Raw genomic sequence first — 54102 nt, 5'->3', positions numbered from 1 at the left:
GAAGGTCGAGGTCCGGGCCACCGAACCCGGCATGTTGGTGACGCAGTAGTGAATCACCCCTTCCTCGACATAGGTGGGATTGGAATGCGTGGTCGGCCGCGAGGTTTCGCAACAGCCGCCCTGGTCGATGGCAATGTCGACGATCACACTGCCGTTCTTCATCGTCTTTACCATCTCGCGCGTCACGATCTTGGGCGCGGCGGCACCGGGCACGAGCACGGCGCCGACCAGCAGGTCGGCCCGGCGGACGATCTGCACCAGCGCATCGTGGGTCGAGAAGAGGGTGCGCGCGCCCGGCAACTGGACCGCGATACGGCGAAGGGCGTCGCCGGAGCGGTCGACGATGGTGACGGTCGCCCCCATGCCGAGGGCAATGGTGGCGGCATGGGTGCCGGAGACGCCGGCGCCCAGCACGACCACCTCGGCCGGCGGCACGCCCGGCACGCCGCCCAGCAGGACGCCGCGCCCGCCTTCCTCGCGTTCGAGATAGCGAGCGCCAACCTGCGGCGCGAGGCGGCCGGCGATTTCCGACATCGGTGTCAGCAGCGGCAGCGCACCCGATGGCGACGTCACGGTCTCGTAGGCGATGGCCGTGACGCCGCTCTGCAGCAGGGCCTTGGTCTGATCCGGATCGGGCGCGAGATGCAGGTAGGTGAACAGGACCTGGCCGCGGCGAAGCTTGCGCCGTTCGGCCTCCAGCGGCTCCTTCACCTTCACGATCATGTCGGCGGTGACAAAGATCTCGTCGGCCGTCGCAGCGAGCCGGGCACCGGCGGCGAGATAGAGTTCGTCCTCCAGTCCGGCGCCGACTCCCGCACCGCGCTCGACCGTGACGACGTGACCGTGCCGCACCAGCTCGGCGACCGATGAAGGCACGAGGCCGACGCGGTATTCGTGGTTCTTGATCTCCTTGGGAACGCCGACATGCATGGCTCGACCCTCCTTGAGCACGGCAAGTCTAGGCGCGATCGATCACCCTGGCCTGATCTGGATCAAGGAGCCGCTAGAGCAGATGTCCCGCGCGCAGTGCCTTGGTGCGAAGATAGTTCTCGTTGTGACCGTTGGCCGGGAAGGAGTGGGCGACCCGCTCCACGACCTCGATGCCGTAACGGGAGAGCTGGGCGATCTTCTCGGGATTGTTGGTCATCAACCGCACGCGCTTGATGCCCATGCGCGTCAGCATGGTGGCGGCCGGGGCGTAGACGCGCTCGTCGGCATCGAAACCGAGCTGCTCGTTGGCATCGATCGTGTCGAAGCCGTCGTCCTGCAGCTCATAGGCGCGCAGCTTGTTGACCAGGCCGATGCCGCGCCCTTCCTGGGCGAGATAGAGCAGGACGCCCGAGCCTTCCTTGGCGATCTGCGCGATGGCGCCGCGAAGCTGCACGCCGCAGTCGCAGCGCAGCGAGCCGAGCAGGTCGCCGGTGAAGCACTCGGAATGGAGGCGGATGAGGACGGGCTCGGTGGGATCGATCTCGCCCACGACGATGGCGAGATGTTCCTTGCCGCCGTCACTCGGGCGCCAGGCGAGGATGCGGGCGTTCTCGGCACCCTCGAGCGGCACGTTGGCCTGCGCCACTTGCTGCAGGTTGCGTGCGGCGGTGTCGTCGTAGGAGAGTACGTCGGCCGCGTCGACATAGACGAGATCCTGATCGCGAGCCCAGTCCCGGCGCTTGTTGCCGGGATCGCGTGTCAGCGGCCCCAGCACCACGGCGGGCAGCAGGCGGGCAAGCTTGGCCAGCTCAATGGCGGTTTCGGCTATGCGCGGCGCGTGGCTGGCGACCGGACGCGACAGGTGCCGCAAAGCGACATGGCGCGCCTGGTCGGTGCCCTGTTCATGGGGCCGCAGGATGATATCGACCGGCACGCCGGCCGGCAGGTCGAGCGTGATCGGCTTGTTGGTGTCGCCCATACCCCCGGCGATATGAGGGGGAATCTCCATGCCGATGGCCTCGGCCCGGCGGCGGGTCGTGACCAGGACGGGCGCGTTCTGGGCCAGGCCCTGCAGCCGCTGGAAAGCCACTGGACCGCAGCATTCGGCGGCCACCACCAGCCCAGCGGCGCCGTTTTCGTCACGCAGCACGACGATTCCGCCGCGGCGAAGCTCCGCCAGGGCGCGTTCGACGGCAGCGAGAGAGGCGGCGGTGCGGGATTGGATCTGGGCCGGGATCATGACGCTAATATAGGATGTACTATAGCGGTCTGGGCACCGGCAGCGCGGCCTTTTTGCCGAGGCCGGCCGCTTTTGCAGGGCGGGCGACCCAGATAGACTGCCGGCCATGGAAACAAGCAGCTCTCTTCCTCCGAACAGTCGCGGCAAGAAGATCTTGCTGGTCGATGACGATCAGGCGCTGCGCACGGTGCTGGCCGAGCAACTGGATCTCTATGACGGCTTCACCACGATCCAGGTGGGCACCGCGGCCGAAGGCCTGGAGAAGGCCAAGCTCGCCCATTACGACGCGGTGCTGCTCGATATCGGCTTGCCCGACATGGACGGGCGCGAGCTCTGCAAGCTGATGCGTCGGCAGGGCGTCAGGGCGCCGGTCATCATGCTCACGGCGGCCGACTCCGACGCCGATACCATCCTCGGTCTCGAATCCGGCGCGAACGACTATGTCACCAAGCCGTTCCGCATCAATGTGCTGCTCGCCCGGCTGCGCGCCCATCTGCGTCAGCACGAGCGTAGCGAGGACGCGGTCATGACGATCGGACCGTACGAGTTCCATCCGGCCGGCAAGCTGCTCATGGAAAAGGGCGGGAAGCGGAAGATCCGGCTGACCGACAAGGAAGCCTCGATCCTCAAGTTCCTGTTCCGGGCCGGCGATCGGCCGGTCGCGCGCGACGTGCTGCTGAACGAGGTGTGGGGGTACAACGCCGGCGTCACGACGCACACGCTCGAGACGCACATCTATCGACTGCGGCAGAAGATCGAGAAGGATCCGACCAGCGCCGCGATCCTGATCACGGATCGCGGCGGTTATCGTCTGCAGCCCTAGGCGTCAGCCGGCAGCCTCGGCCTGGTCCGGGGCGAGCGCGGGATAGTCCGTGTAGCCGACCGGTCCCGGCGAGTAGAACGTCTCCATGTTCCACTTGTTCAAGGGCGCATTGACCTTGAAGCGCTCGACCAGGTCCGGATTCGCGATGTAGTCCTTGCCGAACGCAACGGCGTCGGCACGGCCGGCATCGAGTGCCGCCTGAGCCGACTCCTTGGTGAATTTCTCGTTGGCGATCCAGGCGCCGCCAAAGGTTTTCCTGAGCGTCGGCCCGAGGCTGTCGGGACCTTCGTACTCGCGCGCGCAGATGAAGGCGATGCGACGCCGGCCAAGCTCGCTCGCGATATAGCCAAAGGTCTTGGCGGCATCGGAGTCGCCCATCGAATGGCTGTCGCCGCGCGGCGCCAGATGCATGCCGACCTTGGCGGCGCCCCAGACAGAGATCACCGCGTCGGTGACTTCAAGCATCAGCCGCGCGCGGTTCTCGATCGAGCCGCCATAGCGATCGGTGCGCTTGTTGGAACGGTCCTGCAGGAACTGGTCGAGCAGATAGCCGTTGGCGCCGTGGATCTCGACGCCGTCGAAACCGGCCGCCTTGGCGTTGGCCGCGCCCTGCCGATAGGCCTCGACGACGCCGGCGATTTCGTCGAGTTCCAGCGCGCGCGGCGTGACGAAGGCCTTCTTGGGTCGCACCAGGCTGACGAAGCCTTCGGGCGCGATCGCACTCGCGGAGACCGGCAAGGCACCGTCGAGAAACATGGGATCGGAAATGCGACCGACGTGCCAGAGCTGCAGCACGATACGACCGCCGCCGCGATGCACGGCATCGGTCGTCAGTTTCCATCCTTCAACTTGTGCGGCCGACCAGATGCCCGGCGTCGCGGCATAGCCGATGCCCATCGGTGTCACCGATGTCGCTTCGCTGATGATCAGTCCAGCCGATGCACGCTGAAGATAGTAGCGCGCCATCAGTTCGTTCGGGATTCGACTGTCGGTGGCGCGACTGCGAGTGAGTGGCGCCATGACGACACGGTTGGGAAGGCGAAAATCGCCCATCTGTATGGGATCAAGGAGTGTAAGCATGGCCTCGCTCTTGCCACATCGCGACGGGGGCGTCATCCTTTTGGCAAGATCAAATCGCCGGGAGGCGCGCCATGAGTTTCGACATGGGCAAACACAAAACGGAAAAAGGGACGCAGCGTCTCTACGCGCTGCCTGTCGACATCACGCAATGGCATTTCGATGGCGCCACCGAAGTGATGTTCAACTGGGAGTACGACGACGGCTCCCCGGCGCTGCTCGATCTCTACGACAAGGGCAAGAAGCAGCAATGGGATTCGAGCAAGCGGCTCGATTGGTCGCTCGAGCTCAATCCCGACAATCCGATGGAGCTCAAGGACGAAGCCATCTCCATCTACGGCACCGATCATTGGAACAAGATGACCGAGACGGAGAAGTCGTGGCTGCGTCGCCATCTCCAGGCCAATTCGATCAGCCAGTTCATGCATGGCGAGCAGGGTGCGCTGATCGCTACAGCCAAGATCGTCTCCACCGTTCCCGACATGAACGCGAAGTTCTATGCGGCGACGCAGGTGATGGACGAGGCGCGCCATGTCGAAGCCTACAAGCGCCTGCTGCATGACAAGTTCCAGCTCGCCTATCCGATCAACAAGGCGCTGAAGACGCTGCTCGAGCAGACATTGACGGACCGGCGCTGGGACATGACCTATCTCGGCATGCAGGTGCTGATCGAAGGGTTGGCACTGGCGGCGTTCCAGTCGATCCGCGACAAGGCCGGCAACACGCTGGCCGGTGCGGTGAACGCCTACGTGATGCAAGACGAGGCGCGCCATGTCTCGTTCGGACGGTTGGCGTTGCGCGACTACTATCCTCATCTGTCCGACGCCGAGCGTGACGAGCGCGAGGAGTTCGTCGTCGAGGCGCTGATCTTCATGCGCGACCGCTTCAATCAGTCGGAAGTGTGGGAGCGGCTCGGACTGCCCGCCAAGATGCTCGACGAGATCCACTACAATTCGAAGCAGATGAACTCGTTCCGCGGTCGGCTGTTCAGCCGCATCGTGCCGACCGTGAAGGATATCGGCCTGTGGGGGCCAAGGGTCCAGAAGGCCTTTGCCGAAATGGGCGTGATGGACTACGCCAAGGTGGATGTCGTCGAGCAGCTCGCCAATGACGGACGGGTTGCCGACGACTTCGACAAGAAGATGTTCGTCGATCGGGCGATCGCCGTCGGATGAGCGTGATGACGAATCTCGTGGGAGAGATGACGGTCCGGAAGAAGATGGTGATCGCCTATGCGGCGGCGATCGTGCTGTTTGTGGCGGCGGTACAGCTTATTTCGTTCGTAGGTGCCCATAAGGGCTTCGTGCTCGCCGCCGCGATTGCGGTGGGTATCGGCCTGTTCGTCTATGCGACTGGCCTCAAGTGCCCGCACTGCCATGCCCGTGCCTTCTCCCGGCGTTGGCTGGCGCTGTTCTACATTCCCAAGACCTGCGCCCACTGCGATCGCGAGTTCTACGACTGAGACTTGGGCTCGGTCGTATCGCCGGAACAGAAGACCAGCATCAGGAGCAGCAGGACCGCAGCCGCGAGCAGCGGCCATGGCAGGATCGCGATCATAAGCGTTCCGGCGAAAGCGCCCGCCAGGTAGCCGGCCCAGCTCAGCGGCAGGAGGTGCAGGTTGAGGGCCGCGCTTCGTTCTGATTTCGCGTCGACCGGCCGGAATCGGTCGAGCAGGGAGTCGGCGATCCGCGCCAGCGTGCTGGTGATCACCACGGTGCTGATCGAGACGCCGCCGAACTGGGTGATGGCGGATGCCTGCAGTCCCATCGCCGCTGCCACAATCATTGCCTGCAATTCCGGCTGGATCGGCAGGAAGCCGATGCCCGCGATCAGCACGGCTTCCGCCAGCAAGCCAGCGGTCGGCCTGGCCGTGAGTCGCAGCAGGAAATGGGACAGGACGGCGCCGACGACGAAGGCGGCCAAAGCGGCGAACTGATAAAGGGCGTGACCATAGTCGCCCTGGGCCAGCGCGATGCCGGCGAGGACGGTATTGCCGGTCATGTTGGCGGCGAAGATGCCGCCCATCGTGAGATAGCCTACGGCGTCGGCGATGCCGGCGACCAGAGTGAGGGTCGTTGCCTGGAGGGCTGGCCGCATCGGGGGTGCTTAGAGCCCGTACCGCTGGCCGGTCGTGAAGGACAGCAGGTGGCCGTTCTCGAATTCGATCAGCGTATGCGTGGAGAGCGGGCGGCCCGGCCCGCCCCACGCCATGGTGGCGAGGCCGCCCGATGCGACCGACGCCGGTGATACCTGGGAGCCTTCGCATCCCATGACCTGTGCCGTCTCGGCGTAGCTCATGCCGCGTCGCAAGGCGGAAAGCTTCTCGGGAGTCGCGGTGCAGGGCGAGACACAGCCCGCCGCCAATCCTCCAACGGTGCCGAGAACGGCGAGACGCAGGATCAGGGACAGGCTCATCTCGCCTCCTTCGCTCACACCACGTCGTAGGTGATCTCGACCTCGGGTCCGAAGCAATGGGCCTGGCAGGTCAGGATCCAGTTATTGGCGAGGTCATCCTCGGTGTAGATGTCGTTCTTGGCGAGAACGATCTTGCCCTTGACCCGCTTGGCGGCGCACGAGGCGCAGAACCCTTCCTCGCAGGAGGAGAGCGGGTTCAGACCGGCCGCCCGCGCCGCCTCGAGCACCGTCTGCCCCTTCTTGTAGGGAACCTTGTGCGTCTTGTTCTCGAAGTGGATCGTGATCTCGCTCGGGATCACGTCCCCTTCTTCCTGCTCGATCGGCACGGCGTCGTTGCCCGACGCCTCGAAGCGCTCGAGCCGCACGCGCTCGCGCGGCATGCCGGCATCCAGCAATGTGCGTTCGACCATGTCCATGAACGGACCCGGGCCGCAGAGATAGGCTTCCGCACCCTCGAAGCCCTTCAACGTCGCCACGACTTCCTCGGGTTTGGTCAGGCCCTGCTCGGCATCGAGATGATGGATCACCTCGAGCCTGCTCGGATGCTCGGCCATGAGCTGAAGGAGTTCGGCGTCGAAGATGATCGAGGGCTTGTCGCGGTTGGCGTAGAACAGCCGGATGCGGCGCGTGCCCGATTTCAGCGCGCTCTTGATCAGGGACATCATCGGCGTGATGCCGCTGCCGCCGCCGAACAGCAGCAGCGGATGCTCGCCCTCGTTCAGCACGAAGCGTCCGGCCGGCGGCATGACATCGAGCACGCCGCCTTCCGCGAGCGCATCGTTGAACCAGTTGGAGCCCTTGCCGCCCGTGACGCGCTTCACCGTCACCTTGAGGTGGCGGTCGCTCTCCGGTGCGCTCGACAGCGAATAGCAGCGATTGAAGGGTCCCTCTCCATGCGGCACGCGGAAGGTGAGGAACTGCCCGGCGCGATAGGTGAACTTGTCCGCCAGGTCGACCGGCACTTCGAGGACGAAGGAGCGCGCATCGGGCGTCTCCTGAACGATCTTGGCGATACGCAATTGATGATAAGCCATTGAAAATCCGTCGTTTGCCCCAACGTCTATTTCCGGACGACTCTCCTAGCAGAGTGTGCTAGCCTCGCCGAGAAAAATGAACGGAGTGTCACTTTCAGACACTCCTGGAACGGGATGGGACAAGGTTCAAGCTCAGGAGGCAAGAGCCCATGACGACGAAAAAACTCTATCAGCTCCCCGTCGACATCACGGAGTGGAAGTTCGACGGCGCCAGCGAGATCATGTTCAACTGGGAATATGATGACGGTTCGGCCGATCTCCTGAACCTGTACGAAAAGGGCAAGCAGCAGCAGTGGGATGCGAGCACGCGCATCGACTGGAGCCAGGAGCTGTTCGAGGACAACCCGATGGGCATGGCCGACGAGTCCATCCCCATCTTCGGGTCCCCGGTCTGGGAGAAGATGACCGAGAAGGAACGCAGCTGGCTGCGTTTCAACCTGCAATGCCATTCGATCTGCCAGTTCATGCACGGCGAGCAGGGCGCGCTCATCGCGACCTCCAAGATCGTGGCCACCGTGCCGGACATGAACGCCAAGTTCTATGCCGCGACCCAGGTGATGGACGAGGCCCGACATGTCGAGGCCTACAAGCGGCTGATCCACGAGAAGTTCAAGTCGGCCTATCCGATCACCAAGTCGCTGCAGACGCTGCTCGAGCAGACGCTGACCGATCGGCGCTGGGACATGACCTATCTCGGCATGCAGGTGATGATCGAGGGGTTGGCGCTCGCTGCCTTCCAGCGCATCCGCGACACCGCGAAGAACAATCTCGCCGCTTCGGTGAACGCCTATGTGATGCAGGACGAAGCGAGACACGTCACGTTCGGCCGTATGGCGCTGCGTGAATACTATCCGCAGCTGTCCGATCACGAGCGCGGCGAGCGCGAGGAGTTCACGGTCGAGGCGCTCTACTTCATGCGCGATCGCTTCAATCAGGCCGAGGTCTGGGAAAGGTCCGGCCTGCCGGTCGACGAACTGATGAAGTACGCCTACGAGTCGGGCGCCATGCAGGCTTTCCGGACCCGCCTGTTCACCCGCATCGTCCCGATCCTCAAGGAAATCGGCCTGTTCGGACCCAAGGTCCAGAAGGCGCTGGGCGACATGGGCGTGCTGGAATATGCCAAGATCGACGTCGAGAAGCTGATTGGCAACGACATGAAGGTCGCCGAGGATTTCGACGCCAAGAAGTTCGTCGAGAACGCCATCGCCGCCGAGTAGGTGCGATCGCATGAACGGAAGAAGGGGCGCCACGCGCCCCTTCTTTGTGTCCTCGATTTGTCGCCGCCCTTTGGCCATTCTGGCGCTCCATGGGCAACGAGCGGTGATTGGCAATGGATTTCACCTTCACCCCCGAGCAGGAAGAGCTGCGGCGCACGGTGCGCCGGTTTGCCGACAGCGAACTCGCGCCGCTGGTGCGCGAGGCGGAGGAAAGCGAGACCTTTCCGCGCCAGCTGTTCCGCCGCTTCGGTGAGCTCGGGCTGGTCGGCGTGCGCTATCCCGCGGCCGACGGCGGTTCGGGTTTCGACAAGGTGTCGGACTGCATCGTGCGCGAGGAGATGTCGCGCGTCTGCCAGTCCTTTTCTTCGTCGTGGTCGGCCCATAGTCATCTCGGCATCTGGCCGATCTGGCGCGCCGGCACCGACGCGCAGAAGGAGCGGTTTTTCCGTCCGGCGCTGGCAGGCGAGCGTATCGCCGGCTTCGCCTTGTCGGAGCCGGACGGCGGATCCGACATTCGGGCGCTGCGCACGAAGGCCGAGAAGGTCTCCGGCGGCTGGAAGCTCAATGGCTCGAAGCTCTATATCACCAACGCGCCGATCGCGGGCTTCCTCACCCTGGCCGCCCGCACCGATCCGCAACTCGCGCCTTCCTCCATCAGTCTGTTCCTCGTCGAGCTGCCCAATCCGGGCATTGTCGTCACGAGCCTGAAGAAGGAGGGCATCCGGGCGTCGGACACGGGCCTGGTGCACATCAGCGATGCCTTCGTCGCCGATGATTGCCTGCTGGGAGGTCGCACCGGAACCTATCCGATCATCCTCGACAGCCTGTCGGAAAATCGCGTCGGCGTCGCCGCCAACGCACTCGGCATGGCTCAGGCTGCACTCGAGGCGGCTCTCGAATATGCCAGGGTCCGCAAGGTGCGCGGCAAGACGATCGGCCAGTATCAGGCGATCGCCCACAAGCTGGCCGACATGGCGGCCGACATCGAAGCGGCCCGCTGGCTGGTCTATTACGGTGCCTGGCGCGTCGACCAGGGCACGCTCGATGCCGCGACCGCCGCCAAGGTCAAGCTGGTGGCCTCGGAATGCGCGGTGCGTGTCTCGGAAGCGGCGATCCGCATCCATGGCGGTGCCGGGATCATGCGCGACTATCCGGTCGGCCGGATCCATCGCGATGCGCTGGTCTACGTGATCGGGGAAGGGACGTCGGAAATTCAGCGCAATCTGATCGCCCGCAGCCTCGGCCTCTGAGCGGAGCGCTCAGCGGGGTTTATCGCCTCTGATCGTGACGCGATGGGCGTGCCGCACGTGCGGGTGATAGTCGAAGATGGCGCGGTGCAGCGCGCAGCGATTGTCCCAGAAGGCAACGGAATGGCGCTGCCAGCGGAAGCGGCACTGAAACTCCGGCGTCTCGGCGTGGCGCAGCAGCATCTCGAGCAGGGCATCGCTCTCGGCCTTGCGCAGTTCGACGATGCGCGTGGTGAAGCCGCGATTGACGAACAGGCTCTTGCGGCCCGTCTCCGGATGAGTGCGCACGACAGGATGCACTGCCTCTGGAAATTTCTTGTCGGCGCGCCCATAGGCATTGCGCGAATAGACATGGGCGCTGGTATGCAGTGCCGTCAGTCCCTCGCACAGCCGTTTGATCGGCTCCGACAGGGTCTCGTAGGCGAGATACATGTTGGCAAAGGCCGTGTCGCCGCCCGTCTCCGGCGTCTCGTGCATGTAGAGGATCGAACCCATCGGCGGCTCGGGCTCGCACGACATGTCGGAGTGCCAGACCTCGCCGGTTGCGGTTTCGGTCTTGTCGTCGGCATGGACGACGCGGATCTCGGGGTGGCCCTCCAGCTCGGCCTTGGCGGCGGGATGGACCAGCAACTCGCCGAACAGGCGGCCCAGCGCCTTATGCTGCTCGACCGTCATCTGCTGGTCGCGGAAGAACAGGGTCTGATGCGTCATCAAGGCGTCGTGCAGGTCGCTGACCTGGCGGTTGGACAGCGGACCGCCGAGATCGATGCCGGATACCTCCGCCCCGATCGCGGGCGTCAGCTTGCGGATCTGGATGGTTTCGTAGGCCATGGGCGGATGATCCGCCGGCCCGCCGTCATTTGCAATTCTCGACCTCGGGCGGCGCATCGATCGTCGTCGCGACGCGCGAGATATCGAGGCAGCGCGGACCAACCCAACCCGTGCCGTGAACGAAGAGGCCGAGACGGGTGAAGGTCTCCGCCTGTCCGGCGGCAGTCGCCCGGGCACGACCCAGGAGCCAGGCCAGACCGTACAGGTTCGACGTCGCGAAGTCGGCGGCGACCACATCGGGATCCTTGCTCCACAGCGCGGCATCCTTGGCCGCCGCCCCGGTCGGATCGGACAGCCGCGCCAGCCAGGCATGGGCATTGCCGACCAGCGCATAGGAATTGCCCTGCTCGGCACGCAGCGCCTTCACTTCGGCGGCCACGTCCCGATAGGGCTTGCCCTCGATGGTCTCCTCCTCGCAGCCCGCTTCACGGCAGAGCAGGGTGAAGGTCAGGTATTCCGCCAGGATGATCTCGATATTGCCGTTGTTGTGCTTGCGCCAGGCGCGCGCCAGCCGCCAGCCATCGTGCAATTCGCGGCCCCACGGCTTGTCGGCCTGCGGGGTGCCGCGTTCGAGATCGCCGATCACGGCGTGGGCCGCCGCCTGCCACTCCGGCGGAATCTGCGCCTGCGCGGCGGGAGAGATCAGGGTGATCAGCAGCGCGAGGACGAGGCAGACCATGGCCATCAATATTTCCGGGCTGTGACGCGATCGACGCTTTCGTACTGTACCAGATCGTTGGCGCGCAGTTCAGTTGCGTCCCGTGGCATCAAACGCCGCGCCTGCTTTGGGGTGATGAGGCGATAGTGACGCACGTCGTCGAGGGCCGCGCCGACATCCCAGCAGTGATCCTCATTGGTCACCCACAGGTCGGTCGAGAAGCGCCGCAGATCGAACGGCACCGAGTAGCCGCGTAGCGTCTTGCGGTCGCCATCGGAATATTCGTGCAGATACGAGATCGCCAGCTCGCGCAGGCTGCGATAGACGGGATCGCGCCAGCGCAGCCACACATGGTTGCTCTTGGAGATCGCGCCCCAGCAGCCGTCGCGCTTGAACAGGGCAACCACGTGATCGGAGTCGCCCTGCGCCGTCATGTCCATGAGCAGGGGACGCTCGCCCTGCAGCCACAGGGCGCAAGCGGCGATGAAGGCCGCCTCGATGCAGTGCGCCTTGCGATGGCGCAGCACGCCGCGCACCGACCGCAGGCTGTCGCCGTCCTCCTCGAAATTGGCGTGCAGATCGACCACGAACTGCTGGATGCGTTCGGGCGTGCGCAATGTGCGCAGAATACGCCCTTCTTCTGGCGTCAGGCCCAGTTGGGCCACTGTCGGCTTGGTCAGGCGCATCGTCGGCCAGTCTGCCGCGCAATCGAGTCCATTGCCATCTCGGGCGGCACGCCTGCCTGTATCGCGGAAGGCCCCACGGGGCCTCGGTCATGACCGGAGATTGGTGGAGCTGAGGGGGATCGAACCCCTGACCTCCTCATTGCGAACGAGGCGCTCTCCCAGCTGAGCTACAGCCCCCCACTCTCTCCGAAGACCGCGCGGATAATGCCTGCGAGCCCACCTGTCAAGCAAACGGCCCTATGGTAGCGTCCGCGGCCAATCCCCAACGGAGTATCAAGCTGTGGCAACCGACAAGAAAACCGTCCAGACCGATGCGGCGCCCAAGGCACTCGGCCCCTACGCCCAGGCCATCGTGGCCGGAGGCATGGTGTACTGTGCCGGCCAGATCCCTCTCGACCCGGCGACCGGCAACATCGTGTCCGGCGGCATCGCCGAGCAGACGCGCCAGGTGCTGGAGAATCTGCGCGCGGTGCTGAAGGCGGCCGGTTCGGACTTGACGCGGGCGGTCAAGACCACGGTCTTCATCAAGGACATGAACAATTTCACCGCCATGAACGAAGTCTACGGGCGGCCGGAATATTTTGGCCCCAATCCTCCGGCACGCTCGACGGTCGAAGTGGCGCGGTTGCCGCGCGACGTGATGGTCGAGATCGAAGTGGTGGCGCTTGCCTGATACTTTCTACTACCTGCTGTCCTGGTTCCTGGGGATCGGCTCCTTCGTGATGCTGATGGTGCTCATCGGGCATCTGCTGGTGTCACTGGTGCTGATCATCCCGACCTGGCGGATCTGCGAGCGCGCCGGATTCGCCGGCGCGTGGTCGCTTCTGCACCTGGTGCCGGTGATCGGCTCGTTCGTCGTCATGGCCATCCTCGCCTTCGGTGACTGGCCGAATGGCGAGGCAACGGCCGAGGCGCGCTGATCATGGGCACCGAAGTGGTGGCGCTCATGGGTCTCGCCGGCCTCAGCAGCGCCTTCGCGCTGGTCAGCCTCGTGCTGGCGGCCTGGATGGCGTGGCGCATCGTCGAGAAGGCCGGCCTGCCGGGCTGGACGGGAATGGGGGCGATCCTGCTGACCCTGACGGCGGTGGGCACCATCGTGCCGCTGGTCCTGCTCTGGGTGTTCGCCTTCATGCGCTGGCCGCGTGACACGGCCGTTCCTTTTGCCGCCTCGGCCGGTCCCGTTCCGACGGGTTCACCGCCGCCGCCGCCGGGAAACACGGCCACCGCACGACCGACGGCGCTGCCGCCGCCGCCCAAGGCGATCCCGGACGCCCGGCGCTGGCTACTGACCGGCAAGCTGCCGGACGGGCAGGCGGTCGCCCTTTCCGTCGATGCCTCGGCGCCGGCCTGGATCCTGACCGGCGCGCCGGCGGGCCAGCCGACCGAGCTTTCCGTTCCCGATCCCTCCGTCGGCCAGCCCCATGCCCGGCTGATGGTCGCGGGTGCCCGACTGGGCCTCGCCGATCTGGGCAGCCCCGGCGGTACCTATATCGACGGTGCGCGGCTGCTGCCCGAACACGGGCCGCGGGATATCACCAGTGTGCGCACCCTGCGTGTGGGAACCGTCGAGTTGACGCTGTCCCGGCCCTGAATTGGCCCGGAAATTGGCTTGGATCGGCAATCCCCGCCGAGTAGGGTGCGCCCCGCCGGCGGCGTGCCGGAAATAAAGGCGGGGAGCCGATGCTGTCGCTGGCGTTGCTGATCGACAAAATCATCGACATCTACACGTGGATCGTGATCGCGAGCGCGATCATGAGCTGGCTTGTGGCATTCGGTGTGGTCAATACCCGCAACCAGTTCATCAATTGGCTGGTCGAGTTCCTCTATCGCATCACCGAGCCCGTGCTGCGGCCGATCCGGCGTGTGCTGCCCAATCTCGGCGGCGTCGATATCTCGCCCGTGATCCTGCTGCTGGGCCTGTTCTTTATCCGCAGCCTGCTGTGGGAATACGTCTGGCCGGCCCTGGTCCGCTGAGCGATCCGTCGTTCCTGCGTCGTGGTCCCTCGGGTGTGACCGTGGAGTTGCGCGTGCAGCCGCGCGCCCGTCGCACCGCGCTCGAGCTGTCGGAGGCGGTGCTCAAGGCGGCGGTGACCACGCCGCCGGAAGACGGCAAGGCGAATGCCGCCGTGATCGCCCTGCTGGCGGAGGCGTGGCGGCTGCCGAAGTCGGCCTTCACGGTGATCAAGGGCGCGACGGGACGAAACAAGACCATCGGCGTGGCCGGGGATCCGGCCTCGCTGGCGGAGCGAATTGGAGTGTGGGTGAAGGGGCATGGCTGAAGCGAAGGTGATCGACGGCAAGGCATTCGCTGCCGGATTGCGGGAGCGCGTGGGCGAAGGGGTGGCCGCGCTCAAGAAGGAAAAGGGGCTGAAGCCAGGCCTGGCGACGGTCCTGGTGGGAGCCGATCCGGCGAGCCAGGTCTATGTCCGCAGCAAGGGCAAGACGGCAGCCGAGCTCGGCATGGCGAGCTTCGATCATCGCCTGCCGGCCGAGACCACCGAGCAGGAACTGCTGACGCTGATCGCCCAGCTCAACATCGATCCGGCCGTGAACGGCATCCTGGTCCAGCTGCCGCTGCCCAAGCATATCGACACGGCGCGCGTGCTGCTGGCGATCGATCCCGACAAGGATGTCGATGGCTTCCATCCCATCAATGTCGGCCGGCTGGGCTCCATCGCCTCCGGCGCGCCGCTCGATTTCCCGGTGCCGTGCACGCCGCTCGGCTGCTCGATGCTGCTGGCCGATGCGCTGGGCTCGCTCGCAGGCCTACATGCGGTCGTGGTCGGCCGCTCCAATCTGGTCGGTCGGCCGGTGGCGCAGTTGCTGCTGCGGGCCGATTGCACCGTCACCATCGCCCATTCGCGCACGCGCGACCTGCCGGCGCTGTGCCGTACCGCCGACATCGCCGTCGTGGCGATCGGCAAGCCCGAGTTCGTGCGCGGCGACTGGATCAAGCCGGGCGCGACGGTCATCGATGTCGGCATCAACCGGGTGCCGGCGGCCGACGGCAAGACCAGGCTGGTGGGCGATGTCGCCTTCGCCGAGGTTCTGCCCATCGCCGGCCGCATCACGCCGGTCCCCGGCGGCGTCGGCCCGATGACGGTGGCGTGCCTGATGTACAACACGCTGCAGGCGGCGCGGCGCAAGGCCGGCCTGCCGTTCGTGGCGGTGTGACGGTCAGTTCTTCATCATGCCCACCACGAGGGCGGTGACGTTGTAACGCATCATCGCCTCGTAGGTCGGCGCCGGGCCGTCGGGCCGGGAAAGCGCATCGCTGTAGAGCGCCGGCCCGACATGGACGCCGGCATCGTGCGCGACCTGGTCGATGAGGGCCGGATTGGTGAGGTTCTCGACGAACAGCGCCTTGATGTGCTGGGCCCGCACGTCGCGGATCAGGCCGGCGATGTCGCGCGCCGTCGGCTCGCTGTCGGTGTTGTAGCCGCGCGCTGCCTCGAACCGCACGCCATAGGCGCGGGCGAAATACTGGAAGGCGTTGTGGCCGGTGATGACCTTGCGGCGCTCTGGCGGCACCTTGGCGATCTCGCTGCGGATCCAGGTATCGAGCGCTGCCAGCCGCTGGTCGTAATCGGCGGCGTGGGCGCGATAGAAGGCGGCATTCGCCGGATCGGCCGCGGTCAGGCCCTCGGTGATGTTGGCGACGTAGCGACGGGCACAGCCGACATCCTGCCAGCAATGCGGGTCGAGCGTGGTCGTCGTACCCTGCGAGGCGATGATGCGCCGGCCCTTGAAGGACGCGGCCTCGGCCAGGCGATCGAGCCATCCCTCGAAGCCGAGGCCGTTGCTCACCAGCACCTGCGCCGCCGCCAGCCGGCGCGCATCGATCGGCGTCGGCTGGTAGGTGTGCACGTCGGTGTCCGGGCCGACGATCACGCCGTCCTCGACCCGATCGCCGCCGACCTGGGCCACGAAGTCGCCGAGGATGGAGAAGGTCGAGATCACCTTCAGCTTTGGCTGGGCCGAAGCGGGCAGGGCCGCGAGGACAAGCAGGACGAACAGGAACGCGCGCATTTTGTTACAACATAACATTTGCCGACGCCCTGTCACGCATCGACCGGCATGCCAGGGCGGCCAGGCGATTCAGAGCGGAAAGTCGAGCCAGCGCGGCGTGTGACCGGTTGCCTCGAAGAAGCGTTGCAGGTCGGCCACGGCGATGGCCGTGGTCATGGTGTTGGTGAGCGGATGGGCATTGATTGGACCGCGTTCCCTGAGGCCGCTGTCGAGCACCAGGGTGACGCGTCGGTCGGTGTCGTTTATCACGGCAAAAGGCGTCACCGAGCCCGGTTCGACCCCCAGCGTGCGGCGTAGGCGGTCGGGGCTGCCGAAGGACAGCCGGCCGGCGCCCAGCGCCTCGCCCAGCCGTTTCAGGTCGACGACGCGGTCCTCCAGCGCCACCACCAGCCACATCTCCTCCTTCTTGTTGCGCAGGAACAGGTTCTTGATGTGATGGCCGGGCAGGTCGCCGCGATGGGCCTTGGCCTCCTCGACCGTGAAGACCGGCGGGTGCTCGACCGTCCGGTGGCCGAGGCCCAGGGCGTCGAGGCGGGCGAATAGTTGTTGTGGGTTCAGCATCGGGACGGGCTACAGTGGCGGGATGAAAGGCATCGTTCTGTCCGGCGGCAGCGGCACGCGGCTTTACCCGATGACCCGGGCCGCCAACAAGCAGCTCCTGCCCGTCTACAACAAGCCGATGGTCTATTATCCGCTCACCACGCTGATGCTGGCGGGGTGCCGCGAGATCCTGCTGGTGGTCAATCCGCAGGACGAGCAGGCCTATCGCCGCCTGTTCGGCGATGGCAGCCAATGGGGCCTGCGCCTCGAATATGCGGTGCAGCCGACGGCGGGCGGCATCGCCGAGGCTTTCCTGGTCGGGCGCGACTTCATCGCCGGGGATCGCATAGGCCTGATCCTGGGCGACAACCTGTTCTATGGCGATTCGCTGCCGGCCATGGCCGAACGCGGCGCGCGCGGGACCGGCGCCGTGATCTATGCCTACTGGGTGAGCGATCCGTCGGCCTATGGCGTGATCGAGTTCGACGCCGCGGATCGGCCGGTCGCGATCGTGGAAAAGCCCAAGGCGCCGCGCTCGAACTGGGCCGTGACCGGCCTCTATTTCTACGATGCCGACGTGTGCGACGTCGCCGCCTCGATCCCGCGCTCGGCGCGCGGCGAGCTCGAGATCACCGACGTCAACATGCACTATCTGAAGCAGGGCCGGCTCACGGTCGAGAAGCTCGGCCGCGGCTATGCCTGGCTCGATACCGGCACGCCGTCGAGCCTGCTGCGGGCGGCGCAGTTCGTCGAGACCGTCGAGGATCGCCAGGGCCTGCAGATCGGCAGCCCCGAGGAAGTGGCCTGGCGCAAGGGCTATATCGACGATGCCGCCTTCGCCCGCCTGATCGAGCCGATCCGCGAAAGCGAGTACGGCAAATATCTGCAGCGGCTGGCGGCCCGGGGCTGATTCGCCGGACTTGCCAAGGCGAAGAAAAACCCCTATCAGGACCGCCTTCCGGCACCTACCCGGTCGGAACACGGAGCGCGGGCGTAGCTCAGGGGTAGAGCACGACCTTGCCAAGGTCGGGGTCGAGGGTTCGAATCCCTTCGCCCGCTCCAATTTTTCTACTGCGGAAGCCTATGTCTGCGAACCTCGAAGACATTGAAAAGGCTGTAGCCGAATTGCCCGTCGATCAGCTCGCACGCTTCCGAGTTTGGTTCGAAGAATTCGAGGCGACTCGCTTCGACCAGAAGATCGAACGGGATGCCGCCGCCGGTCGACTAGACCGTCTGGCCGACCAGGCACTTTCGGATTTCCGTGCCGGTCGCGCGCGAGATTTGTGAGACATCTCGCAAGCCCGGCATTCTGGCAGCTCTACGAAGGACTGCCTGAGAATATCCGAACCTTGGCCGACAAGAATTACGCGCTACTCAAAGAGAATCCGCGCCATCCATCCCTGCAATTGAAAAAGGTCGGCCGGTTCTGGTCGGTCCGCGTTGGGAGCCGATATCGGGCGCTGTCCGTTGAAGTCGAAGACGGGCTGCTCTGGTTCTGGATCGGCTCGCATGCCGACTACGACGCTATGATATAGGTCCTCCCCTGAGCGTCGCAGGCGCGAGTAGTTGTCTCTCTGCGCCGGTCTAGTCTAGCGGCGCACCACTCCCTTCACGGCGTTTGCCCGCGACGTCTCCTGCACCTTGCGGTCCGGTCCTGATTGCATGCGCGCCCGCACCTTGTGCCTGAGCTGCTCGAGGGTCGGCTTGTGCAGCGCCGCGATCATCGTCGAAAGTCCGGGCGCCAGAATGGATGTCGTCCAGTAGTCGTCGAAGTCCGCGAAGCTCCTTGGAACGATGATCTCCCGGGTTTCCACGGCATCGAGGCCGGCGCGCGTCCAGAGATCCGCCAAGCCCTTCAGACTGGATACCTGCTGGTTCGGCGGCAACGGCGGTTCCAAGCCCATGGCGCGCAACTCGGCCCGAATCGGACCCATGGGCAAGCCGTTGCCGGGGATATCCCAGGCATAGGCCGATACCCAGCCGCCGGGTTTCACGACCCGGACCATCTCTGCAACGCCCTTGGCGGGATCGGGCACGAAGAAGATGACGAGGGCCATGACGGCGGCGTCGAACTGGCGGTCGGCGAAGGGCAGCGCCATCGCGTTGCCCTGCTGGAACCGCGCCGGCGGGTCGGGGATTCTGGCCCGGGCATAGGCGATCTGGCCTTCCACCGGATCGATCGCCTCGATCGCCGCGGGCGCGCAGCGCTCGACAAGGAGCTGGGTGAAGGCCCCGTTGCCGCAGCCGACATCGACCCACGTCAATCCGGATGCAGGAGCAAGCCAATCGAGGAACTGTTCTCCCGCGAGCCTGCTCCAGATGCCCATCATGCGCTCATAGACGGCGCCATCGTCGAAGCGGAATTGTTGTCCCGACACAATAGGTCTCCCCACGGCTTCGCTCGCGCCTGCCTGCACGCCCGCGCCGCCCATGCCATCACACCCGGGAACGGGATATGAGCACGCGGCCGGGCGGTCTGCCAGTTGCGGCTCGCCTTGCGTCGAGGCTCGGGTGGCACGGCCGGTCGCGCGATGGCATAAGCCCGCCATCGCGCCCCAACCGGATACACCGATGAACGCCTTCTGGAGCCAGGTCACCCGCGAGCTTTCGCCCTATGTGCCGGGTGAGCAGCCGCGGATCGCCAATCTGGTCAAGCTCAACACCAACGAGAGCCCGTTCGGTCCCTCGCCGCTGGCGCTGGAGGCGATGCGGGCCGCCGCCGCCGACACGATGCGGCTCTATCCCGATCCCGAGGCGACCGAATTGCGCGAGGCGCTGGCGGCCCATCATGGCGTGACGCCCGCGCAGGTGTTCGTCGGCAACGGCTCGGACGAGGTGCTGGCCCATGCCTTCGTGGCGCTGCTGAAGCAGCCGCGGCCGCTGCTCTATCCCGACGTCACCTACAGCTTCTATCCCGTGTGGGCGCAGCTGTTCGGCCTCAGTTGCGAGACGGTGCCGCTCGACGACGGCCTGCGGGTACGGATCGAGGACTACCGGCGCGAGGCGGGCGCGATCGTGCTCGCCAATCCCAATGCGCCGACCGGCATCGCGCTGTCGCGGGCGGAGATCGCCCGGCTACTCGAGGAGCATGCCGACATCCCGGTGCTGATCGACGAGGCCTATGTCGATTTCGGTGGCGAGAGCGCGGTGCCGCTGATCGCCGACCATCCCAACCTGCTCGTGGTGCAGACGATGTCGAAGTCGCGCGCGCTCGCTGGGCTGCGCGTCGGCTATGCGCTGGGCGATGCCGGGCTGATCGAGGCGCTCGTCCGAGTCAAGGACAGCTTCAATTCCTATCCGCTCGGCCGCATCGCGCTCGCCGGCGCAACGGCGTCGGTGCATGACGACGCCTATTTCCGTCAGAGCTGCGCCCGGGTCGTGGCCGGACGCGAGGTGATGACGCGCGAGTTGACGCGACTGGGGCTGGACGTGCTGCCCTCGAGCGCGAACTTCGTCTTTGCCCGCCATCCGGCGCGGGACGGAGCCGCGTTTGCGGCTGCGCTGCGCCAGCGGGCGGTGCTGGTGCGCCATTTCAACAAGCCGCGCACGGCGCCCTATATGCGCATCACCGTCGGGACGGCTGAGGACACCGAGCGCCTGATCGCGGCGGCGGCGGATTTCCTGAAAGGATGACCGCCGCGCGCGCTTCGAACGCTATCGTCGCCTGAGCTGCGCAATGTATTGCAGCTCGCGCTTCGCCTTTGCGTCGTTGGGATCGAGATCGAGACACTTCCTGTAGAGAGCTTCCGCCTCACTGAGGTGATTGGTCTCGATCAGCGTGTAGGCCTGCCCCCGCCAGGCACGAGCCAGTTCGGTATTCCGGGTCTCGTTTGGCGAGAATTGCTGGGCGGCCGCTTCGGCCTGTTTGTAGGTTTCCAGAGATGCCGGCCAGTCCTTTTGCATCTGATAGAGATATCCGCGCTCGGACAGGAACAGCGCATTTTGCGGGGCCAGGGCCAGCGCCCGCTCCAGAGGCGCCTTCGCCTCCGAGGGGCGGCCAAGATCCACCAGGGCGTGGGCCTTCAGGTAGTAGCTGAGCGCCCAGTTGATCGGCGCCATGACAGCCGGCCTCTTGGTGCCCGAGTTGGCCCGGTGCACCAGATAGAAAAGTTGCTCGGCCATATGCCGGGCGCAGAAATAGTCGACGTTCTTGTCCTTGTAGCGCGCCTCGTACACGGAGGCGACGCGGTCGAAATACATGAAGATCGCCTCGGACTGGCGTCCTGACATTGAGAGCTTCGCGCCCTTTATCAGCAACTCACCGAGTTTCCTGTCCTCTTCGGATTCCTGATTATGGCTGGCGCGATCGTCGAAGAACGCGCCATCGTCGGTCGTCGATCCAGCCTGCCCCGAGGCTGCGGTGGTCCAGCCGGCCGCCACCATCAGGCCGATCATCAAAGCTCGCATTCCGCTCTCTCTGCCGTCATCCCCGCTTCAACCTTAGCGCGCGACGATGGATCGATACAACGACAGGTGGAGCTATCCTGTCGGCCGTGCCTTTCTGCGCCTTTCTTTCCCGGAGTGCCGTGCGGCCAGCGATGCTCCGGGCGCGAAATCGGCCGCAATTCGGTGCTTGTCAGGCGGGAGCGCGCGGTGTTCCCTGCGCGCCCTGCAACCTGGGACGCACCATGACCTCGCTTGCGATCGTTCGAACCGTCTCCGACCTGCGCCGCGCCGTGGCCGAGTATCGCGCCGCCGGCCGTACGATCGGCATGGTGCCGACGATGGGCGCCCTACACGAAGGTCATGTCAGTCTGGTGAAGGGGGCGCTCGATCGCGGCGACGTTCCGGTCGCCTCGATCTTCGTCAACCCGACGCAGTTCGGCCCGAACGAGGATTTTTCCGCCTATCCGCGCGGCGAAGCCGATGATTTCGCGAAGCTCGAAGCCGCCCACTGCCGTATCGTTTTCGCGCCGAGCGTCGAGGAGATGTATCCCGGTCCGCAACTCACGACCGTGACGGTCGGTGGCAGCATCACCGAAGGGCTGTGCGGCCCGTTCCGCCCCGGCCATTTCCAAGGTGTCGCCACCGTCGTGTGCAAGCTCCTGATGATGGCGACACCGGATCGCGGTTATTTCGGCGAGAAGGACTACCAGCAGCTCCAGGTGCTGAAGCGCATGGCGCGCGATCTCAACCTGCCGGTCGAGATCGTCGGCATGCCGACCATTCGCGAACCCGACGGGCTCGCGATGTCGTCGCGCAACCGCTACCTGTCGGCGGAAGAACGGCAGCGGGCGCTGGCGATGTATCGTGCGCTGGTGACGGCGGCCAATGCGGTGCGCGATGGCCGGACCGCCTGCGCGACAGCCGAGGCGGAGGCGACGCAATCGCTGCTGAAGGCCGGCTTCGACAAGGTGGAGTATTTCAGCGTCGTCGATGCCAACACGCTGGCGCCGCTCGCGAAGGTGACCGGACCCGCCCGCATCGCCGCCGCGGCGAGGCTTGGCCGTACCCGCCTGATCGACAACATCGCCGTGTAACATGTCGTCTGTCGGCGAAGCGTCCGTTCGTGAGGTGTCCGTGCCCGCGGGCAGCCGGCTGGCCGCTCTTTATGCCGGCGCCGATCTCGCCGATGCTTTCGCTGTCGCCCTGCCGCCGTCGGCATCGCGCGACATGGAGCGGCTCACGCGCTTCATGCTGTCCGATCCGCCGGCGTGGTTCAGGGTCCTGCTGGCGATCCGCGATGCCATCATGCGCCCGTTCGGCGTCAAGACGACGTCGAGCCTGCGCGGCTCGGTCGATACTGCGCGGCGTATCGACTTCTTCCCGCTGCTCGCTGTCCACGACGACGAGCTGATCCTCGGCGAGGACGACCGCCATCTCGATTTCCGCCTCTCCGTGCGTTTGGGGAAGAGGCACGCCGACGGACCGGACGAGTTCGTCGCCACGACCGTCGTTCATTGTCACAACCTTCTGGGACGGATCTATCTTGCGGTGATCCTGCCGTTCCATCGTCTGGTCGTGCGATCCATGCTGAGTCGGGCGTCGCGGCGAGGCTGGCCGTCCGATCCTACTTGAGCCCGGCCTTGGGCGGATGACGTTCCCAGCCGAAGACGCTGCGGCCGCCATAGTCCGGCGAGCGCCGCCGTTCCTCGGCGGTGAAGGCCTCGAAACTCGGGCCGCTGGCGTCACGCTCGAGCTGGCGCGCCTGTCGGTCCAGCCGCTGGATGGCGCCCAGCTTTTCGTCGTTGCCGAGCTTGGCGCTGTTGAGCGCCGACTTCAGCGCGGCGATGGTCTCGTCGAGGACCTTGACCGGCACCGGATAGGGATGCCGGTCCTTGCCACCGTGTGCGAGCGAGAAGCGCGCCGGATCGGCGAAACGGCAAGGGGCGCCGTGCACGACCTCGGCCACCATGGCCAGGGAATGCACCGTGCGTGCGCCGACGCCCGGCACCAGCAGCAGATCGGCGAAGTCGGTCGGGCCGCTGTCCGCTGCTGCTGCCAGCGCTCCATGCAGACGCCGCAGGATCACATCCTTCGGCCGCACGTCGTGATGCGCCGGCATGACGAGATGAGGCAGCAAAGGCAGTTCCGGCAGGGCCGGTTCGGCGCTCCGGCCTTCCAGCGCGGCAACCTCGCGCACGATGCGGTCGGGACCGAAGTCGGACAATAGTTCGAGCTGGCCCTGCCGAGACGCGGCGGCTCGGCGATCGGTCAGGTTGACGATCTCGCCCTGGTTCTGACCGTCGATGGCCGTATGCGGCGCATCGACGAAGCTCTTCAGATCTTCCGACAGCCAGTGATAGCGGCGCGCCAATCGGCTTTCGCCATTCATGCCCTGCTGAACCACGACCCACTTGCCGTCGTCGGCGACGATGAAGCCGTGCAGATAAAGATCGAAACCGTCCTGCACGGCGGCGCTGTCGACCTTGGCGACGAGACGGCTGGCCCGGGCGAGGGCGTGGCCATCGAACCCGACCTTGTCGCCAATCGACGCCAGCTCGTGCGGCGTCTGGCGCGAATGGCTGCCGCGGCCGCCACAGACATGCAGGCCGAGCTCGCCGGCGCGTGGCGCCAGCCCGCGTTTCAGGGCGCCGATGACGCTGGTCGTGATGCCGGAGGAATGCCAGTCCATGCCCATGACCGCCCCGAAGGACTGGAACCAGAAGGGATGGGCCATCCGGCGCAGGAATTCCTCGCGCCCATAGTGATGGACGATGGTCTCGGCAATCACCGCCCCCAGCCGCGCCATGCGCTGGCCGAGCCAGGCCGGCACACGGCCCGTATGCAAAGGCAGATCGGCGCTTCCGGATCGTCTGGCCACGAGAATGTCCCGAAAGGAAGGAAGCCCTATTTAGGTATCCGCGGGCTTCCGTTCCACCGGCAAATGGGCGTGTGGCAGGACTCGTGCTAGGCATCGATGCGGATAACGCGATCGAACGGACTGTCATGGACTTGCGCCAGTTGCAGACGCTGCTCGTGGTGGCCGAAGTGGGCAGCCTGAAGAAGGCGTCGCTGCGGCTGCGTATCGTCGAGACGGCCCTCAGCCGGCAGATCAGGCTGCTGGAGGAGGAACTGCGGACCCCTTTGTTCGAGCGGCACGGCCGGGGGCTGACGCCGACCGATGCCGGCCGACGCATGATCGAACGCGCGCGTCCCATCCTGGCGGACCTCGAGCAGCTCAAGGCGGAGATGCAATCGCGGCGCAATGCCGTCGCGGGCAAGGTCGCGGTCGGCCTTCCGTGGCTGCTTCTGGATGCGCTGAGCGCGCGGCTGGCAACGGGCTTCATCCCACGCTATCCCGCGGTCAACATTCGACTGGTGGGGGGCATCTCCAACCAGCTTCGGCGCATGCTGCAGGCGGGCGATCTCGACATCGCCCTGTACTTCGATATCGATCCCGCTTCCGATCCCTCGGTCACGCCGCTGTTCTCGGAGCGGATGCTGCTGGTCGGCGGCCGTTCATGCGGCTATCGGCTCGACCGGCCTCTGCCGTTCGCGCATCTCGCCAAGGTGCCGCTGGCCCTGCCGGAGAGGGAGGAGCCGTTTCGTGCCCATCTGGAAGCAGTGGCGCGCGAGCGCAAATTCTCCCTGGACGTCCGCTTCGAGGTTGGCGCCCTGCAGGCGTTGCGCGCGCTGGCGATGAACGGCCTCGCTCACATATTCGCGTCGCTGCACGCCGTGCGGGCAGATCTCGATGTCGGGTTGCTGACGGCGGCACCGATTCAGAAGCCAATCATCACACGAACCCTGGTGCTGGGCCGGTCGCGCTCGCGCACGCCGACGCGGGCGGCCCAGCTCCTGGCTGGCAGTCTCGAGGACGATGTGCGGGCCATGGCAGCGGACGGCAGTTTCCTGCTCGAGCCCGGAGCACCTTGAGGACGAGCTGCGCCGAGTCTGCAAAATCGGTGAAGTCAGGGTTTGTCCTTTTGCCAACGTCAGGTTGCTGGCGCGTGTGTAAATGTTCTGACGGTCGCTCAGGAGGCCGTCATGACGTTCGCCCGTTGGCTTCTCGTCCTTGTCGCGTTCACGCTTTCGACGGCGTTGCCGGCCGCGGCGCAGAAGCCTGCATCGTCCACCACATCGGTGACAATCGTCGTGCCATACGCTGCGGGCGGTGCCACCGACACCCTGGCGCGCATCCTCGCCGAACGGCTCGGCCCGCGTCTCGGCGTCCCGGTCGTCGTCGACAATCGCGGCGGTGCGGGCGGTGTCATTGGGGCGCAGACTGTGGCCCGCGCCAAGCCCGACGGCCAGACGCTGCTGATGCACAGCAGCGCCATCCTGCCTGTCGCTGCCAACCTGAAGGATCTGAACTTCGATCCGATGAAGGCACTGGAACCAGTCGCGTTCGTCGCGGGCCTGCCGGCAGTCCTCGTCGTCCATCCCTCTGTTCCGGCCAACAACATTGCCGAGTTCATGGCCTATCTGCGCGCCAACCCGGGCAAGCTGAACTGCGGCATCCTCGGCGAGGGCGGCGGTGACGACCAAGCCTGCACGGCCATCGAGAAGGCGGCCGGCGGCAAGATGGAACACCTCACCTATCGCGGTCTGCCGCCGCTCGATCTGGATCTGCTGGCCGGCGTGATCCAGGTGAATGTCGGGTCGGCCGCCGTGCAGATGCCGCTGGTGCGCGAAGGCAAGTTGCGGGTCCTGGCCACGGCCATGGCGCATCGCGTTCCCGATATGCCCGAGGTACCGACCTTGATCGAAGCGGGCGTTCCCTACGATGCGCTGGCGAGCAACGCGATCTTTGCGCCGGCGGGCACGCCGCCCGAGACGGTGGCGCGCCTGAACAAGGAGATCGCCGCCGTCCTCGCCGAGCCGGAGGTGCGGGCGCGTATCGAGGCGCTCGGCTTTCTGCTGGGGCCGTCGGACGTCGAGTCGCTTCGCGCTCTCTTCCAGCGCGATTGGGACCGCGTGCAGGCGAGCTTGAAACACTGATCTTTCCCGAGGAGACGACTCATGACCTATTCCATCGTCGCGCGCTGCCCCCGCACAGGACAATACGGTGTCGCGGTCGCTACCTATTCACCGATGGTCGGCGCGGCAGTGCCACTGGTGGTGAGCGGGCGCGGCGCCGTCGCCTATCAGGTGGTGGCCTCGCCGATCCATCGGGCGATGGCGGGCCAGCTGCTGGCCACCGGTGCCTCCGCCGCGGGCACCCTGGCCGAACTCGCCGCCAAGGATCCCTATTGGCAAAGCCGCCAGGTGACGCTGGTCGACATGTTCGGCGGCGTCGCCGGCTTCACCGGTGCGAACGCGCCGGCGCATTGCGGACACAAGCTCGGCGACGGTTTTGCTGTCGCCGGCAATGTGCTCACTGAGATCTGTCTCGAAGATACTTGGCGGGAATTCAGCAGCACGCAGGGCAGCGACCTGCCGCTGGCGGAGCGTCTAGTCCGGGCGCTGGAGGCCGGCGCCCGCTCCAATGGTCAGCCCGAGGGGCTGACCTCGGCCGCGCTGCTCGTCCATGGCAGCGAGCCGGTGCCGCTGGTCGATCTTCGTGTCGACGTGCACGACACGCCGGTCAAGGAGCTGCGCCGCATCTGGGAATTCGTCCAGCCGCTCCAGGGCTACTACCTGCAACGCAAGACCGATCCGAGCGGCCTGCCGCGCTGGTGGCAGAAGCGCATGGAGCTCGTGCCCGGCTGGAGGCCGAACCATCTCGTCAAGGTGGTGCCGCAGCAATAGCTGCGGCCGTCGGTCAGGCTGCTTGCTCGAGCGTCGAGGCGACGTCGCGCGTGGTGACACGGCGCAGGTCGCGCACCTTGCCTGTGTCGAAGGGCCGGGCGCGATGCATGGTGCAGCGATTGTCCCATACCACCAGATCGCCGGCGCGCCAGCGATGGGCATGGACGAATTGGGGCTGCGTTGCGTGCTCGATCAGGTCGAGGAGCAATAGTCGGCCGTCCGGCACCGGCATGCCGATGATGTGCGAGGCGTGGCTGGCAATATAGAGCGTCTTGCGATGCGAGCCGGGATGGGTGCGCACCACGCGCTGCGGCACGGGCGGCAGGCTCGCCAGCTCCTCCGGTGAGTAGGTGCGGACGTCGAGCTGACTGCGCGAATGCCAGATCGAGTGCTCCGCGACCAAGCCCTCGATCTCCTTCTTCTTCGCCTCCGGAAGCGCATCGTAGGCGGCGCGCATGTCAGCGAACTCCGTTTCGCCGCCCTCGTCGGGCACGACATGCGCATAGAGCAGCGACAAGGCCCCGGGCACGGCGCGGAACGAGGCGTCCGTGTGCCACAGCCGGTTGGCCAGCCAATCGAGACGCCGGCGCGCGGTCTGGTCCATCACCTTGCCGTCGCCGTCGAGATTGGAAATGTCGGCGATCTCGTCGGAGGTCAGCCGATGCTTGATGCTCTGATGCCGCGCCCGCTGCGCCGAGGAGTGGATCGGCCCGAAGTGGCGGGCAAAGTCGATCTGCTGCTCGTCGGTGAGGCGTTGGTCGCGAAAGACCACGACGGCATAGCGGTTGATGGCCGCCTCGATCGCATCGCGATCCTCGGGCCGCAGCGGCTGCGCGAGATCGATCGCGGAAATTTCAGCGACGAAGTCGGGATGAGTGGGAGTGATGGTGATGCTCACGACCGCCTCCTGCGGTTATAGTGGCACGTGACCCGTTCGGGTTCCCATCCATTCTCCGCCAGGAAACGCCATGTCGCAAACGATCAAGCTCGCCCTGCTCGACGACTATCAGAATGTCGCTCTGCGAATGGCCGACTGGGAGCGGTTGCGCAAGCGGGGCGTGGAGATCACGGTCTTCAACCAGCCCTTCGCCTCGATCGACGATGCGGCGCAGAAGCTCGCGCCGTTCCAGATCGTACAGATGCTGCGTGAGCGCACGGCCTTCCCGCGCTCCCTGATCGAGAAGCTGCCCAACCTCAAGTTCCTGGCCCTTACCGGCGCGCGGGCCATGAGCCTCGACGACAAGGCGGCGACGGCGCGCGGCATTCCGATCTCCAACACGCCGGGCGGCGGCTCCAACGCCTCCACCGCCGAGCTGTGCTGGGCGCTGCTGATGGCGTGCGCGCGCGATCTCGCCAAGGCGGATCGCCTGGTGCGTGCCGGTGGCTGGCACGATGGCATCAGGAACATGGTCGTGCTCGAGGGCAAGCGGCTGGGCGTGATCGGTCTCGGCAAGCTCGGCGCGCGCGTCGCCGGTTATGCCAAGGCATTCGGCATGGAGGTGGTGGCCTGGAGCCAGAACCTTACCGAAGAGAAGGCCGCCCAGGGCGGCGCAAAGCTCGTGACGAAGGACGAGCTGCTGGCGACGTCCGACTTCATCACCATTCATCTGGTTCTGTCCGACCGCACGCGCGGACTGATCGGGGCCAGCGACCTCGCGAAGATGAAAAAGAGCGCGATGCTGATCAACACCTCGCGCGGTCCGATCGTCGACGAGGCAGCCCTGATCGCCGCGCTGAAGAACGGCACCATCGCCCATGCCGGTCTCGACGTGTACGACCGCGAGCCGCTGCCGGCCGGTCACGCCCTGACCAAGCTCGACAACGTGACGCTCGTTCCGCATCTGGGCTACGTCGTCGAGGAGAGCTATCGCCACTTCCACGAAGGCACGGTCACCAACATCGAAGCCTGGCTCGACGGCAAGCCGATCAATGTCATCAACCCCGAGGCGCTCAAGAAGGGTTAACTTCCGAAAGACGCGTCGAGAGGCGGCGGCGTTGGAGACCATAATGCGGCCGCCGCCTGCACGGGGTTAGGATGGCAGTCTCGCTCTCCGCCCGTTCGGTGCTGTCATGCTCGCTTCCTTCATTCTCCCTTCGTCGTTCTCCACGGCAGCGACCTTTCCTCGGCAAGTAGACGGTCCGCCGAATTCGGGAATTCGGGAAATTTCCCGAATCCTCCAGGTCGGACGGCGCAAGTGATTGAGACTCAAGGCTTTTCGCGGCAGAGGCGGCAATTCCCGAAAACAGATATTTTTCGGCGATCCGAGGGGTGAAGCCCGGGGAAAGAAAAATCGACGAGCGATGTCGATTCCATTCCCGGCCGAGCGTCGATGAGATGACGGGATGAGCCGTCATCGAGCCAAGGAGATCGACATGTCGCAATATCTGCTGCTGCTGCACCACACGCCCAACTACAACATCGACCTGCCGCGCGAGAAGATGATGGAGATGACCCGGCGCTACATGGGCTGGGCCGATCTGCAGCGCCAGAAGGGCAAGCTGGTCGGCGGCGAGAAGCTGGCCGCCGGCGGCGTGCGCCACATCCGCGTCAAGGACGGCAAGGCGGTCGTGAGCGACGGCCCCTATGCCGAGGCGAAGGACGTGATCGGCGGCTATTTCCTCATCGAGGCCCGTAACGCCACCGAGGCCGAAGCGATCGCGCAGGATTGCCCGCATCTGGGCCTGGGGCCGAGCAACTGGGTCGAGATCCGGCCAGTCGACGACATGGAAGCCGTGCGCAAGGCTGCAGCGGCGGATTGAGCCCCCATGCCGTTCGAGGTCCATCGGCTCGTCGACTCGCTGGCACGCGATTCGGCGAGCCGCCTGGTCGCCGCCCTGGCGCGGCGCCTGGGGGCCGGCCGCATCGCCATTGCCGAGGATGCCGTCCAGCACGCTCTTCTGCAGGCCTTGTCGGCCTGGCCGTTCAAGGGAGTGCCGGACAAGCCGGAAGCGTGGCTCGCGGTCGTGGCAAAGAATCGCGCTCTCGATCTTTTGCGCTCGGAGTCGCGCGGCGTGACCTTGGCCGACGAGCTGGTGCCGCTGACGCGATCGGAGTCGGAAAGCGAGGGGCGCTTCGATCGCGAGCTCAATGACGACGAGCTCGCGCTCCTGTTCGCGGTCTGCCATCCGGCGCTGTCGCCGGAGATGCGCGTGACCTTCGCCCTCAAGACAGTGTGCGGTCTCACCGTCGCGCAGATCGCGTCGGGCCTGCTGAGCGACCCCGCCACCATCGCCCAGCGGCTGGTCCGCGCCCGCCGCCAGCTCGAAGCGTCCAATGTCGCGATCGAGGCGCCGCCGCCGGACATGCTGGCGGATCGCGCCGAGTCCGTGCGCACCGCGCTCTATCTCATGTTCAACGAGGGCTATTCGGCCTCGTCCGGCGAGGTGCTGGTGCAGCCTGAATTCTGTGTCGAGGCGGTCCGGCTGGCGCGCGCCCTGGCGCATCATCCGATGACCGCGGCACCGGCCAGCGATGCCCTGGCGGCGCTGTTGGCGCTGACCGCGGCACGCCTGCCGACCCGCGTCGGGCTCGACGGGGTGGCGCAGCTGCTCGAGGATCAGCCGCGCGACCGATGGGACCGGAACCTGATCGCTCTGGGCCTCGCCTATCTCGAGCGCTCGGCGCACGGCGACGAACTGACCGTCTGGCACTTGCGGGCGGAAATCGCGGCGTTGCATGTCACGGCGACGAGCGCTGCGACGACCGACTGGTGCCGCATCGTGTCGATCTACGATCAACTGCGGGAGATCGATGCCTCGCCCGTGGTCGAGCTGGCGCGCGCGATTGCGGTTGGGCGTGCCCACGGGCCGGCGGCCGGATTGGCCGCACTGCCGCTGGTCGACGGCAATCCGTACGGCGAAGCGGCGCAGGGCGTCTTTCTCGCGGAACTCGGCCGGCTCGACGAAGCGCGTTGCCACTTTGCGCTGGCAAAGGCACTGGCGCGGACCGAGCCCGAGCGGCGATTGATGGAGCGGCGGCTCAGGTCCTGAAGCGCAGCAGGAGGTGGTTCACGCCGTTCAGCTTGACGTAGAGATCCTCGAACTGCGCGTAGAAGTCTTCCCATTGCGGCAAGCCTCCCTGCGCGCCGAGCGCGGTGTAGAGCTCGGCCACGCTGCGCCGTCCGTCGATCAGCGAAATGATGCGAGGTGCGAGGGGCGGCAGCTGCGCCCGCCACGGGAAGCCGTCGAGATTGGCGATCAGCGGCTGGCCCGGCTGCAGCCCGGCCGCCAGCTTGTGCGGATCCATCTCGCGCAGCACCGGAATCGCCTGCGTATCCTCGGGACGGGCCACGGTGTCGTAGCCGGCGCGTGTGGCATAGAAGACATGGGTGCGGAGATTGCCGGCCAGCCTCTCGGCAAAGGCCGCCCGCTCGAGCAATGGCAGCGAGCTGGCCTGCCGCGCGATCACCGGATCGCTCATGTAGGTCGAGGGCTCGTAGCGCACCGGCTCGAGGAAGGCGACGACCCGCAACCCGGCATCGCCCGCCAGCTTGCCGATCTCCGGCACCGTGTAGGCGCGATCGCAGCTGTGCAGCAGCAGGTCGTACAGGCCGGCGTCGCCACCGGTGACGTGGTCGTTGAGATAGGGGTTGCGCCGGAACAGGTTGGTGGTCGGCAGGAAGCGGATCAGCCGCTTGGCCATGGCGATGCGGTCCTCGATCGCCATCGACGGCGGGGCGAGCGTGCGCAGCATCTCCTGCAGGGGGTAGACGCCGGTGCGGCCATACTGGCCGTAGAGCATCACGCCGATGCCGCCCTCGGGCTCCAGGACGCTCGCCAACGCCTGCATGCCCGCCGTCGGATCGGGCAGGTGATGCAGGACGCCGGTGCAGTCGATGTAGTCGAAGGTGCCGATATTCATCGCCGGCAGGTCGAGCAGCGAGCCGGTGATGAAGTTGATGTTGCGCAGGCCCCGGGCCTTGGCGCGCGCTTCGCAGACCTTGCGCGAGGCCGACGAGAGATCGAGATAGACGACCTCTGCCGGGCAGCGCCGGTCGACGAGCTGCTGGGCCAGCATGATGCAGGCATCGCCCGTCCCGCCGCCGGCAATCAGGGCGCGAAACGGGCGGTTCAGGTTCAGCCGGCCGGCGAACAGGTAGTGGTTGATCTCGAGAATGTGGCTCGGCGTGCCAGTGATCAGCCGGACCTGCTCCTCGCGCGGATCGCGTGGCGGGTAAGGCAACGCTTCGTACTGAACGCGAAGATTTTCCAACGACGAAGGAACGGTCATTATGGCCTTGTTTCCGGACGCGCGGACAGCTACCCCAACCCCATGGGAGCGCCCGCGCACCGATTACTGCAACAAAATACGCGGCCATGAAAGGCTATTTCGGCATCGGTGTCGAAGGCGTCAGCAAGGCGATGAACGTCGGAACCCTGTTCCGCACCGCCCATGCCTTCGGAGCGTCCTTCGTCTTCACCTTGCGGGCGCAGTATAACCGGCGCGAGGGCGGGCACAGCGATACCTCGGACACGCCACGCTCGGTCCCGACCTATCACTTCGCCGACTTGTCCACATTCCGGCTGCCCGCGGGCTGCCGACTGGTCGGCATCGAGATCTCGGACGAGGCCATCGAGCTGCCGAGCTTCCGCCATCCGCGACAGGCCGCCTACATCCTGGGTTCCGAGCGGGAGGGGCTTTCGACCGACGTGCAGTCTCTCTGCGATTACGTGGTCAAGATCCCGACCCGCTTCTCGGTCAATCTCGGGGTGGCGGGCGCCCTGGTCATGTACGACCGGCTGCTGACACTCGGCCGTCACGCGCCGCGCCCGGTGGGCGAGGGCGGGCCGACCGAGACGGCGCCCGTCCCGGTGTTCGGCGAGCCCCTGTACAAGCGGCGCCAGCGGCTCCGGCAAAAAGCGCAGGCAAAACAATAATCTGGCGCCGGGATCGGGGGCCGCTCTGGCGCCCGCGAGGTCGATGCACTATCTCAGCCCGGATCCATGACCCTTTTGCCCACCGAACCGTTGCAGATCACCGAGCCGTTCAGCGGCCGCAACGACACGCGCCCCAACCTGGTCGGCCTGTCGCGCGAGGCGCTGCAGGCGACCCTGGTCGAGGCCGGGCTGGAGCCGTTCCGGGCCCGCCAGGTCTGGCAGTGGATCTACTGGCATGGCGTCACCGACTTCGGCCGCATGTCCAATATCGCGAAGAAGACGCAACAGCGGCTGGCCGACCTGTTCGTGATCGAGCGCCCCGGCATCGTCACCGAGCAGCGTTCGGTCGACGGCACCCGCAAGTGGCTGCTGCGCTTCGCCGACGGTAACGAGGCCGAGACGGTCAATATCCCAGAGGCGGATCGCGGCTCGGTCTGCGTTTCGAGCCAGGTCGGCTGCACGCTCACCTGCACCTTCTGCCATACCGGCACCCAGCCGCTGGTCCGCAACCTGACACCGGCAGAGATCGTCGGCCAGTTCATGGTGGCGCGCGACAGCTACGGCGAATGGCCGACACCCACCGAGACGACGCGCATGCTGTCCAACATCGTCATGATGGGGATGGGCGAGCCGCTCTATAATTTCGACAACGTGGCGACCGCGCTCAGGATCGTCATGGACGAGCAGGGCATTGCGCTCAGCCGCCGCCGCATCACGCTCTCGACGTCCGGTGTGGTACCGATGATCGCCAAGGTGGGCGATGTGCTGGATGTCAATCTGGCCGTGTCGCTGCATGCGGTGAACGACGACATCCGCAACACGCTGGTGCCGATTAACCGCAAGTGGCCGATAGCCGAGCTGCTGGCGGCCTGCGCCGCCTATCCCGGCGCCAAGAACAGCCGGCGCATCACCTTCGAATACGCCATGCTGAAGGGCATCAACGACAGCGATGCCGATGCCCGCGAGCTGGTACGCCTCCTGACGCCGATCCATGCCAAGGTGAACCTGATCCCGTTCAATCCCTGGCCCGGCGCGCCTTATGAGTGCAGCTCCAACAACCGCATCCATCGCTTCGCCGAGATCGTGAACGAGGGCGGACTCAGCGCCCCCATCCGCACCCCGCGCGGCCGCGACATCCATGCCGCCTGCGGCCAGCTCAAGAGCGCCAGCGCCCGCAGCAAGGGGCAGAAGGTGTTGCTGTAGTCGCTATATCCGTCGTCTCGACCGAAACCGAGCGCAGCGAGGTGGAGTGGAGAGACATTGTCGGCACCTACAAGATCTCTCCCGAAAGATCCTGCCACTCGGGATTGGCGGCGTCGATCAAAGCGATCTTCTTTTCACGTCGCCACCGCTTGAGTTGTTTCTCCCGTTCGATGGCATTCGGCGCCGTTTCGTGCGCTTCGATATAGGTAGGCTTGGTGATGTTGTAGCGGGACGTGTGCTGGGATAGGCCGCGCCGATGTTCTTCAAGCCTGCGTCCTAAGTCCGACGTAACATCGATGTAAAGTGCGGGCCTTCGGCCCATGGTCGGGACGACGATTATGTACGATCCTTCTTCAATGCCGTGACCTTCGACAGGAAGGCCTGCTCAGATGCGATCGGTGTGAGGCCGGCTTCGGCGGCACAGTGGTCGAGGCGGCTGCCGACGTAGTCGGCGTAGTAGGGCTCGTGGAAATAGTGCGGGAAGAGGTCGAGCAGGCCGTCCCACTCGGGGCGATCGCCCTTCTGAATCGACTCGACGATCACGATCAAGCCGTCCGGCTTCGCGACACGCGCCATCTCCGCGAGCGCCTTGAGGCGCACCTCGGCCGGGAGTTCGTGCAGCAGGTACGACGAGACGACGAGGTCGAGGCTCGCATCGTCGAAGGGCAACGTCTCCGCCGCACCCTCGATCAGCTTCGCCCGCGCCGTGCGCCCGATGATGCGGCGCGCTTCCTCGAGATAGGGGGCGCTGAGATCGAGGCCCGTGAAGCGGACGCCGGGCCATGCCGCATGCAGGAAGGCCAGCAGCCGGCCCGTTCCGCATCCGACATCGAGCCCGCGCAGGGTGCGCTGGTTGCGGCCGGCCATCCATTCGGCGATCGGCTTCAGCGCCCGCCGGCGCATCACGTCGGCCGCCCCCGTGAACAGAACCTCGACCTGCGTGTCGTAGAGCGTCGCCGATTCGTCGCTGAGCCAGCCACCGCTCTGGAAGTGGAAGTTCTGCCGATAGTACTCGGGCAGGCCGGCATCCTGCTGGCCGGGCCGCAGCTCGTCGTCGAGCCGGCCATGGCGGCGGGCATCGACCTTGGGCAGGTCGCGAAAATAGAGGAGGCTGCGCTGCAGCAGCCGGGCTGGATCGGGCGCCAGTATCAGTGGCGCCGGGAACAGGCCGGCCGCGATATCCTGCCACTCTCTTGCGAACAGGGAGCGGATATCGGCCGTCATTTCCGCCCGGTTCGGGGTCGGTCCAATGGCAAAATCCGGTTTGGGCATGGGCTTCATCAGCCGCAGCCCGGCTGCGTAATGGCCGGCATACCAGGTCACGCGGGCGGCCTGGCGGGCAGCATAGGACAGGCGATCGAGCGGAGAGGCCATTTTCGCGGTCTTGACGCCATTATAGCGGCTTGCGGGGCGAGGGTCGGCGGCTATATTCGCGCGCTTTCACCGAACTGACGAGCCGCCGAGGCAGCCATGAGCATTAATTATACCGGCCCCTACAAGAAGGGGGAGATCAAGAAGGTCGTGCTGGCCTACTCCGGCGGCCTGGATACCTCCGTCATCCTCAAGTGGCTGCAGACCGCCTATGGCTGCGAGGTCATCACCTTCACCGCGGATCTCGGCCAGGGCGAGGAGCTGTCCCCGGCGCGCAAGAAGGCGGAGATGCTGGGCATCAAGCCAGAGAACATCTACATGGACGACGTGCGCGAGGAGTTCGTGCGCGACTTCGTCTTTCCGATGTTCCGTGCCAACGCGCTCTATGAGGGCCAGTATCTGCTCGGCACGTCGATTGCCCGCCCGCTGATCGCCAAGCGCCAGATCGAGATCGCACGTGCGACCGGTGCCGATGCCGTGGCGCATGGCGCCACCGGCAAGGGCAACGACCAGGTCCGCTTCGAGCTCTCCTATTACGCGCTCAAGCCCGATATCAAGGTGATCGCGCCGTGGCGCGAATGGGATCTCTCCTCGCGCACCAAGCTGCTCGAGTTTGCCGAGAAGCACCAGATTCCGATCGCCAAGGACAAGCGCGGCGAAGCGCCGTTCTCGGTCGATGCCAACCTGCTGCACTCGTCCAGTGAGGGCAAGATCCTGGAGGATCCCTGGCAGGAGGCCGACGAGATGGTCTACCAGCGCACCATCTCGCCGGAGGCCGCGCCCGACAAGGCGACCTACATCACCATCGACTTCGAGAAGGGCGATGCCGTCGCCATCGACGGCGTGGCGATGTCGCCGGCGACCCTGCTCACCAAGCTCAACGAACTCGGCAAGGCCAACGGCATCGGCCGACTCGACCTGGTCGAGAACCGCTTCGTCGGCATGAAGAGCCGCGGCATCTACGAGACGCCCGGCGGCACCATCCTCTATGCCGCCCATCGCGGCATCGAGTCGATCACGCTCGATCGCGGCGCCGGCCATCTCAAGGACGAGCTGATGCCGAAGTATGCCGAACTGGTCTACTACGGCTTCTGGTTCTCGCCCGAGCGCGAGATGCTGCAGGCGCTGATCGACAAGAGTCAGGAGAACGTGACCGGCACGGTGCGGCTCAAGCTCTACAAGGGCAACACCACCGTGGTCGGCCGCAAGTCGCCCAAGTCCCTCTACTCGATGCAGCATGTGACGTTCGAGGAAGACCAGGGTGCCTACAACCAGCGCGATGCCGAAGGCTTCATCAAGCTGAACGCCTTGCGTCTGCGGCTTCGCGCGTTGGGACAAGGCGGACCGAAGAGCTGATAATCCCTCCGGTCAACGGAGTTTTCGATGCCTTTCGACGACATCCGACGCCCCGGGCCGGAACGCGGCGCGCATGAAAGAGCGATCAACCTGCCGCCGGCGATCCTCTGGATCATCGGCCTCAACGTTGCCGTTCAGCTCGTGCGCGAGTTCCTGCCCCCGGCGACGGACGAACAATTGGTGCTGCAGTTCGGCCTGGTGCCGATCGCCTATACGGGCGAACTCGGCGGCGACTGGCTGTCCATCATCGGCGCTCCGTTCGTCTATCAGTTCCTGCATGCCGGCTGGGTCCATCTCGGCGTCAACATGCTCAGCCTGGCGGCGTTCGGCGCGCCGGTCGAACGGTTCCTCGGATTCCGGCGCTTCATCCTGTTCTATCTCTCTGCCGGCCTGGTGGCGGGGCTGATCCATATTCTGTCCTTTCCCAATTCCGCCGACCCTGTCGTCGGCGCTTCCGGATCGGTGAGTGGCGTGTTCGGCGCCGTTCTCTTCCTGTTGTGGCGCCTCGGCCGCATGCCATCGCTCCTTCCGGTGGCGGGTATCTGGATCGCCATGAATGTCTTCTTCGGTGTCTTCGACCTGACCCCTGGGGCCGGTGGCGCGCCGGTGGCCTGGACTGCGCATATCGGTGGCTTCATCTTCGGCCTCGCCGCCCTGCGCCTGTTCATGGCACCCAACCAGACGGTCTAGGCGCGCGGCCGCCGGCGTCGATGGCGGTCTGAATGTTCGGGCTGAAACGGCTTCGTCACATTGATCGGTCGAAGTCCGGTCTATAGTCGCCGCCATGGCTCATCAGGCGCTTCCGCTTCGCCGTTATCTCGCCACCAATGCCGTGGTGCTGGCCCCTCCCTTTGTCGGGCTGGCCGGTCTCTGGTGGCATGGCGACCTGGCCTTGCGCCCGGCCCTGATTGCGGCTGCAGGCATCGGGGTGGTCACGATCCTGCTGCTCCAGCGCTATCTCGGGGCTCTGGGACGCTTCGCGCGCTTCGTCAGCGAGCTGTCGGGAGACCAGGAGCCCGTGATGCCGCGCCTCAAGTTCGCTCCAGCAACGGAGGAACTCGCCGTCGCGGCCGCGATCCTCGCTTCCGGCTGGCGCCGGCAGCGCGCCTCCATCGACAATCTGGCGGCCTCGGCCCAGGCGATCGTCGACGGCCTGCCGGATCCCCTGATCGCGGTCGATCGGCAGCGCCGCATCGTGCGCTCCAATCGGGCCGCCGTGGCGTTGCTTGGACCTGTCGTCGCCTTCCGCGACCTGTCGACGGTGCTGCGCTATCCCGCGCTGCTGTCGGCGATCGATACGCTGCTGTCGGTGACGGATGGCAACTTCCACGGTCCGGACCACGTCGCCGTCGATCTCATGCTGCCGGGACCGCCGGAGCTCGACGTCATTGCTCATGCCCAACGCTTGCCGCGTGCGGCAGCCGACGGCTCGCTGGCCTTGATCGTCCTCCACGACACGACCGCCTTGCGGCGCGCAGAACGCATGCGCGCCGATTTCGTGGCCAATGCCAGTCACGAGCTCAAGACGCCGATCGCAGGACTGCTCGGCTTCATCGAGACGCTGCGCGGGCCGGCCCGTGACGACGCGGCGGCCCGGGAGCGCTTCCTGGGCATCATGGCGGAGCAGGCTGATCGCATGCGGCGGCTGGTGGACGATCTTCTGATGCTGTCGCGCATCGAACAGCACGAGCATGCCCGACCGGATGCCGCAGTCGACCTCGGCCGCGTCCTGGCAGGCGTCGGGGATCTGTTGCAGCTCAAGGCCTCGTCGCGGAAGGTGACACTCGAGCTGGCGGTGGAGCCGACCTTGCCGGCCGCCGTGGGCGACTACGACGAACTCACGATCGTCTTCCAGAACCTGATCGACAATGCCATCAAGTATGCCAAGCCGGCGACGACGGTGCGGGTGACCGCCCGGCCGGCCGGCGAGGATCGCGTCTCGGTCGCCGTGGCGGACGAAAGCGACGGGATCCCGGCGGCGCATCTGCCGCGGCTGACGGAGCGTTTCTACCGAGTGGATACGGCGCGGTCGCGCCAGCTGGGCGGGACCGGGTTGGGATTGGCCATCGTCAAGCATGTGGTGAACCGTCATCGGGGCCGGCTCGAGATCCAGAGCACGCCGGGCAAGGGGTCGGTTTTCACGGTGACCCTTCCGGCTGCCATCTCCCAAAAATAGCGTTTGTCTTTGATCTACCCCCATGCGGGGAAACGACTGTCATCCAACGGTAACAATTCTGTAATAGAGACGAGACGTAACAGCCCTAGTGCACTCCCGTTCGATCCGAACCAAAGGAGAGAGACTCGTGAAGATCACCAAGATTGCCCTGACTGCGGCGGCATTGATTGCCACGTCGTGGTCGGCTTTCGCTGCCGACATTTCCGGCGCGGGCGCCACTTTTCCGTACCCGATCTATGCCAAGTGGGCCGATGCCTACAAGAAGGAAACCAACATCGGCTTGAACTATCAGTCGATCGGCTCGGGCGGCGGCATCAAGCAGATCAAGGCCAAGACGGTGACCTTCGGCGCGTCCGACGCTCCGCTCCCGGGCAAGGAGCTCGACGACGCCGGTCTCGCGCAGTTCCCGATGGTCATGGGCGGCATCGTGCCGGTGGTCAATCTCGACGGCGTGAAGCCGGGCGATCTGGTGATCGACGGCCCGACGCTGGCCAAGATCTATCTCGGCGACATCAAGAAGTGGGACGATCCTGCGATCGCCAAGCTCAATCCCGGCGTCAAGCTTCCTTCGAATGCGATCGCCCTGGTGCATCGTTCGGACGGATCGGGCACGACCTATAACTTCACCTATTATCTCTCGGACGTGAGCCCGGAGTGGAAGACCAAGGTCGGCACCAACACGGCCGTGCAGTGGCCGGCTGGCATCGGTGCCAAGGGCAACGAAGGCGTCGCCAACAATGTCGGTCAGACCAAGGGCTCGATCGGCTATGTTGAATATGCCTACGCCAAGCAGAACAAGCTCACCTTCACCAAGATGGTGAACAAGGCGGGCAAGACCGTGTCGCCGACCGCCGAGGCCTTCCAGGCTGCGGCCGCCAATGCCGACTGGAAGAGCCAGCCGGGCTATGGCGTGATCCTCGCCAACCAGCCGGGTGACGCCTCCTGGCCGATGACCGCGGCGACCTGGATCCTGGTCTACAAGCAGCCGTCCGACGCTGCCGCGACCGGCGAGGCGCTCAAGTTCTTCGCCTGGTCCTACGCCAAGGGCCAGAACATGGCGAAGGAGCTGGACTACGTGCCGATGCCGGCCAATGTCGTCACCGACATCGAAAAGACCTGGACCTCCGAGATCAAGGACAGCAGCGGCAAGCCGATCTTCTCGCTGACGCATTGATCGCAATGTCGAGTCCCCTGGCCGCGAGGCCGGGGGACCTTTAACCGGTTGCGAGAGGGCGTAGCATGTCCGAGGTGGCATTGAACGGAGTAGCTGAAACAACGGGCGCAGCGGCTGCCCGTGCGACGGCGCTGAACCGGTTGCGGCTCAGCGATATCGCCTTCCGCGAACTGACGCGGATCGCGGTTTACGCGGTTCTGGCCTTGCTGAGCGGCGTGATCCTGGCGCTGGTCATCGGATCGGTCCCGGCACTCAAGGCCTTCGGCCTGTCGTTCGTGGTGACCGAGGTCTGGAACCCGGTTACGGAGAATTTCGGCGCTCTGGCGCCCATCTACGGTACACTGGTGACGTCGGCGATCGCCATGGTGATCGCGGTGCCGGTCGGGCTCCTGATCGCCTTCTTCCTTACGGCGCTCTGTCCGCTGTGGCTGCGCCGGCCGATCGCCATCGCGATCGAACTGCTGGCCGGTATTCCCAGCATCATCTACGGCATCTGGGGTCTGTTCGTCTTCGCGCCCTTCCTGCAGAAGTATGTCCAGCCATTCCTGATCGACACCTTCGACGGTGTGCCTGGTCTGTCGTCCCTGTTCGCCGGACCGCCTTACGGCATCGGCATGCTGACCGCGGGCTTCATCCTGGCGATCATGGTCCTGCCCTTCATCACCGCGATCTCGCGCGACGTATTCGAGGCGGTGCCGCCGGTGCTCAAGGAAGCGGCTTACGGCCTTGGCTGCACGACTTGGGAAGTGTTCAAGCATGTCGTTCTGCCCTTCACGCGCGTCGGCGTGATCGGCGGCGTCATGTTAGGGTTGGGCCGCGCCCTCGGCGAGACGATGGCGGTAACCTTCGTCATCGGCAACGCCCACACGGTTTCCAGCTCGATCCTGGCGCCCGGCACGACGATCTCGGCCTCGATCGCCAACGAATTCACGGAGGCGGTCGGCGATCTCTATACCTCGTCGCTGATCGCGCTGGGCCTGATCCTGTTCGTGATCACCTTCATCGTGCTCGCGATCGCCCGATACATGCTGCTCCGCCTGCAGCAGAAGGGACGCTGACGATGGCCGACTCCCGCAGGAATACGCTCTACGCCGCGCGCCGGCTGCGCAATACGGTGGCCACCTCCCTGGCCTATGGCGCAACCGCCTTCGGCCTGGGATGGCTGGTGTTGATCCTGGGCGTCCTGCTGCTGCACGGCTTCGGCGGCCTGTCGCTCTCGGTCTTCACTGAGAACACGCCGCCGCCGGGCTCGGCCGGCGGCCTGCTCAACGCCATCGCAGGCAGCATCGTGATGACCGTCCTTGCGGTCGTGATCGGCACGCCGATCGGCATCCTCGCCGGGACATACCTGGCGGAGTACGGCCGGCACGACAAGCTCGCCAGCATCGTGCGCTTCATCAACGACATCCTGCTCAGCGCGCCCTCGATCGTGATCGGCCTCTTCATCTACGAGGTGATGGTCGCGCCGATGGGTCATTTCTCGGGCTATGCCGGCGCCGTGGCGCTGGCGGTGATCGTGATCCCCGTCGTCGTGCGGACGACAGAGGACATGTTGCGGCTGGTGCCGGACACGCTGCGCGAAGCGGCTGCCTCGATCGGCTTGCCGCGCTCGCACATGATCGTGCGCATCGCCTATCGCGCGGCGCGCGCAGGCATCGTCACCGGCATCCTGCTTGCCATCGCCCGCATCAGCGGCGAGACCGCGCCGTTGCTGTTCACGGCCCTGAACAACCAGTTCTGGAGCCTCAACATGAACGCGCCGATGCCTAGCCTGCCGGTGGTCATCTTCCAGTTCGCCCTGTCACCCTACGAGGAATGGCAGAGCCTTGCCTGGACCGGCGCCCTCCTGATCACCGTCACGGTGCTGGCGCTCAGCATCTTCGCCCGCACTCTCACAGCGAGAAAGTAATGACCATGGCCTCGACCAATGCATCTGCTTTCGCCGTGCCTGTCGCCACTCATGCCGCTGTCAGCACGGCCGGGCTCGCGGAGAAGGTTTCGATCCGCAATCTCGAGTTCTTCTACGGCGACTCGCGGGCCCTGAAGAACATCAACCTGGCGCTCTACGCCAACAAGACCACCGCCTTCATCGGCCCGTCGGGCTGCGGCAAGTCGACCTTGCTGCGGGTCCTGAACCGCATGTACGACCTCTATCCCGGACAGCGTGCCACCGGCGAGGTGATGTTCGACGGGCAGAACCTCCTGGACTCCGGAGTCGACATCAATCTCCTGAGGGCGCGCATCGGCATGGTGTTCCAGAAGCCGACGCCGTTCCCCATGTCGATCTACGAGAACATCGCTTTCGGTATCCGGCTCTATGAGCGCCTGCCCCGCGCGGAGGTCGATGCCCGGGTGGAATCGGCCCTGCGTCGTGCCGCGCTGTGGGACGAGGTCAAGGACAAGCTGGATGCTTCGGGCCTCGGCCTGTCGGGCGGTCAGCAGCAACGCCTGTGCATCGCCCGCACGGTCGCGGTGAAGCCCGAGGTCATCCTGTTCGACGAACCCTGCTCGGCGCTCGATCCGATCTCGACCGCCAAGATCGAGGAACTGATCGACGAGCTGAAGCAGGACTACACGATCGTGATCGTGACCCACAACATGCAGCAGGCAGCCCGCGTCTCGGACTTCACGACGTTCATGTATCTCGGCGAGCTGGTCGAGTTCGACGTGACCGAGAAGATCTTCACCGCCCCCACGGACTCGCGCACCCAGGCCTACATCACCGGCCGCTTCGGCTGACACGGCGCATCCTAGAAGGAACCCGATATGGCCAACGACCACATTCTCAAGCGCTTCGATGAGGAGCTGGAACGGCTCAATGCCACCATCAACGAGATGGGCGGCCTGACCGAGGCCCAGTTCGCCAAGGCACTCCAGGCCGTGCGCGACCGCGACACGGCCATCGCCGAAGAGGTGATCGCCGACGATGCACGGGTCGACGCACTCGACGTCGTGGTGCAGGAACAAACCGTCAAGATGCTGGCCCTGCGCCAGCCCATGGCGGTCGACCTGCGCGTGGTCCTGTCCTCGATCAAGATCGCGGCGGCGCTCGAGCGCATCGCCGACTATGCCAAGAACACGGCCAAGCGCAGCATCGTCCTCGCCCAGGGCTCGGCGCCGCCATCGGCGGTGGCCGGCATCGACCGGCTCGGCCGCCTGGTGCGCGCGGCGCTCAAGGACGTGCTCGACGCCTTCGCCGACGACGACGTCGCAAAGGCCCGCGACGTGTGGGATCGCGACGAGGAGATCGATCAGGTCTACACGGGCCTGTTCCGCGAGCTCCTGACCTACATGATGGAGGATCCGCGCACCATCACCGCCTGCACGCATCTTCTGTTCATGGCCAAGAACATCGAGCGTGCCGGCGACCACGTGACCAACATCGCCGAGCTGGTGAGTTTCCGGAACACCGGCCAGAACTTCGCCGAGGCCCGTCGCAAGGGCAGCGGCGCCCTCTACACCACGGATACCGCACCATGAGCATGACCGCCACGGTTCCCTCTCGTCGCGAATCGCAAGGCGCCTCGGTGAAGCCGCGCGTCCTCATCGTCGAGGACGAAAGCGCGCTGGTGGAGCTGCTGCGCTACAACCTCGAGCAGGCCGGCTTCAGCGTCTCCGTCGCCTACGATGGCGAGGAGGCGCTAGCCTCGGTGCAGGAGGATACGCCGGACCTGATCCTGCTCGACTGGATGTTGCCGTTGATGTCCGGCATCGAGGTCTGCCGTCAGCTGCGGCGCCAGACCTCGACCGCCAACCTGCCGATCATCATGCTGACGGCGCGTGGCGAGGAAGGCGATCGCGTGCGCGGGCTCGATGCTGGCGCCGACGATTACGTGTCCAAGCCGTTCTCGCCGACCGAGCTGGTGGCGCGCATCCGGGCGGTGCTGCGGCGCATCCGGCCGGCGCTGGCCGACGAGGCGCTCAACTATGCCGACATCGTCATGGACCTGGTCGCTCACCGCGTGACGCGGGGCGGCAAGCCGGTCCATCTCGGCCCGACCGAGTTCCGCCTGTTACGGCACTTCATGGAACATCCCGGCCGCGTCTTCTCGCGCGAGCAGCTGCTCGATGCGGTGTGGGGCAAGGATGTCTATGTCGAGGCGCGCACCGTGGACGTGCATATCCGTCGCCTGCGCATCGCCCTCAACGGCGAGAATGACACGGACCTGATCCGTACCGTGCGCGCGGCCGGTTATGCGCTCGATTCGCAGGGATAGGCGTTTTCCACAAGCGGCTTAATGGTTTTGTAGCCTTGTCCCTTTAACTGACGCTTGCCCGTTCCGCGTCGGCAGACCCCACGCCCCGCATCGGAACAGGTTGGTTCCCCGGCACGGATGACACCCCGTCGCCGACCGTACTACCCCTCCTTCGGCAACGGAGGAGGGGTTTCTTTTTCAAACTGCCGGCGCACGACCAGCGCCAGGATCAGCGCCGGCAGGCCGAGCAGCGCGGTATAGCAGAAGAAGAGCGCATAGCCGCCGAACTTGTGGCCGAAGGTGTGGCTGGCCTGCAGCGTGTCGACGATCCAGCCCGAATAGCCCGCAATGATCTTGCCGGGCAGCGTCATGATCGAGGTGAAGAGCGCGTACTGCGTCGCCGTATAGGCAGCGTTGGTCAGGCTCGACAGGAAGGCGATGAACACCGAGCCCGCCATGCCGGTGACCAGATTGTCGATGCTGATGACTCCCGCCAGCAACAGCGTGTTCGGCTCGCCGATCCAGGCGATGGCGGCGAAGGTGAGGTTCGCAAGCGACATCGCGATCACCGCGGGTACCAGGAGCCGCGCTGCGCCGATCCGGAACACCAGCGCGCCGCCCGTCAGCGCCCCCACGATCGACATCACGAAGCCGAAAATCTTGCTGACATTGGCGATCTGGGCCAGCGTGAAGCCCATGTCGATGTAGAAGGGGTTCGCCATCACGCCCATGGCGATGTCGGCGAGGCGGAACAGGCCGATGAAGGCGAGCAGCACCAGCGCCATCCAGCCATAGCGGATGAAGAAGTCGACAAACGGGCAGACGATGGCGCCGTAGAGGAAGATCAGGCTCTCGCGCAGCCAGCGCGGCAGGGGACCGAGCCCGGCCGCGAAGTCGGCGACCTTGCCCTCGCGCTCGGCCGTGCCGCTGGCTTCTCGCCGCTCCGGTTCGGCGATGCTGAGCGTGGTCAGGAGGCCCACCAGCCCCAACGCCGCCATGGTCTGGTAGGCGATCGGCCAGGAACCGAACTGCGCGATGTACAGCGCTCCGGCGCTCGCCGCGAGCACGGCGATGCGGTAGCCGAGCTGATAGGTGGCCGCCGTGGCGCCCTGCAGGCTCTCGTCGGTCGCCTCGATGCGCATGGCATCCATGGCGATGTCCTGCGTCGCCGAGGAGAAGGCGACGACCAGCGCGAACATCACCAGATGCCAAAGGTCCGTTCGCGGGTCGCAGAACGACATGGCGAGCAGGCCACCAGCGATGCCGCTCTGCGCCAGCAGCATCCAGGCGCGCCGGCGGCCGAGCCAGCGCGTCAGCAGCGGCAGCGGTACGCGATCGACGACCGGCGACCACACGAACTTGAAGGAGTAGGTGATGCCGATCCAGCTGATGAAGCCGATCGCCGTGCGGCTGATGCCGAACTCGCGCAGCCACGCCGACAGGGTCGAGAAGACCAGCAGGAAAGGCAGGCCCGCCGAGAAGCCCAGAAACAGGAACTGGATGACCCGCGGGTGGCTGTAGGTCGCGAAGGTCGCGCGCCAATCCCGCTTGTCGTCCAGCTTGGCCGTATCGCTCACATCAGGCCCTTGAGCGGCGTCTCGGGGCGTGCGCCGACATGGGAGATGATCTCGGCGGCCGCGATGCCGCCCAGCCGCGCGCATTCGGCCAGCGGCTTGCCGTGGGTGAAGCCGTAGAGGAAGCCAGCGGCATAGAGATCGCCGGCGCCAGTCGTGTCGACCACCTTGGCAACCGGAGCGGCCGGAACGGCGTGCGTCTCGTTGCCCTTCACGACGATGGAGCCTTTCTCGCTGCGTGTCAGGGCGGCGATCTTCGCTTCCTTGCGTGTCGCTTCCAGCGCGGCTTCAAAGCTGTCGACCTGGTACAGGGATTTGATCTCGCTCTCGTTGCCGAACAGGATGTCGACCTTGTCGCGGATCAGGGCGCGGAACTCGTCGCGATAGCGATCGACGCAGAACGCATCGGACAGCGTGATCGACACCAGCCGGCCGGCGGCATGCGCCGCGTCGAACGCCTTCAGCACCGCCTTCTTGGCCTCGGGCGCGTCCCAGAGATAGCCCTCGACGTAGGTGACCTGCGCTCCGCCCACCAGCTTGGGGTCGATGTCGTTCGGGCCGAGGCCAGTACAGGCGCCCAGGAAGGTGTTCATGGTGCGTTGCGCGTCGGGTGTCACCAAGATCAGGCAGCGCGCGGTGGCGGGCCCCGATTGCGCCTGCGGCGTGTCGAAAGCCACGCCGATGGACCGCAGATCATGCGCGAAGACGGTGCCGAGCTGATCGTTGCGCACCTTGCCGATATAGGCACCCTTGCCGCCGAACGAGGCGACGCCGGCCATGGTGTTGCCGCACGAGCCGCCCGAGACCTCGATACCCGGCCCCATATCGGCATAGAGCGCGTCGGCGCGGGCCTCGTCGATCAGCATCATGCTGCCCTTGGCGAGCTTGTGCCGGGAGAGGAAGGCATCGTCGGCATGGCTGATCACGTCGACAATGGCGTTGCCGATTCCCAGCACGTCGAAGGCAGCGGATGTCATGAGGTCTCCATTATCGACAGTTTGACCGTTAAAGCGTCAGCAGATGCATGCCGGGTTTGGTTTCGTCCAGCAAGGTCACGATCCCGGCGACCGTGAAGGGGACGTCGCGCCGCAGCTGGGCGCGATCGATGCCCAGTGCACGAAGCCCCATCTCGCACACGATGAAGCGGGCACCGAGCTCGACGCAGGCCTGCAGCAGGGTCTCGAAATCGCCGATGCCGCGCTGGCGCATCAGTTCGTCGCGATCCCAATCGTCGAGTGTGGCAGGCGGTCCCAGCAGGGCGCGGATCCCGCCGAGGGTGAAGAACAGGATGGCGGGCCGGTTGATGGCGAGCGCCGCACTGGCGAGGGCCAGGGCGTAGTGCACGCTCTCATAGTCGCCCGATCGCACGATCAGCGACAGGCCGCCTTCGGGACCCTTCATGCGGCCCCGCAGGTCGGACAATCGGCACGCTTGGTGATCGCCATCTCCTCGAACGAGGCGTCGAGCGCGTCGTACGTGAGCAGGCGACCGGACAGGGATCGGCCGATGCCCAGGATCTCCTTCACCACTTCCGTTGCCTGGAGGGCGCCCAAGGTGCCGGCCAGGGCGCCCAGCACGCCGGCCTGGGCGCAGCTCGGGACCGCGTCCTCGGAAGGGGCGGCCGGGAAGATGCAGCGCAGGCAGGGATGGGCGGCACCGAGCCAGGGCTTGTAGGTCGAGATCTGACCGTCGAAACGAAGGATCGCCGCGGAAACCAGGGTCTTCCTGAGGCGATAGCAGGTGTCGTTGAGCAGGTACCGTGTGGCGAAGTTGTCGCTGCCGTCGGCCACGACATCGTAGCCGGCGATGATCCGCTCGGCATTGGCGACTGTCAGCCGCTCCTGGTGGGGCTGGACGGTGACTTCGGGATTGATCTCGGTCAGGGCGCGACGGGCGCTGTCCGTCTTGGCCGCGCCGATATCGGCGGTGCGATGGATGATCTGACGTTGCAGGTTCGACAGGTCGACCGTGTCGTCGTCGATCACCCCCAGCGTGCCGATGCCGGCGGCGGCGAGATACTGCAGGGCGGGTGCGCCGAGGCCGCCGGCGCCGATCACGAGGACCTTCGCCGCGATCAGGCGCGATTGGCCGATGCCGCCGATCTCGGGCAGCACGATATGCCGCGCGTAGCGCCTGATCTGCGTCTCGGTCATATCGGGTAGCACCGTCATGGTCCGCTTATAGCATGGCGCGGCGGACACATTGGCTGCTAGAGCGAGCTGGAATGAGTACCGTCATCGAGTCCCAAGCGGCTGGCGTCGCCGCGCGCCCCAAGCTGACGCCGCTGCTGGTCGCGGTCCTCGCGCTTCTCTCGGCTTTCACCCCGCTCTCGATCGACATGTATCTGCCGGCGCTGCCGGTGATCGCCATCGATCTGCACAGCACGACGGCCGATATCCAGCTCACCCTGTCGGCGTTCATGCTGTCCTTCGGGCTTGGCCAGATCTTCTACGGGCCGGCGGGCGATCGCTTCGGTCGCCGGCGCATCATCCTGGGCGCGCTGGGCATCTATGTGATCGCCAGCCTCGGCTGCGCCGTTGCGGCGGCCGCCGAGCAGCTCATCCTGTTGCGCCTGCTGCAGGGCCTTGCCGCCTGCGGCAGCGTGGTGTTGTCGCGGACCATGGTGCGCGACCTCGCCGAGCGCGACCAGGCGGCGCGCGTGATGTCGCTCATGCTGGCCTGCACCTCGATCGCACCGATGATGGCGCCCCTGATCGGCGGTCAGATCCTGTGGTTTCTCGGCTGGCACGCGATCTTCCTCATTCTGGCGGGCGTCGGCCTGTTCGCCTGGCTGACGAGCTTTCTCTATCTGCCCGAGACGCTGCGGCCGGAATACCGCCAGCCGCTGGTCCTGTCGGCGATCCTGAAGCGCTTTGGCGAGCTGTTCCGGCACAAGGCATTCATGGGCTACGCCTTCACCAGCTCCTTCCAGTTCGCAGCGCTGCTCTCCTTCCTGTCCGGCTCACCGTTCGTCTTCATCGAACGCTACGGCGTCGCGCCGCGGCTCTACGGCGTGATCTTCGGCGGCATTGTCCTGTTCATGACCGTCGGCAGCCTCGTGAACGCCAAGCTGGCGCCGGTCTTCGGAGCCAGCAAGATCCTGCGCTATGCCGTGCTCATTCCCGCGATCACTGGTCCTGCGGCCCTGGTGCTGGGGCTGATCGAAGCGCGCTACGGCACCATCGGCATGTGGCCGTTCTTCTTCTGCTTCGCGCCGCAGATCGCCGCGCTCAGCATGATCGCGCCCAATGCCACCGCGGTCGCCCTGCAGCGCTATCCCCACATGGCCGGCACCGCCTCGTCGCTGATGGGCGTGATGCAGTTCGGCCTTGGTGCGGTGTTCGGCGCCGTGGTCGGCCAGGCGCTGGACGGCACCATCGCGCCCATGACGACCGCGATGGGAATTGCCGGGCTGCTCTGCTTCGTGTCGAACCGGCTGCTGGTGCCCCGTAACGGATAGGCATCGCGAGACGGCCGTTGCCGTTAAAGAAACGGGAAAAAAACGGAAACGGTCCCGGGACGATGTCCATTCTTCAGTTGTCATCGGCCGATCTTACGACTGACCGGCCCCGGACGACGATTATGGTCACCTACGCCCGGCGCCGCCCAGGCACGTGACTAAAGCTGTAACGTCGGGATGAGACAAGACTGGCATCGCAGCAACGGGCCGGAGGCCGGGATGAACGACCTGGTATTGATCGCCTTTCCATCCGAGGCCCAGGCCGAGGAAGTGCGGACACGGATCCTCGCCCTGCAGAAAAAATACTTGATCGAGGTTGGTGACGCGGTGATCGCCGTGCGCGACGCGAAGGGCCATGTGAAGCTCAACCAGATGGTCAGCCTGACCGGGAGCGGCGCCAGCAACGGTGCGATGTGGGGCCTCATTACCGGCGCCCTCTTCGCGATGCCTGCGGTGGGTGTGGCGGCGGGGGCGGCAGTCGGTGCCGTCGAACTGGCTGCGGCCGCCCTTCCCGGGGTTGCCGCGACAGCCGGGGCCGTTCACGGGCTGCTGGCCGATGTCGGCATCCCGGACGCCGAGATGAGGGAGCAGGCCCGGGCCTTGAAGCCCGGCGAGGCCGGATTGTTCCTGCTCATCCGCAAGATGACGGCCGACAGGGTGCTGGCCGATCTTGCCGGCGTCGGCGGCAGGGTGGTGAGGACATCGTTCGACGCGGCGACCGAAAAGGCCTTGCGGGCAGCATTGGCGGAGCACGTGGCGGCCACGTCCTGAGCGACCTCGTCGTCGCGGCTTCGTCTCAAGCCCGTTCGCCCGTCGAGCGCTCGGGACTCAGCCTCAGCGCCGCAGATCGATCACCACCAGGTCGCCGCGCTCGTTGCCGAGAGCAAGGCGGAAGCCGTCGGGAGCCCAGGCGAGACCCGTGATCGGCGAGCCGTCCGCGATCCTGATCACGATCGAGCGCCGGGACTTGATGTCGCCGAGCTGCACCTCGCCGGTGTCGTAGCCGCCCAGCACGAATTCGGCCGTCGGATGGGCGGCAACGACGGTGATCAGGCCGGCGCCTTCCTGGCCGAACTGCAGCGGCGGCTTGCCCTCGGGGCCCTTGCCCGCGAACGACCAGGCCGTGAAGACCGGCTGTGCGGAGGTGTAGAGCCAGCGTGCATCGGCCGACCATGAGAGCGACCGCACCTTGGCCGGATATCCCTGCATGCGCATGTCGGCGGCCTGCGCCACCCGCCAGACATGGATGTCGTTCTCCTGCGTGCCGGTGGCGATGAACTTGCCATCCGGACTCCACTTCATGGCGACGTGGCTGCCCGCCCAGGCGAAGCGCCGCGGCGGCAGGGTGACCTGGCCGATGCTCCACACCGTGACGCCGCCATAATGCGCGCAGGCCAGCCGGCCGCCATCCTTGCTGAAATCGAGATCGGCGACGGTGCTCTGATGCGGCCCGAACTCCCGCACCTCGCCGTCCTTTGCCACCAGCGCCATCTTGCCGGCAGAGGCCGCCACGGTGCCGGTCGCCCTGTGCGTGGCGATATGCTCGATCCATTTGCCCTTCTGGTTGGCCACTTCGCTGACCGAGCCATCGAGCGCCAGGCGCAGAAGCCGCCCATCGTCGCCGCCGCTGACGAACCCGGTTCCGGCGGGATCGGCCGCCAGGGCCAGCACCGCGCCTTTGTGAACCGGCGCGGCGCCGGCCGGGACGGCGGCGGACAGATCGGCGGGCAGAAAGCGCACGGCGCCATCGCCCAAGGCAAAGGCCGCAACGGTGCCGTCGCGGCTGAAAGCACAGCCGGCGACCGGCGCATCGCCGGCCACGGAGCGGTGGCGTGGCAGGTCGATCTGCCACGTCGGATCAGCGAGATCGAGCTTCACGGATCTACTTCAGGCAGTCCTGGAAGCCGCGCTCGAGATTGTCGCCGTCGAGATTGCGGCCGATGAAGACGAGCTTGCTGGTGCGTGGCTCGCCTTCCTTCCACGGCTGGCCCCAGTCGGCGTCCATCATCATGTGCACGCCTTGATAGACGTAGCGGCGGGGCGCGCCATCGATGGCCAGGATGCCCTTGCTACGGAAGATGTCGGGGCCCTTGATCTGCAGGACCGCGCCCATCCACTTCTGGAACTTGTCGGGATCGACCGGACGGTCGGCGGTGATGCTGAGGCTGGTGACCTCGTCCTCGTGATCGTGGTCGTGGCCGTGTTCAAGGAAGTCCGGTTCGAATTCCAGGATGCGGTTGAGGTCGAACGCGCCCTTGTCGAGGATGGCGTCGAGCTCGACCTTGCTCTTCTCGGTACGGTGGAGGCGGGCATAGGGATTGATCGACCGGATCCGGTCCTCGACCTTCTTCAGCTCCTCGGGACTCACGAGATCGGTCTTGTTCAGCAGGATCACGTCGGCAAAGGCCACCTGCTCCTCGGCTTCGTCACCCTGCTCGAGCTGGCCGAGGAAATGCTTGGCATCGACCACGGTTACGATCGCATCGAGCCGGGTCCTGGCCTTCACCTCCTCGTCGGTGAAGAAGGTCTGCGCGACAGGGCCGGGATCGGCCAGGCCGGTGGTCTCCACCAGAATGCCGTCGAACTTGTCCTTGCGCTTCATCAGCCCTTCGATAATGCGGATCAGATCGCCGCGCACCGTGCAGCAGATGCAGCCGTTGTTCATCTCGAACACTTCCTCGTCGGCATTCACCACGAGGTCGTTGTCGACGCCGAGCTCGCCGAACTCGTTGACGATCACGGCGTATTTCTTCCCGTGCTGCTCGCTCAGGATACGGTTCAGCAGGGTTGTCTTGCCGGCGCCGAGATAGCCGGTCAGCACCGTCACGGGCACTTGTGCCGATGTCTGGGGAGTCGCCATGGGTTTTCCCTTGAGATTGGCCCTTGAAATAGGGTGGCCGAAGCGCGGAGTCTAGGGCGCGCGTGCCGAGCGGTTGCGGGCGGACCACCAGCGCCGGAAGGCCACTCCCGCCCAGATGGCTTCCACCACGCCGAAGGGCCAGGCGCCTTGCAGGAAGCCATAGGCCGATCCGAGCAGGCAGGCGCCGGCAAAGCAGAGGATGAAGAGGTGGCTACGGTTCTCCAGGGCGTAACAAAGGAGCATCGCGGTAACGGCGAGCAGCCCGAACGCGGTCAGGCCATCCAAGTTGTCCTCCTACGCCCGCCTAAAGCCGCTCGCCGCGGATCAGCTTCGGGAGATCGCCGACCATGCCCATGGCATGGCGGATGAAGAAGCGTCGCAGCGGCGGGATGCGGTTGACGGCGCCGAGCCCGAGATCGCGGGCCAGCCGCAGCGGCTTGATGTCGTTGGAGAACAGCCGGTTGAGAAGATCGGTCGCGGCGATCATGGCGAAGTTGTCGGCGCGCCGCCATTGGGCATAGCGCTCGAGCGTATCGGCGCTGCCGACATCGAGACCGAGCCGCTTGGCGTCGACCAGGACCTCGACCAGGGCGGCGATGTCTCTGATGCCGAGATTGTAGCCCTGACCGGCGATCGGGTGCATGCCATGGGCGGCGTCTCCCACCAGCACCAGCCTCTGCTCGATATATCGCTCTGCGTGTACAAGATGCAGCGGATACCACCAGCGTGGTCCGATCGTATCCACCTTGCCCAGGAAATCGCCAAACCGGCGCGCGAACTCGGCCTGGAACCGCGCCGCGTCGAGTTCGAGCAGGCGCTTGGCGATCGCGGTGCGCTCGGTCCAGACGATCGAAGAGAGATGCTCTCCCGTCTCGGAGTCGCACATCGGCAGGATGGCGAAGGGGCCGCCGGGCAGGAACTTCTCCTGCGCGATGCCGCGATGCGGCCGCTCATGACGCGCGACCAGCACGATCGCGGTCTGATTGTAGGACCAGGAGCGAGCACCGATGCCCGCTTCTTCGCGCATCGTGCCGAAGCGACCTTCGGCGGACGCGACCAGCCTGGCGGTGATGACACGGCCGCTCTTCAGGCTGATCTCGACCTTGTCGGCATCGCGCTTGGTTTCAACGGCGTCGTCGGGCGCGATGAGCTCCACATTGGCGCAGTCGATGAGTCGCCGCAGCATCGCCGCGCGCAGGAAGCGGTTCTCGACGATCCAGCCCATGGGCGCATCGGGATTGTCGTCCACGCCGGCTTCGCGGTGGTCGAAGTGCAGGAACAGCGGACTCGCCTGCCCGTCGTGGCCTGCATCGGAAATGCGGATGTCGAGAATCGGCTCGGCGACATTGGCGACGTCGTCCCATACGCCCAAAGCCTTGAAGAGACGCTGGCTCGTGTAGGAGATCGCCATCGTGCGACCATCGAAGCCCGCCTCGGTCATCGATTTCAGTGGCAACCGATCGATGAGGGCTATCTTGAGCCCGGCCTGGCCAGCGGCAAGGGCAAGAAGGCTGCCGTTGAGGCCGGCACCCACGATGGCGAGGTCAAACCGTTCGCTATCCATGGGCGTGTAATGGCAGCCGACGGGGCTGGCGGCAAGGTGCGCCAGCCCCTTCGAACGATTCTCAGAATGTCTTGCTGACCATGAAGAGGGCACGCGAGGCGCAGTTCATGGTGTTTCCGCAGTTTTCGTAAGCGTTGACGCTTGTTCCGACATAGGAGACGGAGAAGTCGACGGTGAAGGCGGTCATGGTGAGGCCGACCTGCCAGTCCCAGTAGTTGTTGCTGCTGATGCCGTAGTTGACGTTGTTGGCGACATACTGGTTGCCGATCGAGCCGAACAGCTTGAAGGCGATGTCTTCGTGGAGCTTGATGAAGGGCAGCGGCACGGTTGCGAGCAGCTGCTTGTACCAGGCGGTGCCGGAATTGGCGAAGAAGTTGGGGCTGTAGTGGACGCCGAAGGTGAACTGGGCGACGTCGAAGTCGTAGCCGAC

Annotated in this window: 63 protein-coding genes and 2 tRNA genes (1 of these 65 only partly in view); 37 read left to right on the top strand and 28 right to left on the bottom strand. The window is 65.7% G+C overall.

Going from position 1 to position 54102, the window contains the following annotated elements:
• Both ald and ribA read right to left on the bottom strand, forming a co-directional pair.
• A protein-coding gene (ald, locus tag B5D62_RS15590) for an alanine dehydrogenase (protein ID WP_085934840.1) crosses the window boundary here: on the bottom strand, nt 1-930 show its 5' portion. The gene continues 183 nt to the left of window position 1, outside the view; 930 of the gene's 1113 nt are visible here — the first part of the coding sequence; the start codon lies at nt 928-930; its stop codon lies off the left edge, out of view.
• Between the two features lie 73 nt (nt 931-1003).
• Nucleotides 1004-2170 (bottom strand): GTP cyclohydrolase II, encoded by a 1167-nt coding sequence (ribA, locus tag B5D62_RS15585; protein WP_085934839.1) that lies wholly within the window; start codon nt 2168-2170, stop codon nt 1004-1006.
• A gap of 106 nt (nt 2171-2276) precedes the next feature.
• On the opposite strand from ribA, the gene B5D62_RS15580 reads away from it, so the two are divergent.
• A complete protein-coding gene (locus B5D62_RS15580) occupies nt 2277-2993 on the top strand; it encodes a response regulator transcription factor (protein WP_085934838.1) in 717 nt (238 codons plus the stop codon).
• Between the two features lie 3 nt (nt 2994-2996).
• Here the strand turns inward: B5D62_RS15580 and B5D62_RS15575 are convergent, their stop codons facing one another.
• A complete protein-coding gene (locus B5D62_RS15575; RefSeq protein WP_085934837.1) occupies nt 2997-4073 on the bottom strand; it encodes an alkene reductase in 1077 nt (358 codons plus the stop codon).
• A gap of 71 nt (nt 4074-4144) precedes the next feature.
• Here B5D62_RS15575 and B5D62_RS15570 point away from each other — a divergent pair, with 71 nt between their 5' ends.
• Together B5D62_RS15570 and B5D62_RS15565 are read left to right on the top strand one after the other, a co-directional pair.
• Nucleotides 4145-5245: a ferritin-like domain-containing protein gene (locus tag B5D62_RS15570; RefSeq protein ID WP_231714828.1), complete on the top strand. Its 1101-nt coding sequence runs from the start codon at nt 4145-4147 to the stop codon at nt 5243-5245.
• Between the two features lie 5 nt (nt 5246-5250).
• The gene (locus B5D62_RS15565) at nt 5251-5532 is read left to right on the top strand and encodes a hypothetical protein (RefSeq protein ID WP_085934836.1); all 282 of its coding nucleotides are present in this window, start codon (nt 5251-5253) and stop codon (nt 5530-5532) included.
• Here B5D62_RS15565 and B5D62_RS15560 read toward each other — a convergent pair.
• From B5D62_RS15560 to B5D62_RS15550, 3 genes are read right to left on the bottom strand one after another with little or no spacing between them, the layout of a single operon-like run.
• Nucleotides 5523-6167 (bottom strand): YoaK family protein, encoded by a 645-nt coding sequence (locus B5D62_RS15560; RefSeq protein WP_085934835.1) that lies wholly within the window; start codon nt 6165-6167, stop codon nt 5523-5525. The two genes, B5D62_RS15565 and B5D62_RS15560, sit on opposite strands and share 10 nt — an antisense overlap.
• Before the next feature lie 9 nt (nt 6168-6176).
• On the bottom strand, nt 6177-6485 hold the full coding sequence (locus tag B5D62_RS15555; RefSeq protein ID WP_085934834.1) for a hypothetical protein: 309 nt from the start codon (nt 6483-6485) through the stop codon (nt 6177-6179).
• Between the two features lie 14 nt (nt 6486-6499).
• On the bottom strand, nt 6500-7519 hold the full coding sequence (locus B5D62_RS15550) for a ferredoxin--NADP reductase (RefSeq protein WP_085934833.1): 1020 nt from the start codon (nt 7517-7519) through the stop codon (nt 6500-6502).
• 149 nt (nt 7520-7668) lie between these two features.
• On the opposite strand from B5D62_RS15550, the gene B5D62_RS15545 reads away from it, so the two are divergent.
• Nucleotides 7669-8736 carry a ferritin-like domain-containing protein gene (locus tag B5D62_RS15545; protein WP_085934832.1) on the top strand — a complete coding sequence of 356 codons (1068 nt, stop codon included), beginning with the start codon at nt 7669-7671 and terminating at the stop codon, nt 8734-8736.
• A gap of 113 nt (nt 8737-8849) precedes the next feature.
• Nucleotides 8850-9986: an acyl-CoA dehydrogenase family protein gene (locus B5D62_RS15540; RefSeq protein ID WP_218191088.1), complete on the top strand. Its 1137-nt coding sequence runs from the start codon at nt 8850-8852 to the stop codon at nt 9984-9986.
• A 9-nt stretch (nt 9987-9995) separates the two neighbouring features.
• Here B5D62_RS15540 and B5D62_RS15535 read toward each other — a convergent pair whose 3' ends face one another.
• The 4 genes from B5D62_RS15535 to B5D62_RS15520 form a co-directional block, all read right to left on the bottom strand.
• Nucleotides 9996-10814 carry a TauD/TfdA dioxygenase family protein gene (locus B5D62_RS15535; RefSeq protein ID WP_085934830.1) on the bottom strand — a complete coding sequence of 273 codons (819 nt, stop codon included), beginning with the start codon at nt 10812-10814 and terminating at the stop codon, nt 9996-9998.
• 25 nt (nt 10815-10839) lie between these two features.
• On the bottom strand, nt 10840-11499 hold the full coding sequence (locus B5D62_RS15530) for a hypothetical protein (RefSeq protein WP_085934829.1): 660 nt from the start codon (nt 11497-11499) through the stop codon (nt 10840-10842).
• A complete protein-coding gene (locus B5D62_RS15525) occupies nt 11499-12158 on the bottom strand; it encodes a hypothetical protein (RefSeq protein ID WP_085934828.1) in 660 nt (219 codons plus the stop codon). Before B5D62_RS15525 ends, B5D62_RS15530 begins: the two co-directional genes overlap by 1 nt.
• A 101-nt stretch (nt 12159-12259) precedes the next feature.
• A tRNA-Ala gene (locus B5D62_RS15520) sits at nt 12260-12335 on the bottom strand.
• A 103-nt stretch (nt 12336-12438) separates the two neighbouring features.
• Between B5D62_RS15520 and B5D62_RS15515 the strand changes: the two genes are divergently transcribed.
• From B5D62_RS15515 to folD, 6 genes are all read left to right on the top strand, one after another.
• Nucleotides 12439-12831, top strand: a complete 393-nt coding sequence (locus B5D62_RS15515; protein ID WP_085934827.1) for a RidA family protein — start codon at nt 12439-12441, stop codon at nt 12829-12831.
• Nucleotides 12824-13078: a hypothetical protein gene (locus B5D62_RS15510; protein WP_085934826.1), complete on the top strand. Its 255-nt coding sequence runs from the start codon at nt 12824-12826 to the stop codon at nt 13076-13078. Before B5D62_RS15515 ends, B5D62_RS15510 begins: the two co-directional genes overlap by 8 nt.
• Before the next feature lie 2 nt (nt 13079-13080).
• The gene (locus B5D62_RS15505; protein ID WP_085934825.1) at nt 13081-13749 is read left to right on the top strand and encodes an FHA domain-containing protein; all 669 of its coding nucleotides are present in this window, start codon (nt 13081-13083) and stop codon (nt 13747-13749) included.
• Nucleotides 13750-13838: 89 nt separating this feature from the next.
• The gene (locus B5D62_RS15500) at nt 13839-14132 is read left to right on the top strand and encodes a YggT family protein (protein ID WP_085934824.1); all 294 of its coding nucleotides are present in this window, start codon (nt 13839-13841) and stop codon (nt 14130-14132) included.
• Entirely contained in the window at nt 14099-14437 is a 339-nt protein-coding gene (locus B5D62_RS15495; protein WP_231714827.1) for a DUF167 domain-containing protein, read from the top strand. The genes B5D62_RS15500 and B5D62_RS15495 overlap by 34 nt, the downstream gene beginning before the upstream one ends.
• A complete protein-coding gene (folD, locus tag B5D62_RS15490) occupies nt 14430-15332 on the top strand; it encodes a bifunctional methylenetetrahydrofolate dehydrogenase/methenyltetrahydrofolate cyclohydrolase FolD (protein WP_085934823.1) in 903 nt (300 codons plus the stop codon). The genes B5D62_RS15495 and folD overlap by 8 nt, the downstream gene beginning before the upstream one ends.
• Nucleotides 15333-15335: 3 nt before the next feature.
• Here folD and B5D62_RS15485 read toward each other — a convergent pair whose 3' ends face one another.
• Both B5D62_RS15485 and B5D62_RS15480 read right to left on the bottom strand, forming a co-directional pair.
• Nucleotides 15336-16187 carry a metal ABC transporter solute-binding protein, Zn/Mn family gene (locus B5D62_RS15485; RefSeq protein ID WP_085934822.1) on the bottom strand — a complete coding sequence of 284 codons (852 nt, stop codon included), beginning with the start codon at nt 16185-16187 and terminating at the stop codon, nt 15336-15338.
• A 69-nt stretch (nt 16188-16256) separates the two neighbouring features.
• Complete coding sequence (locus tag B5D62_RS15480; protein ID WP_085934821.1) at nt 16257-16748, bottom strand: prolyl-tRNA synthetase associated domain-containing protein; 492 nt, start codon at nt 16746-16748, stop codon at nt 16257-16259.
• Between the two features lie 22 nt (nt 16749-16770).
• On the opposite strand from B5D62_RS15480, the gene rfbA reads away from it, so the two are divergent.
• From rfbA to B5D62_RS15460, 4 genes are all read left to right on the top strand, one after another.
• Nucleotides 16771-17637, top strand: a complete 867-nt coding sequence (rfbA, locus tag B5D62_RS15475) for a glucose-1-phosphate thymidylyltransferase RfbA (protein ID WP_085934820.1) — start codon at nt 16771-16773, stop codon at nt 17635-17637.
• Nucleotides 17638-17714: 77 nt separating this feature from the next.
• Nucleotides 17715-17789, top strand: a tRNA-Gly gene (locus B5D62_RS15470).
• 21 nt (nt 17790-17810) lie between these two features.
• Nucleotides 17811-18014 (top strand): hypothetical protein, encoded by a 204-nt coding sequence (locus B5D62_RS15465; protein ID WP_085934819.1) that lies wholly within the window; start codon nt 17811-17813, stop codon nt 18012-18014.
• Between the two features lie 62 nt (nt 18015-18076).
• On the top strand, nt 18077-18262 hold the full coding sequence (locus B5D62_RS15460; protein WP_218191087.1) for a ParE family toxin-like protein: 186 nt from the start codon (nt 18077-18079) through the stop codon (nt 18260-18262).
• Nucleotides 18263-18316: 54 nt separating this feature from the next.
• Here B5D62_RS15460 and B5D62_RS15455 read toward each other — a convergent pair whose 3' ends face one another.
• Complete coding sequence (locus B5D62_RS15455) at nt 18317-19105, bottom strand: class I SAM-dependent methyltransferase (protein ID WP_085934817.1); 789 nt, start codon at nt 19103-19105, stop codon at nt 18317-18319.
• A 193-nt stretch (nt 19106-19298) separates the two neighbouring features.
• Between B5D62_RS15455 and hisC the strand changes: the two genes are divergently transcribed.
• Entirely contained in the window at nt 19299-20360 is a 1062-nt protein-coding gene (gene hisC, locus B5D62_RS15450) for a histidinol-phosphate transaminase (RefSeq protein ID WP_085934816.1), read from the top strand.
• Nucleotides 20361-20381: 21 nt separating this feature from the next.
• On the opposite strand, the gene B5D62_RS15445 is transcribed toward hisC, so the two are convergent.
• Complete coding sequence (locus B5D62_RS15445) at nt 20382-21134, bottom strand: tetratricopeptide repeat protein (RefSeq protein WP_085934815.1); 753 nt, start codon at nt 21132-21134, stop codon at nt 20382-20384.
• 221 nt (nt 21135-21355) lie between these two features.
• On the opposite strand from B5D62_RS15445, the gene panC reads away from it, so the two are divergent.
• A complete protein-coding gene (panC, locus tag B5D62_RS15440; RefSeq protein ID WP_085934814.1) occupies nt 21356-22207 on the top strand; it encodes a pantoate--beta-alanine ligase in 852 nt (283 codons plus the stop codon).
• 40 nt (nt 22208-22247) lie between these two features.
• The gene (locus B5D62_RS15435) at nt 22248-22745 is read left to right on the top strand and encodes a DUF2867 domain-containing protein (protein ID WP_231714826.1); all 498 of its coding nucleotides are present in this window, start codon (nt 22248-22250) and stop codon (nt 22743-22745) included.
• Here the strand turns inward: B5D62_RS15435 and B5D62_RS15430 are convergent.
• Nucleotides 22738-23991, bottom strand: coding sequence for a DUF763 domain-containing protein (locus B5D62_RS15430; protein ID WP_085934812.1), 1254 nt, complete (start codon nt 23989-23991; stop codon nt 22738-22740). The two genes, B5D62_RS15435 and B5D62_RS15430, sit on opposite strands and share 8 nt — an antisense overlap.
• Before the next feature lie 125 nt (nt 23992-24116).
• On the opposite strand from B5D62_RS15430, the gene B5D62_RS15425 reads away from it, so the two are divergent.
• The 3 genes from B5D62_RS15425 to B5D62_RS15415 all read left to right on the top strand — a co-directional run bounded on the left by B5D62_RS15425 (nt 24117) and on the right by B5D62_RS15415 (nt 26861).
• Nucleotides 24117-25046: a LysR family transcriptional regulator gene (locus B5D62_RS15425; protein WP_139373909.1), complete on the top strand. Its 930-nt coding sequence runs from the start codon at nt 24117-24119 to the stop codon at nt 25044-25046.
• 111 nt (nt 25047-25157) lie between these two features.
• On the top strand, nt 25158-26111 hold the full coding sequence (locus B5D62_RS15420) for a Bug family tripartite tricarboxylate transporter substrate binding protein (protein WP_085934810.1): 954 nt from the start codon (nt 25158-25160) through the stop codon (nt 26109-26111).
• A gap of 21 nt (nt 26112-26132) precedes the next feature.
• A complete protein-coding gene (locus B5D62_RS15415; protein ID WP_085934809.1) occupies nt 26133-26861 on the top strand; it encodes a DUF1028 domain-containing protein in 729 nt (242 codons plus the stop codon).
• Between the two features lie 13 nt (nt 26862-26874).
• Here B5D62_RS15415 and B5D62_RS15410 read toward each other — a convergent pair whose 3' ends face one another.
• The gene (locus tag B5D62_RS15410; RefSeq protein ID WP_085934808.1) at nt 26875-27759 is read right to left on the bottom strand and encodes a TauD/TfdA dioxygenase family protein; all 885 of its coding nucleotides are present in this window, start codon (nt 27757-27759) and stop codon (nt 26875-26877) included.
• 70 nt (nt 27760-27829) lie between these two features.
• On the opposite strand from B5D62_RS15410, the gene B5D62_RS15405 reads away from it, so the two are divergent.
• The 3 genes from B5D62_RS15405 (at nt 27830) to B5D62_RS15395 (ending at nt 30851) form a co-directional block, all read left to right on the top strand.
• A complete protein-coding gene (locus B5D62_RS15405) occupies nt 27830-28825 on the top strand; it encodes a D-2-hydroxyacid dehydrogenase family protein (RefSeq protein WP_085934807.1) in 996 nt (331 codons plus the stop codon).
• Nucleotides 28826-29204: 379 nt separating this feature from the next.
• The gene (locus B5D62_RS15400) at nt 29205-29621 is read left to right on the top strand and encodes a YciI family protein (RefSeq protein WP_085934806.1); all 417 of its coding nucleotides are present in this window, start codon (nt 29205-29207) and stop codon (nt 29619-29621) included.
• A gap of 6 nt (nt 29622-29627) precedes the next feature.
• Nucleotides 29628-30851 carry an RNA polymerase sigma factor gene (locus B5D62_RS15395; RefSeq protein ID WP_085934805.1) on the top strand — a complete coding sequence of 408 codons (1224 nt, stop codon included), beginning with the start codon at nt 29628-29630 and terminating at the stop codon, nt 30849-30851.
• Here the strand turns inward: B5D62_RS15395 and B5D62_RS15390 are convergent.
• On the bottom strand, nt 30841-32091 hold the full coding sequence (locus tag B5D62_RS15390; RefSeq protein ID WP_085934804.1) for a class I SAM-dependent methyltransferase: 1251 nt from the start codon (nt 32089-32091) through the stop codon (nt 30841-30843). The two genes, B5D62_RS15395 and B5D62_RS15390, sit on opposite strands and share 11 nt — an antisense overlap.
• Nucleotides 32092-32177: 86 nt before the next feature.
• On the opposite strand from B5D62_RS15390, the gene B5D62_RS15385 reads away from it, so the two are divergent.
• Complete coding sequence (locus tag B5D62_RS15385; protein ID WP_085934803.1) at nt 32178-32738, top strand: RNA methyltransferase; 561 nt, start codon at nt 32178-32180, stop codon at nt 32736-32738.
• A gap of 66 nt (nt 32739-32804) precedes the next feature.
• On the top strand, nt 32805-33941 hold the full coding sequence (gene rlmN, locus B5D62_RS15380; protein WP_085934802.1) for a dual-specificity RNA methyltransferase RlmN: 1137 nt from the start codon (nt 32805-32807) through the stop codon (nt 33939-33941).
• A gap of 67 nt (nt 33942-34008) precedes the next feature.
• Here rlmN and B5D62_RS15375 read toward each other — a convergent pair whose 3' ends face one another.
• Both B5D62_RS15375 and B5D62_RS15370 read right to left on the bottom strand, forming a co-directional pair.
• The gene (locus B5D62_RS15375) at nt 34009-34263 is read right to left on the bottom strand and encodes a GIY-YIG nuclease family protein (protein WP_085934801.1); all 255 of its coding nucleotides are present in this window, start codon (nt 34261-34263) and stop codon (nt 34009-34011) included.
• 14 nt (nt 34264-34277) lie between these two features.
• Entirely contained in the window at nt 34278-35315 is a 1038-nt protein-coding gene (locus B5D62_RS15370) for a class I SAM-dependent methyltransferase (protein ID WP_085934800.1), read from the bottom strand.
• Nucleotides 35316-35411: 96 nt separating this feature from the next.
• Between B5D62_RS15370 and B5D62_RS15365 the strand changes: the two genes are divergently transcribed.
• From B5D62_RS15365 to phoB, 9 genes are all read left to right on the top strand, one after another.
• Entirely contained in the window at nt 35412-36668 is a 1257-nt protein-coding gene (locus B5D62_RS15365) for an argininosuccinate synthase (protein WP_085934799.1), read from the top strand.
• Between the two features lie 27 nt (nt 36669-36695).
• Nucleotides 36696-37358 carry a rhomboid family intramembrane serine protease gene (locus B5D62_RS15360; protein ID WP_085934798.1) on the top strand — a complete coding sequence of 221 codons (663 nt, stop codon included), beginning with the start codon at nt 36696-36698 and terminating at the stop codon, nt 37356-37358.
• A gap of 94 nt (nt 37359-37452) precedes the next feature.
• Nucleotides 37453-38844 carry an ATP-binding protein gene (locus B5D62_RS15355; protein ID WP_085934797.1) on the top strand — a complete coding sequence of 464 codons (1392 nt, stop codon included), beginning with the start codon at nt 37453-37455 and terminating at the stop codon, nt 38842-38844.
• Between the two features lie 127 nt (nt 38845-38971).
• Nucleotides 38972-40018, top strand: a complete 1047-nt coding sequence (gene pstS / locus B5D62_RS15350; protein ID WP_085934796.1) for a phosphate ABC transporter substrate-binding protein PstS — start codon at nt 38972-38974, stop codon at nt 40016-40018.
• Nucleotides 40019-40083: 65 nt separating this feature from the next.
• Nucleotides 40084-41076, top strand: a complete 993-nt coding sequence (gene pstC, locus B5D62_RS15345) for a phosphate ABC transporter permease subunit PstC (protein ID WP_085934795.1) — start codon at nt 40084-40086, stop codon at nt 41074-41076.
• 2 nt (nt 41077-41078) lie between these two features.
• Nucleotides 41079-41927 carry a phosphate ABC transporter permease PstA gene (gene pstA, locus B5D62_RS15340; RefSeq protein WP_085934794.1) on the top strand — a complete coding sequence of 283 codons (849 nt, stop codon included), beginning with the start codon at nt 41079-41081 and terminating at the stop codon, nt 41925-41927.
• Nucleotides 41927-42757: a phosphate ABC transporter ATP-binding protein PstB gene (pstB, locus tag B5D62_RS15335; protein ID WP_085934793.1), complete on the top strand. Its 831-nt coding sequence runs from the start codon at nt 41927-41929 to the stop codon at nt 42755-42757. Before pstA ends, pstB begins: the two co-directional genes overlap by 1 nt.
• Before the next feature lie 27 nt (nt 42758-42784).
• A complete protein-coding gene (gene phoU / locus B5D62_RS15330) occupies nt 42785-43498 on the top strand; it encodes a phosphate signaling complex protein PhoU (protein ID WP_085934792.1) in 714 nt (237 codons plus the stop codon).
• A 2-nt stretch (nt 43499-43500) separates the two neighbouring features.
• Entirely contained in the window at nt 43501-44235 is a 735-nt protein-coding gene (gene phoB, locus B5D62_RS15325; protein ID WP_085935133.1) for a phosphate regulon transcriptional regulator PhoB, read from the top strand.
• Nucleotides 44236-44375: 140 nt separating this feature from the next.
• On the opposite strand, the gene B5D62_RS15320 is transcribed toward phoB, so the two are convergent.
• From B5D62_RS15320 to B5D62_RS15305, 4 genes are read right to left on the bottom strand one after another with little or no spacing between them, the layout of a single operon-like run.
• Nucleotides 44376-45791: an AmpG family muropeptide MFS transporter gene (locus B5D62_RS15320; RefSeq protein ID WP_218191086.1), complete on the bottom strand. Its 1416-nt coding sequence runs from the start codon at nt 45789-45791 to the stop codon at nt 44376-44378.
• Nucleotides 45788-46765, bottom strand: a complete 978-nt coding sequence (locus B5D62_RS15315; RefSeq protein WP_085935132.1) for an adenosine kinase — start codon at nt 46763-46765, stop codon at nt 45788-45790. The genes B5D62_RS15320 and B5D62_RS15315 overlap by 4 nt, the downstream gene beginning before the upstream one ends.
• Nucleotides 46766-46793: 28 nt before the next feature.
• Nucleotides 46794-47189: a DsrE family protein gene (locus tag B5D62_RS15310; RefSeq protein WP_085935131.1), complete on the bottom strand. Its 396-nt coding sequence runs from the start codon at nt 47187-47189 to the stop codon at nt 46794-46796.
• Entirely contained in the window at nt 47186-47959 is a 774-nt protein-coding gene (locus B5D62_RS15305) for a HesA/MoeB/ThiF family protein (RefSeq protein WP_085934790.1), read from the bottom strand. The genes B5D62_RS15310 and B5D62_RS15305 overlap by 4 nt, the downstream gene beginning before the upstream one ends.
• A gap of 53 nt (nt 47960-48012) precedes the next feature.
• Here B5D62_RS15305 and B5D62_RS15300 point away from each other — a divergent pair, with 53 nt between their 5' ends.
• Nucleotides 48013-49248, top strand: coding sequence for a Bcr/CflA family multidrug efflux MFS transporter (locus B5D62_RS15300; protein ID WP_170920961.1), 1236 nt, complete (start codon nt 48013-48015; stop codon nt 49246-49248).
• Between the two features lie 219 nt (nt 49249-49467).
• Nucleotides 49468-50019 carry a DUF1269 domain-containing protein gene (locus tag B5D62_RS15295; protein WP_085934788.1) on the top strand — a complete coding sequence of 184 codons (552 nt, stop codon included), beginning with the start codon at nt 49468-49470 and terminating at the stop codon, nt 50017-50019.
• 63 nt (nt 50020-50082) lie between these two features.
• Here B5D62_RS15295 and B5D62_RS15290 read toward each other — a convergent pair whose 3' ends face one another.
• The 5 genes from B5D62_RS15290 to B5D62_RS15270 all read right to left on the bottom strand — a co-directional run.
• The gene (locus B5D62_RS15290) at nt 50083-51126 is read right to left on the bottom strand and encodes a WD40 repeat domain-containing protein (protein ID WP_085934787.1); all 1044 of its coding nucleotides are present in this window, start codon (nt 51124-51126) and stop codon (nt 50083-50085) included.
• 4 nt (nt 51127-51130) lie between these two features.
• Nucleotides 51131-52108: a CobW family GTP-binding protein gene (locus B5D62_RS15285; RefSeq protein ID WP_085934786.1), complete on the bottom strand. Its 978-nt coding sequence runs from the start codon at nt 52106-52108 to the stop codon at nt 51131-51133.
• Between the two features lie 51 nt (nt 52109-52159).
• On the bottom strand, nt 52160-52393 hold the full coding sequence (locus B5D62_RS15280; RefSeq protein ID WP_085934785.1) for a hypothetical protein: 234 nt from the start codon (nt 52391-52393) through the stop codon (nt 52160-52162).
• Nucleotides 52394-52412: 19 nt separating this feature from the next.
• Nucleotides 52413-53672, bottom strand: a complete 1260-nt coding sequence (locus B5D62_RS15275; protein ID WP_085934784.1) for a UbiH/UbiF/VisC/COQ6 family ubiquinone biosynthesis hydroxylase — start codon at nt 53670-53672, stop codon at nt 52413-52415.
• Nucleotides 53673-53733: 61 nt separating this feature from the next.
• A partial coding sequence (locus tag B5D62_RS15270; protein WP_218191085.1) for a TorF family putative porin occupies nt 53734-54102 on the bottom strand: 369 nt, incomplete at its 5' end.

This window comes from Enhydrobacter aerosaccus (genome assembly GCF_900167455.1).
Taxonomy (GTDB): Bacteria; Pseudomonadota; Alphaproteobacteria; order Reyranellales; family Reyranellaceae; genus Reyranella; species Reyranella aerosaccus.
The sequence above is the reverse complement of the archived record's forward strand: the minus strand, read 5'-3'. Positions and strand labels throughout refer to the sequence as shown.

Coding starts and splice junctions, on each gene's coding strand:
- B5D62_RS15565 (WP_085934836.1), top strand. CDS start 5,251: ATGACGAATCTCGTGGGAGAGATGACGGTCCGGAAGAAGATGGTGATC.
- B5D62_RS15465 (WP_085934819.1), top strand. CDS start 17,811: ATGTCTGCGAACCTCGAAGACATTGAAAAGGCTGTAGCCGAATTGCCC.
- B5D62_RS15525 (WP_085934828.1), bottom strand. CDS start 12,158: ATGCGCCTGACCAAGCCGACAGTGGCCCAACTGGGCCTGACGCCAGAA.
- phoB (WP_085935133.1), top strand. CDS start 43,501: ATGACCGCCACGGTTCCCTCTCGTCGCGAATCGCAAGGCGCCTCGGTG.
- B5D62_RS15395 (WP_085934805.1), top strand. CDS start 29,628: ATGCCGTTCGAGGTCCATCGGCTCGTCGACTCGCTGGCACGCGATTCG.
- B5D62_RS15530 (WP_085934829.1), bottom strand. CDS start 11,499: ATGGCCATGGTCTGCCTCGTCCTCGCGCTGCTGATCACCCTGATCTCT.
- pstB (WP_085934793.1), top strand. CDS start 41,927: ATGACCATGGCCTCGACCAATGCATCTGCTTTCGCCGTGCCTGTCGCC.
- B5D62_RS15275 (WP_085934784.1), bottom strand. CDS start 53,672: ATGGATAGCGAACGGTTTGACCTCGCCATCGTGGGTGCCGGCCTCAAC.
- B5D62_RS15425 (WP_139373909.1), top strand. CDS start 24,117: ATGGACTTGCGCCAGTTGCAGACGCTGCTCGTGGTGGCCGAAGTGGGC.
- B5D62_RS15315 (WP_085935132.1), bottom strand. CDS start 46,765: ATGACATCCGCTGCCTTCGACGTGCTGGGAATCGGCAACGCCATTGTC.
- B5D62_RS15500 (WP_085934824.1), top strand. CDS start 13,839: ATGCTGTCGCTGGCGTTGCTGATCGACAAAATCATCGACATCTACACG.
- B5D62_RS15375 (WP_085934801.1), bottom strand. CDS start 34,263: ATGGGCCGAAGGCCCGCACTTTACATCGATGTTACGTCGGACTTAGGA.
- B5D62_RS15480 (WP_085934821.1), bottom strand. CDS start 16,748: ATGCTGAACCCACAACAACTATTCGCCCGCCTCGACGCCCTGGGCCTC.
- B5D62_RS15485 (WP_085934822.1), bottom strand. CDS start 16,187: ATGCGCGCGTTCCTGTTCGTCCTGCTTGTCCTCGCGGCCCTGCCCGCT.
- B5D62_RS15405 (WP_085934807.1), top strand. CDS start 27,830: ATGTCGCAAACGATCAAGCTCGCCCTGCTCGACGACTATCAGAATGTC.
- panC (WP_085934814.1), top strand. CDS start 21,356: ATGACCTCGCTTGCGATCGTTCGAACCGTCTCCGACCTGCGCCGCGCC.
- B5D62_RS15535 (WP_085934830.1), bottom strand. CDS start 10,814: ATGGCCTACGAAACCATCCAGATCCGCAAGCTGACGCCCGCGATCGGG.
- B5D62_RS15400 (WP_085934806.1), top strand. CDS start 29,205: ATGAGCCGTCATCGAGCCAAGGAGATCGACATGTCGCAATATCTGCTG.
- B5D62_RS15415 (WP_085934809.1), top strand. CDS start 26,133: ATGACCTATTCCATCGTCGCGCGCTGCCCCCGCACAGGACAATACGGT.
- folD (WP_085934823.1), top strand. CDS start 14,430: ATGGCTGAAGCGAAGGTGATCGACGGCAAGGCATTCGCTGCCGGATTG.
- B5D62_RS15545 (WP_085934832.1), top strand. CDS start 7,669: ATGACGACGAAAAAACTCTATCAGCTCCCCGTCGACATCACGGAGTGG.
- B5D62_RS15505 (WP_085934825.1), top strand. CDS start 13,081: ATGGGCACCGAAGTGGTGGCGCTCATGGGTCTCGCCGGCCTCAGCAGC.
- B5D62_RS15295 (WP_085934788.1), top strand. CDS start 49,468: ATGAACGACCTGGTATTGATCGCCTTTCCATCCGAGGCCCAGGCCGAG.
- B5D62_RS15370 (WP_085934800.1), bottom strand. CDS start 35,315: ATGGCCTCTCCGCTCGATCGCCTGTCCTATGCTGCCCGCCAGGCCGCC.
- B5D62_RS15310 (WP_085935131.1), bottom strand. CDS start 47,189: ATGAAGGGTCCCGAAGGCGGCCTGTCGCTGATCGTGCGATCGGGCGAC.
- B5D62_RS15560 (WP_085934835.1), bottom strand. CDS start 6,167: ATGCGGCCAGCCCTCCAGGCAACGACCCTCACTCTGGTCGCCGGCATC.
- B5D62_RS15355 (WP_085934797.1), top strand. CDS start 37,453: ATGGCTCATCAGGCGCTTCCGCTTCGCCGTTATCTCGCCACCAATGCC.
- B5D62_RS15580 (WP_085934838.1), top strand. CDS start 2,277: ATGGAAACAAGCAGCTCTCTTCCTCCGAACAGTCGCGGCAAGAAGATC.
- B5D62_RS15555 (WP_085934834.1), bottom strand. CDS start 6,485: ATGAGCCTGTCCCTGATCCTGCGTCTCGCCGTTCTCGGCACCGTTGGA.
- B5D62_RS15540 (WP_218191088.1), top strand. CDS start 8,850: ATGGATTTCACCTTCACCCCCGAGCAGGAAGAGCTGCGGCGCACGGTG.
- B5D62_RS15385 (WP_085934803.1), top strand. CDS start 32,178: ATGAAAGGCTATTTCGGCATCGGTGTCGAAGGCGTCAGCAAGGCGATG.
- B5D62_RS15285 (WP_085934786.1), bottom strand. CDS start 52,108: ATGGCGACTCCCCAGACATCGGCACAAGTGCCCGTGACGGTGCTGACC.
- pstA (WP_085934794.1), top strand. CDS start 41,079: ATGGCCGACTCCCGCAGGAATACGCTCTACGCCGCGCGCCGGCTGCGC.
- B5D62_RS15360 (WP_085934798.1), top strand. CDS start 36,696: ATGCCTTTCGACGACATCCGACGCCCCGGGCCGGAACGCGGCGCGCAT.
- B5D62_RS15570 (WP_231714828.1), top strand. CDS start 4,145: ATGAGTTTCGACATGGGCAAACACAAAACGGAAAAAGGGACGCAGCGT.
- B5D62_RS15365 (WP_085934799.1), top strand. CDS start 35,412: ATGAGCATTAATTATACCGGCCCCTACAAGAAGGGGGAGATCAAGAAG.
- B5D62_RS15445 (WP_085934815.1), bottom strand. CDS start 21,134: ATGCGAGCTTTGATGATCGGCCTGATGGTGGCGGCCGGCTGGACCACC.
- B5D62_RS15305 (WP_085934790.1), bottom strand. CDS start 47,959: ATGACGGTGCTACCCGATATGACCGAGACGCAGATCAGGCGCTACGCG.
- B5D62_RS15420 (WP_085934810.1), top strand. CDS start 25,158: ATGACGTTCGCCCGTTGGCTTCTCGTCCTTGTCGCGTTCACGCTTTCG.
- B5D62_RS15390 (WP_085934804.1), bottom strand. CDS start 32,091: ATGACCGTTCCTTCGTCGTTGGAAAATCTTCGCGTTCAGTACGAAGCG.
- pstC (WP_085934795.1), top strand. CDS start 40,084: ATGTCCGAGGTGGCATTGAACGGAGTAGCTGAAACAACGGGCGCAGCG.
- B5D62_RS15575 (WP_085934837.1), bottom strand. CDS start 4,073: ATGCTTACACTCCTTGATCCCATACAGATGGGCGATTTTCGCCTTCCC.
- rlmN (WP_085934802.1), top strand. CDS start 32,805: ATGACCCTTTTGCCCACCGAACCGTTGCAGATCACCGAGCCGTTCAGC.
- hisC (WP_085934816.1), top strand. CDS start 19,299: ATGAACGCCTTCTGGAGCCAGGTCACCCGCGAGCTTTCGCCCTATGTG.
- B5D62_RS15550 (WP_085934833.1), bottom strand. CDS start 7,519: ATGGCTTATCATCAATTGCGTATCGCCAAGATCGTTCAGGAGACGCCC.
- B5D62_RS15300 (WP_170920961.1), top strand. CDS start 48,013: ATGAGTACCGTCATCGAGTCCCAAGCGGCTGGCGTCGCCGCGCGCCCC.
- ribA (WP_085934839.1), bottom strand. CDS start 2,170: ATGATCCCGGCCCAGATCCAATCCCGCACCGCCGCCTCTCTCGCTGCC.
- rfbA (WP_085934820.1), top strand. CDS start 16,771: ATGAAAGGCATCGTTCTGTCCGGCGGCAGCGGCACGCGGCTTTACCCG.
- phoU (WP_085934792.1), top strand. CDS start 42,785: ATGGCCAACGACCACATTCTCAAGCGCTTCGATGAGGAGCTGGAACGG.